This is a genomic window from Prevotella sp. AM34-19LB, assembly GCF_003468525.1.
In the GTDB taxonomy this organism is placed as follows: domain Bacteria; phylum Bacteroidota; class Bacteroidia; order Bacteroidales; family Bacteroidaceae; genus Prevotella.
The window spans coordinates 1-57,671 of the sequence record NZ_QSIG01000012.1; the positions used below are offsets into that span (position 1 = coordinate 1).

At 42.8% G+C, this 57,671-nt stretch carries 51 protein-coding genes and 3 pseudogenes (1 of these 54 running past the window's edge); 3 read left to right on the forward strand and 51 right to left on the reverse strand.

The genetic code is table 11. From position 1 onward, the window contains the following. Positions 1-212: 212 nt before the first annotated feature. The 17 genes from DW830_RS05255 to DW830_RS05335 form a co-directional block, all read right to left on the reverse strand. A complete protein-coding gene (locus DW830_RS05255; protein WP_147487220.1) occupies positions 213-1,049 on the reverse strand; it encodes a hypothetical protein in 837 nt (278 codons plus the stop codon). 9 nt (positions 1,050-1,058) lie between these two features. Beyond that, positions 1,059-1,412: a DUF4177 domain-containing protein gene (locus tag DW830_RS05260; RefSeq protein WP_119249152.1), complete on the reverse strand. Its 354-nt coding sequence runs from the start codon at positions 1,410-1,412 to the stop codon at positions 1,059-1,061. Positions 1,413-1,448: 36 nt separating this feature from the next. Further along, a complete protein-coding gene (locus tag DW830_RS05265; RefSeq protein ID WP_119249153.1) occupies positions 1,449-1,934 on the reverse strand; it encodes a hypothetical protein in 486 nt (161 codons plus the stop codon). 93 nt (positions 1,935-2,027) lie between these two features. Next, complete coding sequence (locus DW830_RS05270) at positions 2,028-2,603, reverse strand: outer membrane beta-barrel protein (RefSeq protein WP_119249154.1); 576 nt, start codon at positions 2,601-2,603, stop codon at positions 2,028-2,030. Between the two features lie 45 nt (positions 2,604-2,648). After that, complete coding sequence (locus tag DW830_RS15660; RefSeq protein ID WP_147487221.1) at positions 2,649-2,897, reverse strand: hypothetical protein; 249 nt, start codon at positions 2,895-2,897, stop codon at positions 2,649-2,651. A gap of 265 nt (positions 2,898-3,162) precedes the next feature. Next, positions 3,163-3,849: a SprT-like domain-containing protein gene (locus tag DW830_RS05280; protein WP_119249156.1), complete on the reverse strand. Its 687-nt coding sequence runs from the start codon at positions 3,847-3,849 to the stop codon at positions 3,163-3,165. A gap of 2 nt (positions 3,850-3,851) precedes the next feature. Continuing rightward, positions 3,852-4,268, reverse strand: a complete 417-nt coding sequence (locus DW830_RS05285; RefSeq protein ID WP_119249157.1) for a hypothetical protein — start codon at positions 4,266-4,268, stop codon at positions 3,852-3,854. A 25-nt stretch (positions 4,269-4,293) separates the two neighbouring features. Next, a complete protein-coding gene (locus tag DW830_RS05290; RefSeq protein WP_119249158.1) occupies positions 4,294-4,725 on the reverse strand; it encodes a hypothetical protein in 432 nt (143 codons plus the stop codon). Next, positions 4,722-6,917, reverse strand: a complete 2,196-nt coding sequence (locus tag DW830_RS05295) for a Z1 domain-containing protein (RefSeq protein ID WP_119249159.1) — start codon at positions 6,915-6,917, stop codon at positions 4,722-4,724. Before DW830_RS05295 ends, DW830_RS05290 begins: the two co-directional genes overlap by 4 nt. A 12-nt stretch (positions 6,918-6,929) precedes the next feature. Then, positions 6,930-7,934 carry a hypothetical protein gene (locus tag DW830_RS05300; RefSeq protein ID WP_119249160.1) on the reverse strand — a complete coding sequence of 335 codons (1,005 nt, stop codon included), beginning with the start codon at positions 7,932-7,934 and terminating at the stop codon, positions 6,930-6,932. Positions 7,935-8,000: 66 nt separating this feature from the next. Continuing rightward, entirely contained in the window at positions 8,001-10,889 is a 2,889-nt protein-coding gene (locus DW830_RS05305) for a DEAD/DEAH box helicase family protein (protein ID WP_158573445.1), read from the reverse strand. Positions 10,890-10,894: 5 nt separating this feature from the next. Next, positions 10,895-11,623 (reverse strand): type I restriction endonuclease, encoded by a 729-nt coding sequence (locus DW830_RS05310; protein ID WP_119249162.1) that lies wholly within the window; start codon positions 11,621-11,623, stop codon positions 10,895-10,897. A 12-nt stretch (positions 11,624-11,635) separates the two neighbouring features. Further along, a complete protein-coding gene (locus tag DW830_RS05315; protein ID WP_119249163.1) occupies positions 11,636-15,322 on the reverse strand; it encodes a helicase-related protein in 3,687 nt (1,228 codons plus the stop codon). 237 nt (positions 15,323-15,559) lie between these two features. After that, a complete protein-coding gene (locus DW830_RS05320; protein WP_158573446.1) occupies positions 15,560-16,828 on the reverse strand; it encodes a restriction endonuclease subunit S in 1,269 nt (422 codons plus the stop codon). 5 nt (positions 16,829-16,833) lie between these two features. Next, complete coding sequence (locus DW830_RS05325) at positions 16,834-18,882, reverse strand: class I SAM-dependent DNA methyltransferase (RefSeq protein WP_119249165.1); 2,049 nt, start codon at positions 18,880-18,882, stop codon at positions 16,834-16,836. Between the two features lie 136 nt (positions 18,883-19,018). After that, positions 19,019-20,053, reverse strand: coding sequence for a helix-turn-helix transcriptional regulator (locus tag DW830_RS05330; RefSeq protein WP_119249166.1), 1,035 nt, complete (start codon positions 20,051-20,053; stop codon positions 19,019-19,021). A gap of 17 nt (positions 20,054-20,070) precedes the next feature. Continuing rightward, positions 20,071-20,268, reverse strand: a complete 198-nt coding sequence (locus DW830_RS05335; RefSeq protein ID WP_094881851.1) for a helix-turn-helix transcriptional regulator — start codon at positions 20,266-20,268, stop codon at positions 20,071-20,073. 262 nt (positions 20,269-20,530) lie between these two features. Here DW830_RS05335 and DW830_RS05340 point away from each other — a divergent pair, with 262 nt between their 5' ends. Genes DW830_RS05340 through DW830_RS05350 form a run of 3 tightly spaced genes read left to right on the forward strand, consistent with a single transcriptional unit; the run spans position 20,531 to position 23,167 of the window. Continuing rightward, the gene (locus DW830_RS05340) at positions 20,531-21,202 is read left to right on the forward strand and encodes a hypothetical protein (RefSeq protein WP_119249167.1); all 672 of its coding nucleotides are present in this window, start codon (positions 20,531-20,533) and stop codon (positions 21,200-21,202) included. Positions 21,203-21,220: 18 nt separating this feature from the next. Next, positions 21,221-21,745 (forward strand): hypothetical protein, encoded by a 525-nt coding sequence (locus tag DW830_RS05345; protein ID WP_119249168.1) that lies wholly within the window; start codon positions 21,221-21,223, stop codon positions 21,743-21,745. Between the two features lie 3 nt (positions 21,746-21,748). Beyond that, positions 21,749-23,167: a hypothetical protein gene (locus DW830_RS05350; RefSeq protein WP_119249169.1), complete on the forward strand. Its 1,419-nt coding sequence runs from the start codon at positions 21,749-21,751 to the stop codon at positions 23,165-23,167. Between the two features lie 242 nt (positions 23,168-23,409). On the opposite strand, the gene DW830_RS05360 is transcribed toward DW830_RS05350, so the two are convergent. From DW830_RS05360 to araA, 34 genes and pseudogenes are all read right to left on the reverse strand, one after another. Then, positions 23,410-23,931 (reverse strand): phosphoribosyltransferase, encoded by a 522-nt coding sequence (locus tag DW830_RS05360; RefSeq protein WP_119249170.1) that lies wholly within the window; start codon positions 23,929-23,931, stop codon positions 23,410-23,412. After that, entirely contained in the window at positions 23,928-24,461 is a 534-nt protein-coding gene (locus DW830_RS17285) for a glycoside hydrolase family protein (protein WP_119249171.1), read from the reverse strand. Before DW830_RS17285 ends, DW830_RS05360 begins: the two co-directional genes overlap by 4 nt. Then, positions 24,458-26,644, reverse strand: coding sequence for a type IV secretory system conjugative DNA transfer family protein (locus DW830_RS05370; protein ID WP_119249172.1), 2,187 nt, complete (start codon positions 26,642-26,644; stop codon positions 24,458-24,460). Before DW830_RS05370 ends, DW830_RS17285 begins: the two co-directional genes overlap by 4 nt. 36 nt (positions 26,645-26,680) lie before the next feature. Next, a complete protein-coding gene (locus DW830_RS05375) occupies positions 26,681-27,328 on the reverse strand; it encodes a DUF1566 domain-containing protein (protein ID WP_119249173.1) in 648 nt (215 codons plus the stop codon). A gap of 5 nt (positions 27,329-27,333) precedes the next feature. Then, entirely contained in the window at positions 27,334-27,849 is a 516-nt protein-coding gene (locus DW830_RS05380; RefSeq protein WP_119249174.1) for a hypothetical protein, read from the reverse strand. 4 nt (positions 27,850-27,853) lie between these two features. Further along, complete coding sequence (traN, locus tag DW830_RS05385) at positions 27,854-28,705, reverse strand: conjugative transposon protein TraN (RefSeq protein ID WP_119249175.1); 852 nt, start codon at positions 28,703-28,705, stop codon at positions 27,854-27,856. Positions 28,706-28,720: 15 nt separating this feature from the next. After that, complete coding sequence (gene traM, locus DW830_RS05390) at positions 28,721-29,920, reverse strand: conjugative transposon protein TraM (protein ID WP_119249176.1); 1,200 nt, start codon at positions 29,918-29,920, stop codon at positions 28,721-28,723. Next, entirely contained in the window at positions 29,898-30,320 is a 423-nt protein-coding gene (locus DW830_RS05395) for a hypothetical protein (protein WP_119249177.1), read from the reverse strand. Before DW830_RS05395 ends, traM begins: the two co-directional genes overlap by 23 nt. Before the next feature lies 1 nt (position 30,321). Next, the gene (gene traK, locus DW830_RS05400) at positions 30,322-30,936 is read right to left on the reverse strand and encodes a conjugative transposon protein TraK (RefSeq protein WP_119249178.1); all 615 of its coding nucleotides are present in this window, start codon (positions 30,934-30,936) and stop codon (positions 30,322-30,324) included. 28 nt (positions 30,937-30,964) lie between these two features. Then, positions 30,965-32,095, reverse strand: coding sequence for a hypothetical protein (locus DW830_RS05405; protein WP_118191485.1), 1,131 nt, complete (start codon positions 32,093-32,095; stop codon positions 30,965-30,967). Between the two features lie 3 nt (positions 32,096-32,098). Next, positions 32,099-32,878 (reverse strand): DUF5045 domain-containing protein, encoded by a 780-nt coding sequence (locus tag DW830_RS05410; protein ID WP_119249201.1) that lies wholly within the window; start codon positions 32,876-32,878, stop codon positions 32,099-32,101. 25 nt (positions 32,879-32,903) lie between these two features. Beyond that, positions 32,904-33,647 (reverse strand): hypothetical protein, encoded by a 744-nt coding sequence (locus tag DW830_RS05415; RefSeq protein ID WP_119249179.1) that lies wholly within the window; start codon positions 33,645-33,647, stop codon positions 32,904-32,906. Beyond that, positions 33,625-36,186 carry a hypothetical protein gene (locus DW830_RS05420; RefSeq protein ID WP_119249180.1) on the reverse strand — a complete coding sequence of 854 codons (2,562 nt, stop codon included), beginning with the start codon at positions 36,184-36,186 and terminating at the stop codon, positions 33,625-33,627. The genes DW830_RS05415 and DW830_RS05420 overlap by 23 nt, the downstream gene beginning before the upstream one ends. A 27-nt stretch (positions 36,187-36,213) precedes the next feature. Then, positions 36,214-38,754: pseudogene (locus tag DW830_RS05425) on the reverse strand (TraG family conjugative transposon ATPase); the annotation flags it as partial. 151 nt (positions 38,755-38,905) lie between these two features. Then, positions 38,906-39,208: a DUF4133 domain-containing protein gene (locus DW830_RS05430; protein ID WP_233524582.1), complete on the reverse strand. Its 303-nt coding sequence runs from the start codon at positions 39,206-39,208 to the stop codon at positions 38,906-38,908. Between the two features lie 29 nt (positions 39,209-39,237). Then, entirely contained in the window at positions 39,238-39,594 is a 357-nt protein-coding gene (locus DW830_RS05435; RefSeq protein WP_118191493.1) for a DUF4134 domain-containing protein, read from the reverse strand. An 87-nt stretch (positions 39,595-39,681) separates the two neighbouring features. Beyond that, a complete protein-coding gene (locus DW830_RS05440) occupies positions 39,682-39,993 on the reverse strand; it encodes a DUF4134 domain-containing protein (protein ID WP_118115504.1) in 312 nt (103 codons plus the stop codon). Between the two features lie 22 nt (positions 39,994-40,015). Beyond that, positions 40,016-40,429: a hypothetical protein gene (locus DW830_RS05445; protein ID WP_233544393.1), complete on the reverse strand. Its 414-nt coding sequence runs from the start codon at positions 40,427-40,429 to the stop codon at positions 40,016-40,018. 344 nt (positions 40,430-40,773) lie between these two features. After that, the gene (locus tag DW830_RS05450) at positions 40,774-41,514 is read right to left on the reverse strand and encodes a toprim domain-containing protein (RefSeq protein ID WP_119249182.1); all 741 of its coding nucleotides are present in this window, start codon (positions 41,512-41,514) and stop codon (positions 40,774-40,776) included. Then, positions 41,511-41,723 carry a hypothetical protein gene (locus DW830_RS16370; protein WP_119249183.1) on the reverse strand — a complete coding sequence of 71 codons (213 nt, stop codon included), beginning with the start codon at positions 41,721-41,723 and terminating at the stop codon, positions 41,511-41,513. Before DW830_RS16370 ends, DW830_RS05450 begins: the two co-directional genes overlap by 4 nt. 70 nt (positions 41,724-41,793) lie before the next feature. Next, entirely contained in the window at positions 41,794-42,912 is a 1,119-nt protein-coding gene (locus DW830_RS05460) for an AAA family ATPase (protein ID WP_119249184.1), read from the reverse strand. Positions 42,913-43,042: 130 nt separating this feature from the next. After that, entirely contained in the window at positions 43,043-43,381 is a 339-nt protein-coding gene (locus tag DW830_RS05465; RefSeq protein WP_094881200.1) for a helix-turn-helix domain-containing protein, read from the reverse strand. A gap of 173 nt (positions 43,382-43,554) precedes the next feature. After that, positions 43,555-44,280 carry a hypothetical protein gene (locus DW830_RS05470; RefSeq protein ID WP_119249185.1) on the reverse strand — a complete coding sequence of 242 codons (726 nt, stop codon included), beginning with the start codon at positions 44,278-44,280 and terminating at the stop codon, positions 43,555-43,557. Between the two features lie 290 nt (positions 44,281-44,570). Further along, a complete protein-coding gene (locus tag DW830_RS05475; RefSeq protein WP_094881202.1) occupies positions 44,571-44,945 on the reverse strand; it encodes a helix-turn-helix domain-containing protein in 375 nt (124 codons plus the stop codon). A gap of 14 nt (positions 44,946-44,959) precedes the next feature. Then, positions 44,960-45,658: a hypothetical protein gene (locus tag DW830_RS05480; protein ID WP_119249186.1), complete on the reverse strand. Its 699-nt coding sequence runs from the start codon at positions 45,656-45,658 to the stop codon at positions 44,960-44,962. Between the two features lie 166 nt (positions 45,659-45,824). After that, positions 45,825-47,006, reverse strand: a complete 1,182-nt coding sequence (locus tag DW830_RS05485) for a site-specific integrase (RefSeq protein ID WP_119249187.1) — start codon at positions 47,004-47,006, stop codon at positions 45,825-45,827. A gap of 89 nt (positions 47,007-47,095) precedes the next feature. Then, positions 47,096-48,604, reverse strand: coding sequence for a helix-turn-helix domain-containing protein (locus DW830_RS05490; RefSeq protein WP_119249188.1), 1,509 nt, complete (start codon positions 48,602-48,604; stop codon positions 47,096-47,098). Positions 48,605-48,933: 329 nt separating this feature from the next. Further along, positions 48,934-50,339: pseudogene (gene mnmE, locus DW830_RS05495) on the reverse strand (tRNA uridine-5-carboxymethylaminomethyl(34) synthesis GTPase MnmE). 186 nt (positions 50,340-50,525) lie between these two features. Beyond that, positions 50,526-51,397, reverse strand: a pseudogene (locus tag DW830_RS05500) (nucleoside phosphorylase). 76 nt (positions 51,398-51,473) lie between these two features. Beyond that, positions 51,474-51,917 carry an RpiB/LacA/LacB family sugar-phosphate isomerase gene (locus DW830_RS05505; RefSeq protein WP_119249189.1) on the reverse strand — a complete coding sequence of 148 codons (444 nt, stop codon included), beginning with the start codon at positions 51,915-51,917 and terminating at the stop codon, positions 51,474-51,476. A gap of 188 nt (positions 51,918-52,105) precedes the next feature. Further along, a complete protein-coding gene (locus tag DW830_RS05510; RefSeq protein ID WP_119249202.1) occupies positions 52,106-54,127 on the reverse strand; it encodes a transketolase family protein in 2,022 nt (673 codons plus the stop codon). 112 nt (positions 54,128-54,239) lie between these two features. Next, positions 54,240-55,814, reverse strand: coding sequence for an alpha-N-arabinofuranosidase (locus tag DW830_RS05515; RefSeq protein ID WP_119249190.1), 1,575 nt, complete (start codon positions 55,812-55,814; stop codon positions 54,240-54,242). A 111-nt stretch (positions 55,815-55,925) separates the two neighbouring features. Then, a complete protein-coding gene (locus DW830_RS05520) occupies positions 55,926-57,518 on the reverse strand; it encodes a xylulokinase (protein ID WP_119249191.1) in 1,593 nt (530 codons plus the stop codon). 91 nt (positions 57,519-57,609) lie between these two features. Continuing rightward, positions 57,610-57,671 carry the 3' portion of an L-arabinose isomerase gene (araA, locus tag DW830_RS05525; RefSeq protein ID WP_119249192.1) on the reverse strand. The gene runs 1,480 nt beyond the window's last position, so 62 of the gene's 1,542 nt are visible here — the last part of the coding sequence; the start codon falls outside the window, past its right edge — the gene reads right to left on this strand; the stop codon is at positions 57,610-57,612.

The following is a 57,671-nucleotide window of genomic DNA, read 5'->3' on the forward strand; positions in this document are numbered from 1 at the left end:
CTGTTCAAGACAGACTTTGGTTAAAGACCATGCTTTTCTGGTTAAACCAGCGTATTACCTCAAGTCGCTTTATGGGGTAAGGGGATTTTGTGTCTGCGACATTTCTGTTGTGCAAGAAATATGTACAATAAAATGAATTTTGTCGCTTTGCAAGCAAAATCCCACTAACCCTATAGGTTGCGGATTTGAGGATTGTCTGTCTTTGATTAAACTTATTTCTTTTTGATAAACTCGGCAAATTCTTTTCCTGTATATGTTTTCTCTTTCATCAGTTCAAGAACTGTTTTGTCCGAGAAATCGAGCCTGAGATTGGCAGTCGTTGGGTATTTGGCATTCGAACTCCAGAATGTGAAGTTGTATTTCTCACTCGGATTCAGTGTTTTGCTGACTCTGCCATCATCCTCAGCCATGAAATTGCCACTCCTGTCATAATATGTTACAAGATACTTGATACCGGAGATAGAGTAGGGAAGTGTATTCACTATGCGAGCATCTCCATGAGCGGTTCCATCATAACTTGTTTCCCATGACCAGTTGGCTATCTTGACTTTAGTTCTCAGTTCTGCCCACGTGTCCCAGTACTTTGTACTTATCAAATCACTTAGCTTGCTTAATCTTTGTGCCAATGCAACATCATTGAGTTGCTTCTTCCCAAGTGCTCCAGTCGCTCTGCCGAACCATACCTGATCTTCATCCATTGTGACCAGTCCCTTGGAGTCATAGATATACCAGGAGGATTCTTTGTCTTTAGCGATAAACAAAGTTATACTGTCCTGCTTGAATGTGCCTGTTGCATCAGTATAGTTGTTATAGCAGCGAACAGCGATAGTATCATTCTTCACAGTGATGTCAGACTCTTCTATGTCTATAGCATCTGATTTTGCCTCTATATGCAAGCTGTCATATAGTGGATAGAAATCACCTGGCTTTCCATAAGTGGTATCTGACAACGATGTGAAGAAATTACGAGAAAGTTCCATCGCCTCGTTCTTATGGGAACAAGACGACAGAACCAATGCTGTTAATATGAATACTACAGTGTATCTCATTTCTTCTTATTATTTTTTCTTTGCTAGCTTTTTTACCTCTTCCTTGCCGTCGCTGATTCTTTTGAAAACGAAGTTGACGACAGCAGTTCTAGTATTGTCTCTGATACCTGTGACGTAGTCAGAGTTACCGAAGTTTGGAAATGCGGTGCCTGTTTCTGTGTAAGCACTGACCAGTTCCCAACCTTCCTTACCCATCTTGTTCAACATTGCAGTCTGATCTGCGAACACCAGGGTGCCGAAATCTGCAGCAATTTCTGCATCGTGTCCTGCAACCTTTACTACTTTGTATTCCCATTGCTCATTCTTGCTACCACAAGAAGCGAGCATTGCAATTAAGCAGAAACCTAAGATAAACTTCTTCATAACCTTTTGTGTTTCAATTAAGTTATATAGATAAAATTATATGTTCACGGTCACATTGTTGGCAACAGTTGCCTCCACCTCATAACCTTGCTTCATTTCAGCTTTTCCTCCACATGGGAAAGGTAGGCAGGTAAAGCAGAAGATAATAACGGATAAAGCTGTTCTGTTTGGACCTTTAATATAAACATCTGTAGATGTGAAGTTTACATTGTCGCCAGAAGGAAGAATAATATATTTGACCTTGATACCTAATCTACCACGAGTACCAAAAGCTGTTGATCTTTTTGCCTCGTACACTGAGCCCTTGGCCAGGGTTCCTGCAGGTATAGCAACTACTCCATCAATGACAACATCCCTACAAACTTTAAAATCTACACTTTCTCCTTCGTGGACATCTATTGCTCTAATAGACTTTACTGCCTCTAAAGGGACAATTGTACCACCTTTAATAGTAACTGTTTTCTGTGCAAAACCACAAATTGACAAGGCACTCACAATGAATGATAGTATTATTTTTTTCATAATCTTCAAGATTTTAAAAATGATTTATTGAAAGTTTTTCTTATTCTGCTCTTTTGTAAGCTTCTAATTTTCAGACATTTCTTTTTAGAAAGTCTAAAAATCAAATCCAACTTTGACGCTAACAGACTCTGTATCATATGTAGCAGGCTTGCGAGTATAACTCATATCATATCTGCCATTGAAACGTTCAAATGTTTCAAATTCAAGTTTCTCAGCAGCATATCCTACAGACAAGCTAAGCCCCTGCTTGTTATTCAATGCATATCTAACACCCAATGATGCCACCACGTAAAGGCCACCGTTATTGGTAACAAACGTTCCTCCCTTGATGTCAACGAAAGGCGAAATCTTGCCTTTCGTGAAATTGCTACGGAAGTTTGCGAAAACCGGAATATCAACTTTACTGTCTCTTACATCAAGTGGTATTTCCATATCACCAGTTTTGTAAGATGACATAAAATGCAAGCCAGTACCAGCACCAAGGAATATATAAGGATTCACTTGATATCCATGTGTTGTGTTGACTTCAAAACGACCAAAGTCATAGTCACCAATACCAATTGAATAACCTGCTTCAACGTGGCCTTTATAGCCAGATTGCATACTTTGTGCATTGCTATTGATAGCCAATGCCATTGTAGCTGCTAAAAGAATTGCTATTTTCTTCATAACCTTATAATATAATAATGTGAAAAATCCATTTTCAGAAGGTAACTACCAATCGCAATTATCGTCATAGCACTCATCATTCTCGATGCCTTCATACTCATCACGATCGCAATAACGGCTATCGTGATAGTCATCGTAAGAACAATCATGGTCACAGCAACAGTCATCATAACCATCTTCATAGCCACGATCATAATTTTCATGGTCTGAGGATGTATTGTTGCCAGCGTTGCGATGCGCTTTCTTTTGGCTGTTTGAAACGCCGCTTGAAAATAAAAAATCGAATAGTCCCATACCTTTTTCTATTAATGTTTTATATCTGATGCAAAGGTACGAATGTCTTGTGCAGCCTATCTGCACTGAATGAAAAAAAATTGAAGCCCTCTTTTTAGGGGTAGAAGGGTATGATTATGTTTTTTCAACTACAAAAAACATTTTATCATCTTCAACATATAAAAAAAAAACACATTAATAACATACCGACAAATAAGGGTGCGTCATGGATTTATGACACACCCTTATTATTTCAGATAGTTTACAAGCCATAATAATGAGACTCTTATTGGTTTCTCTTAATACTTTTGCCATCACATGTCATTTTCTCCGCATCATTTAGATGTTTTTTGATTTCTGAATCTTCTATAAAATGAACATTTAGTGCTGAAGAATTTGGAAAGCGATTGAAGAAAATGTTATTGCTCATATACAGATTAACAGAAACGACATCATTTGCAGTCTTCACGCTATTGTAATATTTGAGAATGCTTTGAAGAACTCTTGGTAAAACCTTGAATCCTATTCTTCCATCTTTAAACGATACCACTGCTACAACATGATAGTGTTGTTTTTTGTCAACAGCTTGCTCATTTTGTGTTTTATTACACTTATGTGAAATGGTAAGATGTCTTCCATACTTTTCATTGATAGTATTCATTATCTGTTGGAAAATCTGTCCATGTGGACTAGTGTCTTCAAGCTGATTATAGCCAATGTAATAATGAATCATTTCATGGATAATTGTATCTTCAACCTCTTCCTCTGGTAAATCTATCCTTGTATTGATACGTAAGGAGAAGTTGTATTTCTCTATTTTACCATTTTTCCCCAGTCGTTTTTTATATGTACATGCACCCAAAAAGGACTTTGCGTTACTCAATTTAATGGGGAGCATAGGGAGTTTACCGGCAAATATTTGCTGGTTAAACTCCTCAAATTTACGTTTTATATATAGAATTGTAATCTCCATTGTTAATCATCAACATTGTCATTTTCTGACAGAAAGTCAAAGACTGTATTCCAATCCACATTGCAAGGAACATATTTTACGACTTTACGGACATAATAAAATATAATCCATTGTGTAATGCTCGTATCTGTGAACTCTGTTTCTGTCATATCCTTATCCAAAATGGTATCTTTTCCATGAAGCAGAATCTTTTGGGTATCTCTATCAACAAGATCTCCTTTTTCATTCAATTTTCCCTCTGGAATTGCCTTAAACAAGGTTGAAGGGAAAAGTTCCAAGAGCATCAAATCAGCAGTAGCATCTCTCTTGTTTCTCAATAACATGTACTTATATGACTTGAATACGAATGGGAACTTACCATCATTCAAAGAATAAAGTCCATGATCCTGTTGTAAGTTGAAAGGTACTTCAGGATTCATCTTCCATTTTCCATTTTCATCTTTTTCAAGGTAACGTGACGCAGTACTTTCCTTTAGACTTCTCGACTCCCAACTCGTCACCATAAGCATATTCGCTTCCAACAGGACCGAAACGATCTACAAGATCTCCTCCAAACGTAAGGCATAGTACATCTTTTGGATCTATACCTTCAAGAATATCCGAATTATCTGTTGCAGCTGCTTTTTTCTTTTTACCTTGCTCTAATGCAAACATAACAGGATTGATATTCTGCTGGCTCATTAGCACTGGCCAGTAAAACGGTGCATCGTTCCAACCAATGTTTTCACCAGTTGCAGGATCGACACATTTCTTACCCTCCTGTTTTAACAGCATAACAACTGGTATATCTATGGCTTTCTCACGAGAAGGTCTTACATCAGTACGACCATCATCAGGAGCATCTATATATCCACCATTAGCTCTGAGTCGTGTCATGTTACGGTTTGTACGTTGCAAGACAAATACTTTTCCGCCAGACTTGCTTGCACAATACTCCAAGCACATAGCATTTCCTTAATGTCATTCTTGCGTTCAATATTGTGTATATTGCCTTTATCTTTATACACAAAAGTACTTTCAATCAAAGATAATATTTCCTTTACTGTCTCGCAATCCATTTCAAAGAATCCGTTCTCATCCTTTTTATTGAAAGAAGGATAAGTCTCTAGTAAGGTATCTATCTGTGCAATTGTCTTCTTGATGGCGGTGTTACAGCCGGTCCAGAATCCTGCGGGAACCATACGCATCTGCTTCTTCAAAGTCAATGCATTGGATGCTTTTATCTTTTGTGTTGCACAAGGCTTAATATTCTTGTCATAGCCAACAAACACCGCATTCACATCAGTACCTTTATCTCTTCCCTCCAAGAACCACTCTCTAAGCTGGTTATCCAGTTCATTCATTCTAACTAAGATTCTATAAATGGTGGAAGTTGTATGAAGTCTGGTCACAGCCATATCTTCCTTGGAACGTGCTCCATACATTCGAGCATGCTGAAGTACCGTATCTTGCTGGAAGTTTTTCGGATTGCGACCATAGAAGAAGCATAGCATATTTTTGATAGTAATACCTCTATCAAGTATGTTACCACCAATGAAGATATTGGCAGCTGTATCTAACTGTAACTCGCCTGTTTCCTCATCCAAAAGTGACTCTACTTGTTCATCAGAATTGACAATCTGCACATGGTAGTTGTTCTTCTTAGGATTGAAGATATTACGAATCTCGTCCATTACATCTTCTTTCATAGGCAAATCTACAGAAATAAATTTTTCTTCACGTCCCTTTCTGTTTGATTCGATGAAATCATTATATATTGCATCTATGGCTGACCAGATTCTTTGGTCGGACTGGTCTTCTTCCACAATGGCATTTTTGATAGAGTCTATGAGACGGTTGATAACACGACTTTGCCAATCATGATTCTTCTTATCCAGTTCTACATGAATCAACGCACTGGTTTTGTAATCTCTGTTCTTGGTATTTCGTTCTTGGATTCGACGAATTGCTGTTGCCATGAAATATGATATGAGCGCATAAGTCAAACCATAGATGTTTGCAGAAGAAACGGCATTGTTCAAGTATCGCTTATCCTCATGACCTAGAACATCAATGCATTTTTGATCTATCTGGTGGAAAAGATGACTATACATCGAATCGGGATTCTGGGAATCCTCAAAATATTGCTGACCACCAATATAAGCAGCATGAACTGGTACAATACTTGTGAAGCGTGGCTTGAATGGTTTCACTACATTACCATTGAGGTTCAGCTCTCCTTGTGGCTGCAAATATAAGCAATAAGGCGTAGCTGTCACTTGTAGATAACGGCAATAGTCTGGAATCTTACGGAAATCGTCTATCTGCTGACTGATTTTCGCCATCTCGGTCTCTGCATCTTGGGCTATAGGATTGCCATCTTCATCCTTCAATGCTTGCAACTTGACAGAACGATAGTTTCTACTAGCAAAGTCTGCTTCATCGTCAACGATGAGTACCTTTTTTTTCTTCAAAAAAGTGCAGTTCTTCGAGAACATATCTATCAAATGGCTCATATTAGTTGCCTGTTTCTTACAAACAATTACAGTTTTACAACCTTCAACCTTTGCCTGCTTCAAATTGTTCCACACTTTCATGATGTCATAGATGTTGATTGTAGCTTTCTGATCCAAGTTATCTGATGGTTTGAAGAAACGATAGTCTTTCTTCATACGCATAATGGTTTGTTGAGCCAAAGGTTTGGTTCCCTTAGTAAAGACAATAGTGATGTCTATACCTTTGTCGAAAGCGAGACCGATGATGTCTTCAAATGTATCTGTCTTACCGCACTGAATTTTACCGAGCAACAAACCTGGTTCCTCGGCATGCTCACCATCTTCAAGCAACAGATTTACAGTGTCTTTGATACATTTAACCTTTTCCTCTGGCATCTTACCATAAGGATAGTTGGCAACCAACGTATCATAAATAGGGGTATCAGTATTTGTTACCACCGCCTTAGTATTTACAGCAGCCTTCAACACTTGATGTTGCTTTTCCATCCAGTCAGGAACAGCTACGCCAATAACTTTAAGCGTATTAATGGCAGCCTCACACTCGGCCAATGTCTTATAAATTACTTTTTCCATATATTAATCTTTTTATATTCCATCATATAGTTTATTCTGTTCAAAGGAGTACCATCTGAACCAAACAGGAATACCGTATGTCTTCCGGATAAATTCCATATAGGCTATATCTTTGTCATCTGGCTTTTGTGGACCAACTATGAACATTTTTGTAGCTCTCTTCATGTTTGGATAATGGGTATATTCTAGTATTTGCCCCAATGCCTCCCTGATACTTTTCTTTGCTGAATCCGTCTTGATTTCGAAATAATGCCATTCGTCAGTTTCCTTATAGATTCCCTTAATATCAACCCTTTGTCCTTCTAAATCTAAAAGCGAGGTTTCAACATATAGATGAACATACTCGTCCTTGATTAGTTCTGCGACAGCATTTTGAATTTTTTTATGTAATGGGTCTATCAAGACCTCACCTCTCTCAGTTGTCTTTATAAAGCTACTTGTATCGAGAACTTTCGCCTTTCCTTCCTCGTCACTCTCAAAAACAAAGTCATTTTTCTTATCCATGAGATTGTAACGATGACCAGGAATTGAATCAGGGGCTAATATTGGCTTATTAGAATAGTTAAGAGTTGCCTCAGAGAACTTGAACTTGACATTGAAGAACCATTTAGGCTTGATGTCTTTTACTGTTCCACCTGCAAATCTGATTTCATCTTTCATCTCCTCGATCCACCCTTTTTCCTTATAATATTGGTAAATTATCTGGCTCTCTTCTGGTGAAACCCCAATTGCATTATGAAGACACCCCACATATACCTTTTGCTTCAAAGGCGAGATAGAGAACAGATGGATGTTATAAACAGCGCCTATATGTTTTCCACTCGCTACATTCATTGGTTGCAAAAAACCATAATGATAACCATTTGGCTCATAGATACGTGAATCATCCAATATCCATTCTTCATGTCCAAATCCAATCTTTTTCTCATATGAGCCATCAGATTGGGATTTGCCCTCACTTCCAGAAGGTCTCTTCCAGTCGTGAGTGTTCCAACATATTCTAGCAATTTTCTCCATTCTACCTATTTATTTTGTATAAGCTAGATTAGTTAGTGCAAGAAAACTGCACTAACTAATTTATTCTTAGTCATGATGTTTTTCTTCTGCTGCAAATGCGTAAGAAGAGGATTCGTCCTCTGGAAGTTTATAAGGAACAGTACCAGCTGCTCCATCCACATCTCTACCAGCCATCTCTAAATTTGTAATAGAGTAGGCCATGACATAAAGATACAGTGATACTACGACCTTAATGCCTGCATTTACTTCCTCGTCAGAAGAAGAAGGAGCATTATGAGCTTCATCATTTCTCCAGTTTCTAACCATTTGAAGATAAGTAGAGAATTTCTTGCCGTCATCATCCGTAGAATACTTCAAATTCCACAGGCACTTGAAAGCATGGATGGCATCTGCAAGACCTGGCTCCTTACCGTCTTGACCTTGAATCTCATCATCATTAATCAAGAAATATAGTTTCTTCAAGAAAGCCTCATATTTCTGAACCAGCGAGTTGAAGAAAGTATATCTTACGATAGGGGTGAGGTTTGGATTTGCATAGATATTGTTCAATGCTTCCTTCAATAGCATGTCTATACCATCAAGTTTTGGAATACTAATAGTATTTAGTACAAAGAAGAAATTGTCAATAATCTCTGGCAAACTTCTCATCTTACTACATACACCGGTCATTTCTCCCTTCAGTGCCTCGGCGAGTTTCTCCTTCAATACTTCTTCATCATAGACAAAACTTGAAGTTGCTGCAGCTTGTTTTGCAACAGCCTCCACGAACTTACCAACCAAAGTCAAGGCGAATCCCTTCTCCTTATCCAGAATTTCCTTGAAGTGATAGTATTTGTCTATCTGTTCAATAATGGCGTCGCCAAACTTCTCCTTACAGATATTAACCATCACATCGTACGAATTACCAGCTCGTGCTGCATCCACTACCTCTGGGTCACTCAAAAGCTCTTCCCAAATTTGCTTAATGATCTTGTCGTTTTCATTCAGAATTGATGCAAAAGGACTATTTACCATGTCAAGCAGTTCAGCTACGGTTTTCTTCTCATCCTCTACTTTCTTTCCGACCTCACCTATGCGTGTCGCCTTCAATTCGGTAGGAGAGTCTTCAAGTTCGATGGCTCCGTCAAATGAAAGTTGTATTCTCAATTTGTCCAAATCTATCATGCCCATCAACTCCATAGGCAGAGTCTCTTTAGTATATGGCAAATACTTATAGAACACCTTACAGAATACATAGAACTTTTCCAAATCTGGATCTGTGAAGTCCATGAGCTGAGCTAAGAAACCATACTGGCGTACGAAACGGTTCACTTCCTTGCGATACTTATCTTTGTCTTCATCTGATAACGAATCCACTCGCTCATGAACTATTTTTAACAAGATGGAAGGTACCTCATGCACCTTGTCCTTGTCTATCATTCTCTCACATACCTTGTCTATTTCACTTTCATTGAAGATATTCCAGTTCTGAACAGTCTCTTTCAGCGTATATACACGTTGTGTATCAACATCACCTGTCAGGGTGGTCTCTGTATAATACTGATTAAACGCTTTGCGTACTGATTCTGCATCGTTGCGGAAATCAACGACAAGCGTATCTTCCTTATATGGCCAATAGGTACGGTTCAAACGAGAAAGTGTCTGAATGCACTGGATTCCACCTAAGCTGCGGTCAACAAACATGGTATGTAGCAACTTTTGGTCGAAACCGGTTTGGAACTTCTCGGCTACAATCAATATTTTGTAATCGTTTTCCTTGAACTTTTCAGCAATATCATTGTCCGTAACACCATCGTCATTCATGTTAGCCTCGGTACATTTGTTGCCATTGCTGTCAATGACTTCTCCAGAGAATGCCACCAATGTTTTGATGGCACCGTTATATTCTTCCTTGATGATGCGGTCAATGATTTGTTTATAGTCGGCTGCCGACTGTCTGGAGTCACATACAACCATTGCTTTTGCCTGATGGTTTATTTTATTGATTGTGAACTTCATGAATTGATCAACAATCATGCTAGCCTTTCTCAGTTTGATGTACTTGTTCTTGCCCAGCCACTCACCAATCACCTTCAGGGCTTTCTTTTGTTCAAAGAGTTTGTCCTTATCCTCGTCTGGATGTTTCTCTATCAGCTCAAACTTAGTTTTGTAGCTAACATAGTTTTGGGTGACATCAAGGATAAACTTCTCATCGATGGCTTGCTTCATAGAATATAAATCATGAGCAGACTTTCCATCTTTACCATATAGAGCATAAGTCTTGTCCTTAGGTGTAGCTGTAAACGCAAAGTACGAAATATGACTCATCATCTTTCGGTAGCTTTGCATCTGAGCCATCAAGGCATCTAGAGGGCTATCATATTCTTCAGGATCGTAATTTCCCATATTCTCTAAGTCCTCCTTGGTGGAGAGGGCATTGACTAAATCCTTAGCTGCCTCATTGCCAATGGCCGTATGAGCCTCGTCCACGATGATAGCATATTTCTTGGATTTCTCATGTTTGAGGTAATCGAGCGCAAAAGCAAACTTTTGTACGGTGGAAATGATGATTCTGTTTTCTCCGTTAAGTGCATCCGCCAGTTTCTTGGAACCCTTGCGAATATCCTTAACTGTTCCTGCTGTTACCTCAAAATTGACCACGTCCTCAGCCATATTTCGATTGAGCACTATACGGTCTGTTACCATGATGATGCTGTCAAAGATAGCCGTACCATCTGGATTCGTCATGTTGGCAAGTTGATATGCGAGCCAAGCCATAGTCTTGGTTTTTCCACTTCCTGCGGAATGTTGAATCAGATAATTGTGTCCCGGTCCTTCCTCACGAACCAAACTACGAAGTTTTCTCACGGCACGGAGTTGATGAAAACGAGGGAATATAACCACTGTACGCTTTTTCTGTTCCTTAGTTTCTTTGTCCTCGTAATACTCATCATAACGCTTGATAAAATTTTCCAAGATGTCTAAGAGAGAATCTGCTTGCAATACACTATGCCACATATACGCAGTAGGGTATTCGCCTCGATGGCTGGGTTGACAGTCTCTTGGTTGAAAGGGAGGAACGCAGTTTCCTCACCATTCAAGAACGTGGTCATGAAGGCATACTGATTGTCCATGACAAAGTGAACCAGACAGTTGCGTAGCATCCTGTTGTGTGGGTCACGATGTCTCTTGTACTGTAAGATACCATGGGTATAGTTCTGGTCTGAGCCTTCGTTTTTTAGCTCAAAAGTGAACAAGGGAATGCCATTGAGTAAGATGCACAAGTCCAACTCATTGCCGCTATCCTCACCTAAAGAGTAGCGCATCTGGCGGACTACGCTGAACTTGTTAGCACGATAAAGTCTATAGTTATCCGTTCCTACACTTTCAAGCACAGGCTTGAACTGGCAGAACTTTACCTTGGCTCCGCTGACGGTAAAGCCTTTTCTCATGATAGTCAAGATGCTCTCGCCACGGTCTATTCGCTTGTTGTATTCACGAACGACTGTCATTACCTCTTGACCAGGAAAATGTTTGGTCAGTTTATTCCAAACCACAGGCTGCTGGCGCAAAAACTGCTCCAGCATCTCCACATCGCAAAGCTTTTCTATGTCGAACTGTGCGCTGCTTCTTTGATTGTAGAGGTCGCTACCAGCAAGATACCTTGCAATATGCTCCTCAAATGTTGTTTCGTTCAAGAGATTTTCCATATATGATTATTTTTATTTCTTAATTAATTCTTTATCTGCTTTTACCAATGCTGTAGGTGACTGTTTGTCCACAGTAAGATACAGCTCGACTTTTTCCTTCAAGTTCAGCGTAACACTGTCCTTATGTCTTCGCCACCATTTATAGAACTTTACAGGTTGGTCTTTATAAGGTACCGATGCCTTGACCAAGTTTTCATAACCAGGGAACTCTATGAGGATATTCAAACGGAGGTAATCCCTGTAATATGTGAAGTGTTCCAATCTTAGCTTATTGGACAACACTTTGAAATCATCAGCCTCTATGACAATCTCATTTTCCACAATGGTCTTATGTAAAGCTATTGGATCATCAATAAGCCAACGCTTTACCTTTTTTGTCTGATGCCCTATAGTCAGCAGGTTGTCTCGATTATAAAACTCCTGTTTTCTAGGCAAGAAAAGCCTCTCTTGATGTGAATTTACCTTAGCCCCAACAACAGTGCATTCAGGTGTTACTGATTTGTTGTTTCTCAAATACTCCAAGATGTCTATATGATTGACTATCTTTCCTGGATATTTCTCAAATAAATCATCATTAGACATGCCGAGGAAGAAGTCCTCCACTAAATCCCAACGTTTCTCATTGCTGAAATAATTGGTGAAGAAATGCTCAAATAAGTCGCAACTAACTTTATGTCTATTCTTAACAGATTCCAGGATGGAGTTCTTGTAACTGTCGTTCTTTGAGTCTCTCTCAATTCTTCGTGGGTCATTGAGACGCAAGAATATCTTTGGTTCATCACCACCTGTAGTTTCAAAAGACCCTAATTCCATTATTTCCAACAAAGCACCCAACCTAATATGATTCATGAGCGGAATGTCATTGATAGATAGAAATCTGTCAGCGGATTGGAATTCTTTTCCATCGAATAACTTGGCAAATATTCTCATCAACTGAGTGAACTTCGCCTGATAATTGGTACTGAAGACTTGGTATTGCATAGTAGTACCATGACGGCGCATCTGTAAGAAAGAATCTCCTTCCAACGCACGTTCTGTTGTCTTCATATAGCCTGAGTAGGTACTCAGCATGAACGAGGCAATCTTTTTGATGTTATACTTGGCATCCATGCGTTGCACCAATTCTTCCTCAAATTCATTCTGAGTGAAAAATGAATGTTTGGAACCAAGTTGTGCGAAAGATGTCTTGACTGCATCTAAAGCACCACGCACCTCAGATAAGACATCATTATATGGCCTATCAATATTGATAGTCACCATAATCTGCGGTGTCAATTCGATTCCTTCCTCAGATAAGAACTTTTGCTTGTAGAACTCACTCTTTAGCTGTGGAAAACTCTTGTCGGAGAAATGCTTTGCCCAAATGTCATCCAAATTCAACTCCAATGTATGATAGGTTCCAGATACACGAGTTATCTCTTTGAAGCATTCACCATACTTCTCCAGCAATCTGTCCATACCCACTTGGTTCGTTCGTGCATAAACCTTGGTGAACAATTTCTTTGGACGAGCAATGAGAACATTGAATCGTGTTTTGTTCAGATAGTCTTTTTCTATCATCATCAATGCCGTAGCCACTTTCTGGTCAACCTCATCGGCAGAGTCGAAGATATACGCAAAGTCATTGGCGGCGACAAGCATGTTTCTCTTTTTTCCATTGCTATTGAAACAACGGATAATCTTACACAGCACTTCTTTCAACTGGTATGTTTTCAAAGAAGATATACCAAAAAGTTGCTTACTGTAGCGTAAGTCAGCCTTAGAGAATGTCAACGCTGCAAAGCCTTGGATTTCTTTCTTACGTGCAGCACGTCCTATTTCCTGTATATAATCAGGAAGCAATCCAGATGGTGCGTGATGATAAACCACTTGGATATCTGGTATATCGACACCCATACCAAAAGCTTTTGTCGCAATCATCACCTTGCAATGATTGTTCTTGAATGCCTGATAAGCAAACTTCTGCTCATCAGCTTCCATTCCTCCATGGAAGGAGACAACCATTCCTTCTTCTATCTCATCGCACTTATCCTTCAATCGGTTGATGTGTCGTGTGTATGGCGCATACACGATAGCTTTCATGTCCAAGTCATGGATGCCCTTGATGATATTGACGGTTTCAGTTTCCTTATTTTGGTCATAGCGACCTGTAGAATAGTCATCATGGGTATCAATGACAAACTCAATATTGTCACGGCGTACATTGCCTATAAACTTATGAGGGTCATGCATGTTCAAGCTGTTGATACTGTCAAAGACCATATCGTTCACACCACCATACACAGCTGTTGCGGTCAGGGCTACCAAAGGGAACATATAATCATTATACTTGCGCATCTTGTTGATATGATTACCCAAGAACCAATAATCCACACGGAAATCTCGTCCCCATGTGGTGATAAGGTGTGCTTCATCGACAATGAGCAAGCCTAACTTTCTTTCTCCGATGAAATAATGAATGTCATAAGACAGCAAAAGCTCTGGTGACAAATACAGAATATCCACATCACCACGTTTGCAGCCATCGATAATTCTATCTCTGTCTATCAGGGTCAAGTCACTGTTGATAAACTCCACCTTATCATAGTGGCGTTCATTATGCAATCCTTCTACTTGATCTGTCATCAACGCCTTCAACGGAGACACTACGATGGTGACATCCCCTTGTGATGCCGCATAGAAAGCCGGCAACTGGAATATCAGAGATTTTCCTGCACCTGTAGGTGCCGTGATAAAGATGTCTCGTGGCTGGATTCCCTCACAGCCGTTCTTATACTCCTTGATAATGGTGTCCACCAACAATCCCTGTGACACAGGGATAATTTCATTGCCTAGTTCGGGATTCTCATATACCTGGATATCTCTGAACTCAGCTTTTTCTCCCCAATATTGCTTCAACAGAGCTACAGATTCTTCGGAAGGCGCATAATCCTTCTGTATAGCTTCTTCCCTCTGAACAAATATGCCACCACCGAAACGAGCGAAGAGGTGGTTGAGTTCTTCAAGGGTATTTGTCAATGTCTTGTTCAGCACACTCTTGCCAGACACCTTGACATAGACTTTCTTTGCGAAGAACTCCTCTTCAATGCACTCGTTGACCAACACATCAATTCCATATGGGTCTGAAATCACATCAAGCACGTATGCTTTGGAAGAAGACACACCTGCCGAGATTAGCTCTTTCTTAATGGAGAACAATGGAACTTTATTCAAACCATCATTGAAATGCTTTAGTGAATAAAAATAATGTTCACCTACCTTCAGCTGTTCTGCTTGATAAACAGGCATCCCTTCAGGTCGCTTCTCCGTTCCATTGGCATCAGCCTTTTCTATATACTCACCCTTGCTGATAGGGTAGAGTGAACGTAAATTGTCATACACAACAACAATTCTATCCTTGAAGAAATCCTCGTTCAAGTATTCGTTGATACTTGCATACTGCTGGTGCGACAGAATTTGGTAAGTTGTTGCAGCCATGAGCTTCGGGAACACACTTCCAAACCATGTCGGGGTAAACAAATCAAGGTTTCCTTCTTTGTCAAAGGTCGCTTGGTCAGTTATGCTGTCTTTGAAATTCTCCACATATATGTACGGAGTGATTCCTGCCAAGACAAAAATGGTGTTTGCCTTGGCTCTTATATGCTTTTTGATGATATTATCAAAAGCATTGGTATATATGTTCTTTAACTTGTTACTCATTCTACAACTACTTTAAAGTTTACAATAGTTTTTTTAAAAACTTTATGTTGGGCAATGCTTTGCGCAAATCCTCAGGTATATTGTCAAAGGTTTTGTATGTAGCTATGCCCATAGGCTTGTTGTAGTCTTGTATGACATACTCTACATCGTCTTTGTTAGCTATCATAAATCATCGGTTGACCGATGATTTGGATTTATTTTCCAAATCGTCAGTCACAACGGACAATTTTATTATCATCAAGAAACCTTGCGCTTACCTGTTACCACCTCGGTGATGAGACTCTGCTTGTATTCCTGCAATAGTTCTACTTGGTGTTGGGCTTTGGAGATGGCTGTATCAAACGCCATCTCTTTTTGTTCGATATATTCACATATTTTATATTGCTCCTCTATTGTTGGAACTGTCATTAGAAAATTCTGTATCATGTATAATCGAACTGAATCGACAGTGTTTTTTGCGCCTCCTTCTTCTATGATATACCGAAAATTATTTGCGATGTAATGGAAGAAGAATTTACCTATTACTCTTTTGAAATTATGAAAATTATAGACTCTTTGATGATAGTCAAATTTTCCTTTAGCATAATGAAAAACTTTTCCAGCTCCAACACCATCTCCGGCCATTAAAATGGCTTCGCCATCAAAAGAATATGTATTGATTCTTTCGACTTTTGGGGAGCGTACATAGAATGGATATTTTCCATCATCAACTCGATTTATGGTGTCTTTGTTTCCAGTACAGAGATTACATAAATAACGAGTGCGTATTAACTCCCAATGAGTTGGTACTTTTCCAATCCACTCAACTCCCGAATCTTTCATTTCAACATTCGGATCAAGTCCTTTCGTAACGGCATGAGTGATGACACTCTGCTTCAACTCTTGGAGCAAAGCGATGCGCTTCTGTTGAGCAGAGATAACATTGTCTATCTCGGAACATTTCTTGTCGAGATAGCTGGAGATAGAAGATTGCTCTTTTAAAGATGGTATAAATATAATTTGTCCTAAATATTCACTTACTTTCAGATTTTGGATTCCAGTAGTCTGATTAAAGTAAAGTACATTCACATTATTTGCATACATAGCATAGAAATAGTAGAACAAATAATTATCATCATTATTTTTGTTCACTGAAATGAAATGCATGAAATTTGAACATGTTGCAATGCCATCATAATTGAATCTTACAATTCTACCTACAGGTGTAGCATCACCACCTCCTGACTTTTCTATCAAGAGATCTCTCTTATGTAAGACTCGTCCCTCTAACTGCTTAGGTTGAATATTTCTCACTGTATTATTATCCAATTTCAAACAACCGTGAGAATAGTCAAAGTCTGCTGCACGAAAACAAACAATGTCATCTTTATTGCCCTTTTCATCTTCACCCCATACACCTGCAGACGAATGGGAGAGAAGGAATTTTATCCTACTTCTTTTCCAAGAAGCAGGAACTTTTCCTACCCAATCAATACCAGAATCCTTATATTCTTCATAAATATCCATAAGCATTAATCTTCATTTAGATGTGACAATTCGTTATTCAAATTAGAGTCCAATGCAGATAAATCTGCAAGAATCTCTTGACTGCTTCGCATTGGACGATATTTGTAGAACAAGCGTGTAAATGGAAATTCACAACCCACTTTGTCTTTACTTCTGTCCATCCATGCATCAGAAGCGAAAGGAACAACCTCTGTTTCAAAGTATTCCTCGATGTCACGCTTCATCGGAATCTTCTCTGTGTCGTTGAGATTGGTATCAATCACCCACTCACCGCTATTCTTGAATGGGTCAACGTAGGCAATAGGAGCATTCTCATTAATTTCACCAAAGGCATCACGGATGAGTTTCTGCTGTGCCTTGGTGGTCTTGACCTTATTTTCTTTCAGCCACACAAAAAACTCATGGTCGCTGCGCTTCTCACTGCAGTTCTCCAACTGGGCAATGTCACGCAAGATGACATTTTTCTTGTCTTCGGCATAGAAGTCCTCATTTTCGCACAAGGCATCATACTTGACTGAGATATTCTCAAACCAGAGACGAAGAGGGCGACGTACCGCTACATTGGTATAGAGGAAGTCGTCATAATCGAGCAACTTGGCAATTTCCAAGTGTTCCATTTCGCCAGTCTTCTCATACTCGATGTCACGGCTGTATGATTGGTACTCCTTGTAAATGTCGAAGATTTCTTTGGTACCTTCATCACTTATCTCATAGCGTTTCTTACCCAGGTTCTTCTGGAGCAAATTAGTAAACTCTTTGGTATGGGCTGCATCAATAAAAAGAGCTTTGTGGTATTTCTCTGCAGGACGCTTGTTGTCAAGAATCCAAAGATATGTTGTGATGTCCGTACCATAGAACAAGTTCTTTGGTAAGGCAACAATAGCATCAAGCAAATTGCGGTCTAGCAGCATCTTGCGAATGTTGCTCCAACCATTGCCTGCATCACCATTAAACAAAGGCGATCCATTCAATACGATACCAATACGAGAACCGGCTTGATCATCCATCTTGGCTATCATGTGTTGTAAAAAGAGTAAAGAGCCATCGGATGTAGAAGGGAGACCTGCCTCGAATCTTCCACCTGGGCAATTGTCTTTCAAGACAGCTTTCTTCACATTCTGGTCTTTACCCCAATCCACGCCGAATGGAGGGTTAGCCAACATGAAGTTAAACTTTTTTCCATACAACTTATCATCAGCCAAGGTGTCGCCTTGGAAGAGCTGTTGGTCAAGATTCTGGTCATCACCCTTCATCAAGAGGTCAGCCTTACAAATAGCGTACGTCTTTTCGCTCAGTTCCTGACCATAAAGATATACCTTCAAGTTCTTGTTCTGAGCCATCTCTTGCAAGTGCTCACGTCCTACGGTCAGCATACCGCCTGTACCGCAACATGGATCGTATATGGTGAACGCCTTTCCAGGAATAAACAACTCTTGTTCTTTGCCACACATGGTCAAGCTGACCAATAGTTTTACAACTTCTCGTGGCGTATAATACTGACCAGCCTTAGTATTGGTGGACTCTTTCGAACGACGGATAACAATCTCAAAGATAGTTCCCATCATGGCATTGCTCACCTTGCTAGGATGAAGGTCTGCTTTCTCTACAAACTGTTGGATAACAGCAAAAAGCTTGTTACCTCTATCTAAACGAGCATATATCTTTGACAAATCTACAACATCACTATCTCCGTCCTCATGTACGAAGTTGGCGAGAATATCTCTAACGTTATCTGTAAACCCCTCTATATATGTTTTGAAGGAATCACTGATTTGATCTGGCGAATTAAGAAGTTTCTTCAAGGACAAGCCTGACATATTGAAGAATGTTAAGCCGTTCTTTTTCATCAATGACTGGAGCTTGTATTTTTTCAAGTTCTCCTCGCATTTGCTCAGTTCTTCTAGGATAGCCTCATATTTATCTTCGAGGACACAATCCAAACGGCGGAGTAGGGTGAAGGGCAAAATTACGTCCTCTACCTCGGAATCATCATAGGAGTTGCGAATGATTTCCTTGATGTCCCATATCACGTTTGCTAATTCTTGTTCTGTCATATTTTATTTTAAATATAGTCCAACTATAATGAGAGAGTAATAGCTTAGTACCTTTCTGATTTCATAAGGTAGTAAAATTACAAACCATTATTCGTTGTTTTGTTATTCATTAATTATTTTGTTTGCAAATGTAATACTAATCGGTGCAGTCTATCTGCATTTCATTATAATTCTGCAGATTCCTACGTAGATTTGCCAATATCTCCTGTTTGAAAGGCTCTGGTCCGAGCACTTTTACGTCAAATCCAAACGAAAGTATCAATTGCGTAAACTCATATGTCGGTCGTACTTCAACAGCCAGAATGCGGTTTTCCGCATCTACTATTTCCTGCGAATGATGCAGGGGCTTGGACACGATGTAAGGGTATTGCTTTTTGGAGAATTGAAGCAGAACCCTAATCTTTTCTACGTCTGATGGCGGTATTGTCACACCGAACACATCATCGAAGTAGTGTTCAAAATCGACCTCTTTATTTGGTATGTATGCCACATCTTCCTCAACATTGAAGTCCTGTATTCGGTCAAGGGCATAGTTTGATATTCTGTCAGCCTCGGCATCATACGCCATAAGGAACCATCGGTTGTTGTATCGCTTGATGTACCAAGGATGCACAACAACGGTGTACTCCTCATCGCAATTCTTATAGTTGCGATACGTGATTCTTACAGCTTGATGGCTCGTAGCAGCATCTATGATGTCAGGCAGTAAGTTCAGTCCCCTGAGATAGGGGTTTTGTTCAAAGCCAATCATGTTCTCCTGTTTGCCTCTAAGTCCAAATCGCCATTCCAGGTTGGAAATGACTTCATCCACCCATGCGTTGCTTGGCAATCCTCTGAAACGCCTGAGAGTGATGATAACAGAGCGAAGCTGTCGTGCTTCATCTTCTGTCATTGGTTGGGCATTGATGGTAAAGTCAGGATCACGGTAACGATAATAAACCCTTCTGCCATCTTGCTTTCTTTCAAGCGGTACACTCCAGCCTGTTTCACTTTCCATGAATTTGATGTCCTCAAATATCTGTCGCCGACTCACTCCTCCTACGCCATTATAGTAGTAGATGGCCTCTTCGCACTTGTCGATGAGGTCTTCCATGTAGTATCTGTGCCGTCTGTCTCGAAAGCATTTATCGAGAGTCTGGTAGCGTATAGCTGCATTCTTGTTTGTTGGCATACTGGGTTCCTTTTACATTATCGAATTAAATCATTGACTGTGACTCCAAGACACTTTGCAATCTCAACAAGATTCTCCAAATTCGGTTGTGCATTGTTGGTACACCACTTGGAGATCGTTGCTGGATCTTTACCTAATTGTTCAGCGAGCCATTTGTTGGTTCTCTTTTTTTCAGCTAGAACAACTTTCAGCCGGTTCAGGTCTTTATTTTCCATAATTGCTTATTTAATGTTTCTACATATGCAAAAGTAGTGTTTTTATTCGAAATATCATAATAAAATTGGAAAAAAAGAGGTTTTACGCTCAAAAAAATGATTAAAACATCAATTTATGTCCAAGTATTTTGTATCTTTGCCCCAAAATTGGGTGTTTAAGGCATTCAAGAAGATTTTATCGATTTTTATTTTGAGATGCAGATAGGCTGCATAAATGTGATTTACCTTTGCCAAAGAATTGAGATTTTTAATAAACAATGACATGGAAAAAGCTCAAGTAGAATATAATTCTAAAGGCAAAAATGGTTTATGGGATGCCAACAGATTAGTGAGGGAATATATTGGCATCGCCTGGATGACGAATGACTCGATTCCTTTTCAAAAACTTCCTTGGGACAGCCAGGTAAGGATTCGTAGGGTAGCAGCTGTAATAAGTGCTTATCTCGAATACAATTTGAAAGAGTCGGATCCTTTCGAAATCATCAGCTATGTATTCTCAAATTTCGACAACAGAAAAGTTCTGTCGGAATCGAATATCGATGTGTCGGACTTTGAACGACTCAAAAAGAAGCTTTGTGAAGTGTCCGATGAATCTTGGCGAATGGAACATCTGCTGAAACAATTTCAGCTAAACGAGGACAGAGAACAACTTCTGAATGTTCTTCTTCGTTATAGAATTGCTACGGAGGAATTGGAAAATACTTTCTCTGGCATCTTAGAGGCACGTACTGGAGCATACATAGGTACAAAGGCTCTTCAAGGGCTTTACAATTCCAAACTCCAAGAGTGCAACAGGAGGGTGGATGATATGATAGTCCTGCTTTTAGGCAGTATTTTCAAAAGAACATTTACGGAACGAGAACTGATTGAGCATTACAACTATCCAACAACTACGGATGATGAATTGCTCGATTGGCAAACAGATAATTTATAAGTATGAATACAGAAGATAATGGAATACTCAGATAATGATAAACAAATAGCTCAGATTCTTTATGACAAGATGAAGACTTTGCCAATAGGCACAGAAATATCCGTTTCGGAACTGAGTCTTATAGCATTGGAAGAACATCAAACAGAAGATGGTTTTCCAATGTTTGATTTGTGGAATGTCATGAATGCTTTGCGCTATATGATGAATAAGGAAAGGAAATTGCGTATGGACTTCACTAAACATGATTTTCTTTGTGAAGGTCTTCCATTCAACATTCCATTTGTTCTGCTAAAATGGGGACAACGTATCTATACCAAAGAGGCACGTATAGCAAGAAGTTTTGCTAAGGCAAACAGCTTGTATGGTGTTAAGTTTGTGTGCTATCTCGATGAAAAATGGGTGTTTCGCATTACAAATGAACCTGGATTGGTGGTTGATCCTGCATATCCTCCAAAATATATAATTGTTACAGAGGAAGGCGAAGTTCGATTCTCTACTCCAGAAGAAGGTAATGATGTTTATCAACTAACAAATGTTCTATAGCTTATGATTGGTGCGATAATTGGCGATTTGGCAGCATGGACGTATGAAAATGATAAAGATACGTTTTGGAAGCAACTCATTTCTGAAGATTGTGAGAAGATTGAGTTGTCGGTGTATGGTCATGCCTACTTCCGAGCTGCAAGCAGAAATGTTCTTTATGTCCCTGAGCAGGATGTAAGTATTATAAGAACAAGTGAAGATTTATCTTTTAGGGAGAAGTTAAAGGTAAATGGCCAATGGTTGATGTGGCAACTTATGTGTGCCTGGCACGATAATTTAGAAACACCAAGAGATTTGGAAGACATTTCTACTCCAGACAAGGAAGAAGGGTATGCTCGTATGTTTGTCATTGGTCTTATTAGATGTCTGAGAAAGGGAATGACAAAAAGTGAAGCTTATCATTCTGTTGATGCTTTTGAAAATCTTAGTAAATCTTGGGAATGGAAGTCTTACCAGCAGGAAGCAACTGAATGCAATAACAGATATAGTATTTTGTCTTGTGTGTTCCGTGCATGGGATTCGTTTTATCGTGGCTTTGACTTTACATCTTCGGTACATAATGCAATGAAATGGGAAGGTGACAGACATCTGATAGCCATTATTACTGCGTCTTTTGCAAGTGCGATGTATGGTTGCAAGTATAACCTTATCAAAAAGAAGTATGCAAAGGATGGAGAAATAACATATACTTTTGATTTGCTACAGATAGGAGAAAACTTTGGCTATCATCATGCTTTATTCAATGAACTTATTGGCGATTACTCTAAATACAGAACGTTTTATCCTAAAAACATTGCATTGACGAATGTAGAGCGTCATCATTGGAAAGATACAGCAAACCTTTATGAGTATATATTTTTCTCAGAAAGTCAGAAGCAATCGATTCTAATGTGTTCACCAACTGGATGGGACAACCGATATGGATTATATCTTGACGATGGTTGGATGTATGTGTACAGAAGTGGTTGCCTTATTGGTCGTTTCCAATTGAAAGAAAGATCTGAAAAGTGGCATATATCAAATACACAACTTTCAGGAGAACGTTCTTGGGCAGAATTTTGTAATGCTTTATCTTGTGCATTGAATGAAAGTTGTCATTTAATAAACCTCCCGATACTTGCTGAAATACAGACTCGTGCATCTATGTGTAAATACTACCAAGGCGAGAAGGATTGTCCGTCTGAATGGAAAGATACAACGAAAGGAAAATTTTGGTATGGGGAAATGAGATTTTGTACAGGTCGTATCAATATCAAAATGTGGTCTGAACTTGCAACTGAAACTATCGAAAGTTTAACGGGCGAGGCTCTGCAATTTGCTCAGTCAATGTCTGTTGAAAAATTAGGTATGGTTCTCTACATAGAAGCATTATTCCAAAAGTGGTGTCCTTACGATGATACCAAATGGATATTTGAGTATTAAGGAGTTTGTACATCTTCAAGTCTCATTATAAAATGCTCACATTGTGGGTCATTAAGAAATATACAATAGCGACCACCTTCCTGCTTGTGTGGACAACGGCACAGGATAAGGTGGCCGTCTAAAGCTTTACTATGCCAATCGTAACTATTAGCACAATCCTTACAATGGTAGATTGTTGCAGTTGCGATTGGCTTTATTTGTTTCTTTCTTGGTTTGGGCATAAATCAATCTTTATAATAGTGTTATCGGCGAAGACTTCTGGTTTCTTCTCTTTGTAGAAGAGTATCGCTCATAGCAAATGAAGCAACTATTCCACAGCCAAGTGCTTTGACAGCTGCCTTTGCGGTGTTGCCTGTATCTACTACATTGTCAATGAGATAAGGTGTACGATTCGAGGGTAAGTCTTTATATTTGTAGAACCCCATATCTTCGGCAGAAAGCGTCTGGCCTCTTTTCTTGGCATCATATTGTGAGCCTCGCTCTATGCCACGGAGGGCTTCAACGATAGGGAGATGAGTATATGACGAGATAGCCTTTGCCAACTGCATGGTCTGTTCGGCTTTGCCATGATGTCCTGGGATAGGAACGAGAACCGCATTTTGTGGTAACACCTTTGCTATCTGACGTGCAGCATAGTCTATGGCATCATGGTCTCCATCTTTCAGTTTATGGGCTACCCACCGGTTGATACCATCATAATATCTACCAGTGGATAGGAATGTGATACCGTCTGAAACAGTTTTGATTGGTTCGTTTTCTGTCATGGAGTAAATAATAGCATGAGTTCTGCATACCGTCTGCGCTCAATGGAAGGGATTCGTTTCCCTCGCCAATGGCAATGGTTCACATAATCGTCTCTGATGTTCCGGTTACCAACTTCGAGTTTCTTTAAAACAGAACTTTTAGGGTATTTGCCTTTATATCCGGTCACCTTGTATGGTCCGATATTATATGATAATGCAGCAAGGAGTAGGGAGTCTTGACCATAGGAACGAAACATAGCACATAACTCTCTGAGGTCTTTTCGAAGAAGTTGCTCTGCTTCATTTGTCGACATATTAGCAGAGTAACGCTCCCCAGGTCTGAGCTTATGTCCATAACCTACATAAGGATAGTCCTTAGCTCGGTGCATGCCTTCATAGAACCTGATGCAGCATACTGCACGCTCGAAAGGTGGCAACTCAAAAATGGAAGCCGACGTTGATACCGGTCGCTCTGTTGGCATTCGAGCCTGGGCATTCGCAACCAGACTCAATGATATAAGCAGGAATAATATTATCTTTCTGAAAGTCATTTTATCTTGAATTTATTTATCTCGTCAATCATATTCTTGACATCGAGGTTTACACTTACGAAATTCTGATATAGGATTCGCTCCTTGGCATCCTTGGATGGGAAGGTGTAGAACTTCGGTATCTTGTAGTTCGCATAGTCAGCTTCTTCCTCAGCAATCTTCTTCATGTCGAAGTCTGTCTTGCAGTAGAACTTAGAAGTCTGGAACTCTGCTGACTCCTGGATATTCATGCTGTCACCGCGTCCGGTCTTAGTCTTAATGAAGTCACGGGCAGACTGTCCACATATCCAACCAGTTGGCATGTCTGAGATCTTACTGGCAGGAACAAGGCTGTCCATGTTCTCATTGAGATTGATGGAAGTCTTGTCACGGTCGATGGTCACACCTTTCTTTAACTGAACTACCTTTCCGAAGATGTCGTTGGAGAGCCATTCCAATGTCTCTTTTGCTCTTGCTGAACCACTCACTACGTTACCGACTGTGGTGATAACCTTCTGCATACCCACCTTGCCATAGTCGGATTCAAGCTGTGGCAGCTCCTGAAAACCAAGAGCCACGCTAACCTTGTTGCTTCGGGCTGTACCGATAAGTCGGTCAATCTTGTGGAAGTAGAGTGTAGGTAACTCGTCCACGATGATGCTGACAGGGATATTCTTGCCTTGGCCAGTATTGACACGGGTGACGAGACGGTTCAGAATCAAAGCATTCAATGCACCAATGATACTTTCCATCTCTGGGTCATTGGCAATGAGCAGATATGAAGGATTCTTCGGATCTGACACCTTCAGGTCAAAGTCATCACCATCCTTATGGAATATCCAATAAGACTCCTTGGTAGCCAGTCGGGAGGTATAGACACGGAGTGTACCAATCATACCTTCCAACTGTTCCATAGCCTTATTCTTCATGGCAGTCTGGAAAGGACCGAGGAGAGGAGCAACCTCTGGATCTGTTTCCAAAACCTCAAAGATAGTCTGGTAATCGAGATTAAGGAACGAAAGGATATGTGGCATGTCACTGTACTTGCCCAACCAATACTCTGGTTCCACCTCTCTGCCGGTATGGTCGAAGACTCTGCCTGTAGGTTTCGGACGATGAGTCTTTGGCTCTGTTGTCATCTCAGCAATAAGAGGATTGCCGTTCTTGTCGTATGGCACCTTCTTGTAGTTGACAAAGAAATAGATACAAGCTGCCAGGAAGTTGACTGCTGATGTCTGGAAGAACTGATCGCTACCGCCGCCACCTTCCTTCTTACCTTTCTGCAGAGACTCCAACAGAGTTTCTGCCGTTTCACTGGCTGCAGCAAGGTTGCCGATGTATTTCTGCTGAATAGGGTTTACACGTCTGGAGTATTCCACGTCCACGAAGTTGATGATGTTGAACTTGCATCCTTGTGGTACTTTCCCGGCTTTCTGGTTTATCTTGTAGTGATAATACAGCTTCTGCGCAAGAGTCGGGAACTTGTAATCATATACAACCATGGCAAACCCCTTGGCACTGTGCTGGCGGATGAACGGCTCGATGATGGAGAATGTCTTACCGGAACCAGGAGTACCAACAACCCATGTTCCACGGAAAGGGTTCACGATATTCACCCAACCTTTGCGGAACTTGCCCTTGTAGTAATAGCGCATCGGGATGTTTACGCTATACTTGTTCTCCTGTAGTTCCTGGCATTGCTCAAAAGACTCGTTCTCGAAGTTGAAACGGTCTTTGAGCAATCCTTCCTTCAGGAACTTTGAGATATTGTCAAGGGCAACATGGATGCAGATGGTACCAAGAATGGAGGCAGCCATGTAGAGCCAGATGTTCAGACTGATGGTATAGAACCTCAAATCCATACGATGACCGAAAAGCCATATAGACAGTATGGTAACGAACAGTCCACCCACCAACGGATAGAACACCTGACGGCGAGCATCAAACTCCAAATGTTTCTTGTTTCGGGTGCCAATGCAGGTGATACAGATAAGCACGATGGTAGCAAGTTTGCTCCATACGAGGTTGCCATCCAGATAGATGAACCACCGCTTTACACGGCTATGTATGTCACAAACAATGCCACCCCAATAGTCAAGCAACGCTGGGTCTATAGCATACTCAAAGAACTCCACTATCAATGATAAGTATATCAGACAGCGGAATATCTTATACATGGTCAGTAATTCTTTTGTTTCCTCCATGAAACCTTATTCTTGTGTTATAGTGAATATTTAATACTAATTATATAAAGTAATGATTGGACGGACTTTATGTGCCTGTGTCTTTGGCGTTTCTTGAAGTGCCCCTGAAGCTAACGAGTATAGCCAGGCTTTGGCTGTTTCCTGGTCTTTCACCTCTGTCGATGTCCAATACCAACACTCATCTGGATTGTCTGGAATCACATCGCCTCCGCACTTGCGAATATACGTATTAACCGCACTGCGCGCTTGATACAAGAGTTTTATCTGAGCAACGGAAGGGATGTAGGCACTCTGACCATATTGCCACATGTCAAAGACTGCTGAAGCTGCAGGCGAAGTTCCAGTGGAATACATAGCATGCGTATTTACATTGCCATCGAATGCAGTAATATCAGCTGACGTATTATGTTTCAATTCGAGAGAGTCAGAATAGGCAAACGGCTCAATGTCCTTTAGATAGACTGCATAGCCAGTACCTTGGATGTCCTCGTTCTGATTCACATAGAATACCACGGCAATAGGAGTCTTGTTTTGTGACTTAACTTCCTCGTACCTTACGATCTTGCCATCTGTACAGAGAATGTCACAGGTCTTCATTGCCGTATCAGGAAAGTCTCGATGCTCATCGCATGAGGCAAATGCTACTGCCATGAGAGTAGCACAAATGATATGTAGTATCTTCATTGTTGCTATTTCTTTAATGTGGGTATCTTGAATCCTATCACGATGCCAGTGCGAAACAAGTCTTCTCGTTTGGGAAGAGTGAGATCACATTTGGCTTGAACAAACAATTCCCACCCATGACGTAGGGCAAAATTATGCTCGTAACCGACATGCAAGCCACCGACAAACTTGTCTGTGTCACTGCCAGCACTTGCGCCAATTCGGAGGTTTCCGTAGTTGTTCCTGCCTCTTGCCACACAGGGTTTGTAGGCAGCACCAACTCCCCATGTACGGTAGTTGTTCCAAAACGACTCTGGGCAGACGTGTCCGCATGATGCACATTCATCCCATTTGATGTAGCCGTTGACAAAGTACTCCCAGGCATTGTGGTAGCGTGTTTCATGTTCCCATGAGATGGTGGCATCTAAACCTCTCTGGTATAAGACACCTGCACCTATTGAAATTCGGTCACTATGGCTCTGGGCGAATGATGAGACTGAAAGGCACAGTCCCATCATCAATGACAAAATGTATTTCTTCATCGTCTTATTCCTCCATCATTAAGTATGAGTTGAATGAATCGGCATACAGAACATCTTCATAGTCTATATCCAAACTGATGGTTCTTCCACTAATCTGCTTCTCAGAAATCTCAATAGTCAGTACCTTGTCGTTAGGAAATGTCATCTTTTTCAGGACGAGAACGTTTCTATAACCATATTTGAAGGTCTTGGACTGGTCAAGCACCATAGCTGGCGTAAGCTCAATCATCTGGGCATTAGTTGCATTGGAAACCTTCTTGTCATTCAGTTTGATACGCATCTCATCAATGTCAAAGCGGATATTGGTACGATTCTCAATGCTGAAATCAATGAAGAAGTATTCTCCTACAGAATAGATATTGTTCAACCTCATGGTCATTCTGTGCTGCTTGGTGCTCACGTTTCGTATTCTTGCCGGTGAGTTCCATATTTTTCGGGCATATCTGGTCATATCCTCAGTACTCATTGATACAGAAGGATTATGGTATGGAATCTTCTCAGAGGCAAGAATCTGCTTGTCTGTAACTGCCTCCTGCAATCGTGTGGTGTATATCAAAGCATACTGGGTTCTGTAACGCTCTGTAACAATAGTGACGATAGCCAATATGTCACCATCAGCATGTACATCAGCACCTTCCTTGGGTTTCAGACGGATGGTATTGTTGATTGGCTGGTCGCCAACGACTGCATCTGTAGAAATATCAACGAAGCGTACTGGCTCAGAGGCGGTAATGACTGTTGTGACATTCTCATTGATGGTTAGCTGCTCCATTTCCTGATACGTCTGTTGTGCCATGGATGGGAGAGAGGCTAATGCGCATACTACCAATGCGCAGAATTTCTTGATAGTCTTCATATTCGTATATGTTTATTATTTATCTTTCTGGTTTGAACGTGAATTGATGAGATACACAAAGGTTCCATATTTCAGCTTGGCTGAGTTTTTCTTGATGGCCTTGCTGATGGCGTTGCTTGTCTTCTGAACGGCATTGGTAACGGCTTGTGCTCCCCAGGATGCCAGATTGCCACCTCCAGTAGATGTACTGTTGGTAAGGGTTGAAGTGTTGCTCAAAGCGCCGCTACCAACATCTTTTGTGGTCTCTCTGAACTGGCTGCTTGGTACATATAATCCTTCAAGTCCGTCGGTATCATAGAGCGAAAGGTTAACCTTGACGATGTCATCATCTACCATGATACTCTTGACTGTGCCCTTGACACGCTGTGAACCGAAGCCGCTCATGGTGGCATAGATGTAGGAGCCTTTATGAATGACCGTTTCATTGATGACAATATCATCGAGCAGGCGAAGTCGTACTCTTGATCCATCCACCGCCTTGATGTTCTCGTCTATGATAGCCTTGATAAGTCCAGCTTCCTTGTCATTGTCACACAGGGTGTTGAAGTAGTCGGAAGTAACCTTGACCTTCTTGACAACCTCTTGCGGTTCATCATCGGTCTTCTTCTTTTCCGGAATTTCAACCTTTCCTTCCTTGGTATCGCCACTTTTGGCTGTTACTTCGGCCTGCATGGATGGGGTAGAGACCTGCTGAGCCTGCATCCTTGCCTGGGCAATGGCTCGATTGAGTTCTTCCATCGCCTCCTGCTCACGCTGTTTGCCACGAGCTAAGCGATCATTTTCTGCCGAATCGTTGCCTTTGGCGATTTCCTGGCCTTTCTGTGCACTCTCCTGTAGCTGCCTTTGCATCTCAGAGAGTTTCTCGGCTTCCTGGGCTTCCACCTGTTTACGTTCTTCATCTGAGTACTTTGTATCATACTCTTCCTTGGTATCTTCTTCATTGCGTTCAATGTTTCCTACTGCTGAATAATCGTCTATCTTACCATATGATTTGAGCATACTCTCATACTTGTTACCAATACCGTCTCCCTTCATTTTGGCATCAGGCAGGTCTGGATTAAGATACTCGGTCGTAGTGAGACCATCAGGAATCTCAGCCTTCTCCGTATGAAAGAGGTCAATGACGAAGTAGCCGACAAACAACAGAGGGAAGTAAATGATAAGAGGTATCATATACTTGGGCTGTTTCCAGTTAATCTTTTTCAATGCGTCCATCGTTTTCTATCTTTTCGTTATTATTCTTTTGATTATCTCTATTCATGGCAGGATGCGTGGTGTAGGCATTTTCTACAGCTTTCCAGACTTTGCTGTGTCGCAGACGCAACATCTGCTCTTGCCTTTCCGTAGCACTTTGTCTTGACTGTTGATGACTATACACCACTACCAACCTGTAGATGTTCAAACCAAAACAGAAGATTATGAAACCAAATACAAGGTAGAGGAACAACAGTTTATGGTCATTAGCAAACAGTTGTACCTTGGCTGCAAGCACATCAAGCTTCATAGTCTTGGCAAACTTGCGTCCTGCTTTCACCTCAGTCTCATATCTCTGACGATATTGAGGGTCATCTTTGTCCGGCATCTTTTCACCGATAAACATTTTCTTCCATCCCATATCAATATGTCAGTTTGGTCTTTTGTTCTATATCCTTATTGAGAAGGGTTCTCCAGTTGGTGATGAGCAAACCATGTGGGTTGTTGTCAGTACGGGGAACACGCTTCAAATGACCTGCCGTCACAAGTTCTCTGGTAAGAATGCTTGTGCGTCGCTCAATACGCTGTCTGCCATAGTAGGTGAACTCCATCTTCTCCTTGTCGAACTTGATACTGTCACAGAAGATACTGAATACGGCACTCGTACCCATGATGTTTGAGTAGAAGCCTTTCTCCTTTAATGTATTGTACTGCGCAAGACCCGTTTCATCGACCAGATACATGGCTTTATCCATTGTATATTTGATGTACTTGTCATCTGGCGCAAGAGTGAAGAAGTAATGATGGAACATCTCCACATGACTCTTTGCTTCCACATCGAGCGTTTCTTCTATGGTGCTGCGCTGAACGAGAATAGGAACATTGCCATCCAACACGTACACTTTCTGATGAGCATCCGAAACCATTTGCTTGGCTGTCCAAATGCTGGAGATACAGATGATGATGCAGCCCACAAGGAAGAGTGAGCAGATAATCATCACCAACTTGATTTTGTTTTCGAGATTCTTTATTACCATACCTTATTATATATGTATTATTTGCTGTTTACATCACTTTGCTAATCATGCCCTGGGTTGAAATCTTGGCTTGCTGTGCCACACCTTCACCGAAGTTTCGGGTAGAGAATGCTGTATCTCCTTCAGGAATCATCCATGCAGCAAGGTCTGGAACGAGGTTCAGACATTTCAATGCCACAATGCTTGCTGCCATCAGATAACCGGCTGAGAAGAACGAGTTCTGCAGATATGCTGCCATCGTCTGCTCACTTTCGGTAATGGCTGTAAGGTTCTCCACCTGAATGCAGAGCACTATATCAAAGAGTAAAAGGACATAAAAGCCCACGAAGTATAGCATTGCTCCATAGAAATGTACCGTGAGATAACGTATCAGCCACTTTGCCCAGGCTCCTTCCCATTTCGGCAAGAGAGAGAATGCCCATTGTATCGGACCGAATATTGTCAGCATACCCAGGAGTATCTGTTGGCAATAGATTGTTGCCCACCAACCTATGCGGAAGACAATCAATGCTATGAGCATAATTACCTTGTCAATGCCTACCACTGCACCTGCCGTGAGTGAAGTGAACCAGAGCTTTGATGCATCAGTTTCCATGTTTGTCACTTCATCCACACCTGCCTGTTCCATGGTGGACTCTATCAGGTTAGGATCCGATGTGCCAGAATGGGCTACATCTGCCTGGGCTTGTAATGAGTTATAAAGAGTGTCTCGTGTATAGATGAGTTCCTGGACTTCTTCAAACTTATCCTCAATCTGTGCGGACTCCGCTTCATACAAGTCGTGGGTGTATGAACCTATGCAGTTAGGGATATAGGAGAGAAAGTCAAGTACACACCAGCTGCTGCCGTTGTTTGTAATGCCGGTATCTGCAGGTGGGTACCACCAACAGAGGATCACACTGACCACAAGAGGCTTGAACAGCTTCATGATGTCTATTGGCTCGTGCTTTACCATCATCTTGTAGGCCATACTGCCAGCTACGACTATCGAGAACAGCGCAGCCAGAGCCATACACATCTGCAATATCCACCAAAATGGACCTTGGGAGCCTGTGAACGTGGCATCACAAAGGAACTCGTTGGTCTGGAATATCACATCATCAATCTCCTGTTCGAGGATCTTGATACCGAAATCGGAAAGGATGTTTGAATCTGCCATGTTTTATTGTCTTACTATGTTATTTTCGTCGGAGTCATCAGTTCCTGATCCTCCGGAGTTATTTCCTATATTCTTTTTGCCTGCTTCACGCCATCGGCTGATTGCTGATGATGCGTGGCTGGCCACATTGTTTCTTCTTTCAAGTCGGGCAGCAAGCAAGGATGATGTCTTTCGCTTGTTGCTTAGTTGGATAAGAAATGAGATAAGTGTCTCATTCTGCTTGGTAATGTCATCATAGATGGCAAGATACTGCTGTTTGCGCTGGGCATTGGGCATATAGGCATCCTGCATCTCCTTGATGGCTGTCTTATACATCTTGTAGTATTCTGTCCATCGTGTCTTGTCTGAAACAGAACCACCAGCGCTTACTATTCGGTCAATATTCGCCTGAAAGTCCGAGAGCTTGGAGTTGATCTTGTTTCCTTCCGCAAGCCAGGCAATGTCAATCTGCCGGTCTGCAATGTTGAGTGCCTCTATTTCTGCTCGTTGGGTAAGAGATGCTTTGATACTGTCAGCAACATCCACCTGCTGGTATGCAGAGACTCCTGCCATGGTTCTGAAAAACTGCTTGTTCTTTTTTGCAGCAGACTTCTGATAGTTGTTGTGTAAGGCATCATAATAGAATGCAGGAGTGAGACCGCCAGAACCAATCTCCTGAACCGTAATCTGGTTCATCTTGGCTGCATCATGGTTGTAACTCACATATCCTTGGGCTGATGCGTTAAAGCATAACGTCAAGCCACATAAGCAAAGTGCTGTCCGTGAAGAGATTAAATGTTTCATATTCATTGTATTTTTATTTATTATCCTAATAGCCTAAATATCCTGCGCCCCTCCATCTTCCAAAGGCATCACTTATGATTTCCTCCTTGCTCTTGGTACGGTACACCTGTTTTTTCCAATAGCCGATTCTCACTTGGATATATCTCCAGGTTTCGAAGTATGCCTTGTTGAGATGCTTGTTGATATTGTCGAGCGAGTTGTTGATGCTCGTAATGATGAGAAGCAAATCTGACGTTGAACATGCCGCAGCTCCAGTAGCATATAGCAGCAAATCACTGACTGACCTATAGAGATTGTCGCCTTCATCTGCAATCTTAGACAAAGCCTTGGTGTTGATGGTGATGATCAGTGTATCGGTACTCATGATGTTTCCTCTTTCCAGGCATTTCTTCCTGAAATCATTGAGCATCTTTCTATAGTCACCAACTTTGTCATTCACATTCTCATAGGTGCTGTACACATTGAGGCTGGTACGGAGTGACTGGTACAGAATGTCAATCACATCAAATGCCCTGGTGTACTTATCCAGTTCCTTGTTGATGTCTCTGAAGCCTAAGTTGGCATCGCCGCTATAGTCATGCAGCAGTTTATTGCTTGCCTCCAAGGTGGAACGCACAAGCAGCAGACTGCGCTGTTGCTTGTGGTCTTTGATATAAGCCTCGATAGAAACTGCATCAAAACCCACCTGAGCCTTTGCCACCGAAGGCAAAAGGGTCAACAGACAAATGAGTATTGTCAGTATCTTGCTATTCACTGTTGTCTTTTTCATCGTCATCATATTTTCCGTTATAACTATCTGAATGTCCGCTATCAGCTGCATGTCGCAACCATCGTTTCCTGCACTTTTCTGTTAGCGTCAGTCTTCTGCCTTGCTCGTCATTCAGTGGGGGAGCGACACTCCTCAGAATGTCTATGATGGAATGCTTGTAATGCATCATCTTCTCCAATGACACCAGATCGGCAAATATCTTGGTGAGACGGCTGTCTATCTGACGTGCAATCTCCAGTCGGTCACTTGACCAGAGCAAATGATAGGTATCATCCGTATTGTCTGATTCCACAGGGCTACACTTGGCATATTCAACCGTAGGGTCACAGTCTGGATAGTCACGAGCAATCTCTGCAAGTTTGGCATTCACTTCGGCTGCTTTCTCCTCATCGGTTTTAGCAGGATCGAGGTTTACTACAGCCACAACTTGCGTATCGCTATATTCCGTGGTCAGAGTCCATGAAATCTGCACGATGGCACGGTGTATCTTGATACCCATGAAGTACTTGGGCTTTCGTGCTATTGAGACTGTTGCCTTGAAAGTGATGACACCATTGATATTAGGCATGGATGCAGTACGGACGAAAGTATTACCTTCCCAAGCACCCGAACCATTCCAACTAAGATTATAGGCTGTCTTGCAATCTTGCATGATGGCCGGTATGCGGTAATAATCATCTGTCACGGCATTTTCTCCATCAATGGCCTCTTGCTTTGCCTTTTGGTACTGGGCAAGTTCTGATTCGGCTGTACTCTTGTCAGATTTCAATGCTGTAATGCGGTCTTTGTTGGCATTGTACTGTTGACGATACCTCGCAGCATCATTTACATTTGAATTCTTGATTTTTCTCAGAAGTTCCGTATTCTCAGCCTCCAAGGTTGTAATCTCAGACTGGAGAGAAGCTATTTTCCTCTCTGTTTCAGCAATCTTGGAATCGATCTCAGAGGTGTTGACATTTTCATGAGTGACACTTGTAGCCATGGCACATTGCTTTGTGTGACCATTCACACTACCTCCACAACTTGAACACTTGTATTGGGTTGATGCTTCACCAAGTTTGGTACCACCATGGCAGGTAACACTGATAGTTGCTGTTTCACATCCTGCAATCTTCTTGGCATCGGTTGTCTGATAGTATCTCTTTGCATCACTTGAAAGATAGTAGGTGTAACCTTCCTCGTTATCATTGAGTTCTTTCAGTCGTGCATTCAATCCGGCTTTGAATGTGTTCATGTCCATCGTGTAAGAATCAAAGACATCCTCATAGGCAACTTCCTTTTTGTACCAGCTCTTTGAAACATGAATCTCGTAGGCATAGGCTTTAGCATATTGACCACTTTTCTTCTTGCTGAGAATATAGCCTGACATATAGTAGGTTATGCTATAATTGAAGCCGTCGTTTGAGTTGTTATGCTGCTGAACATCACTTCGACTCCAACCTGCGTGGCTTTCTGAGTTTCTCAATGCAGCTTCTCTTTCTGCAGATGTTGGAGTATAGTTTTTGTCCTTTGTGCTGATACGATACCAGTGATCACCTTTGATGATGGCATCATTATCTGTAGGTGGATAGTAGTCACACAGCTTCACATTACCAGCATCAACTCTATAAATATACCATCGCTGGGTATAGTATTGTCCCATTCCTTCACGGGCATAGTCTGTTACCCAGGAGGTCAGATTGTAGTTCGATAAAGAGAAGAGATTTGCAATGCTGTCCCTTCCTCCAACAAACTGCAAGAGCGTGTTGCCTGTATTTGCAGACAGACTGTTGTAGAGTCCATACACATTTTCAGCTATCTCAATGACGCTGCTTGTCTTGTCCATCATCGTTCCACTGAAACTGCTGTTACCAAGGATGGAGCCTACGGCATTACCAGCTCCAGCAGAAGCAAGATTAACTCCCATGGCATACAGGTTATCAATGTCTTCCTTCAGATTCTCCTTGGTGAAGTTGGAATCGAATCCTGAAAAGTTGTCAAACATCGCTTTCCAATCCACGTTTCCCAACTCCGAGAGTTTCAGGATGGCAGCCAATTCCTGGTTGATTTCCAGGAATGCAATATCCTTGAACGAGAGGGTGCTGTTGGTGACGATTGACTCAAACTGATAGCAGAGAGTCTTGGTCTCTTCACATACCTTATATAAATAGCTTCCCCAGTAGAGAGCATTCTGTGGACTTTTGAGCATCATTCCAGCTACAGTCCATATCTTCGGCATGATCTTGGCCGACACCATGTTGTAGATACGGCGGTAATAGTAGTTCTCCGTCGAACTTGTCCATAGTCCCAGATGGGTGAGGGCTTTACGGTCAAGGAACTTGGATGTGAATATTCCTGCCGCAGCCACCTCTGCCGCCTGATAGTGTTCACGTATCTTAGCTACCTGTTCGGCATAATACGCCTCAGTAGCTGCCTCTGTTGCAAAAGCGGCTGTCATTGCTTCTACAGTGCGCTTGTCATAGTTTACACTGTAGTACTGTGCCATCGTCGGTACTACGGTACAGAGATAGAGAGTAAGTATTATCAGATAGCGTTTCATTGTTTGAATATTATCGTTTATGACTTGTTACATATACTCATCAAATTTCCTCTTGGGTTTGAGGTTCAGCACATGACCAGTCTGGTTCACCTTCTGGGCAAATGGTAGGGATTTGGTAATTCCTGACAGTTCCCAGTCTCGGCAATAGGCTTCGATGGCATGCTGATGGTCGCATTGCAACTCTTTCTTGTAGAGTTTCAGCGCTTCCTTTTCTGCTCGCTCGGTGGTATAGGTCATATAGCACTCGTGAGGTTCCTCAACTCCAAACACGCCTCCGACACTTCCTCTTCGGATAAAGACTTCTCGGAAGAAGCTTCTGCCATCCTTGTTTTCAAGTCGGTTGATGGTGAAAATCTTCTTGCAGTCCACATCTGTCAAGCCCAGGATAGCCTTGATCTCGTCGAAACGTTCACGGAACTTGCTTTGGTCAAGCAGCATCACCACATCAGAGTTGTTGATGATGGCTTCCTTTACGATAGGACTTCCCACGATGTCCTGGATCTCCTGAGTAACCACACCCACCGATGCCCAGAACTTACGGGCTGTCTTGTAGAGGTACTTGATATATTCTGCCATCATTGGCGAAGCAATGGCTTTCCATGCCTCTTCAATGACAAGCACCTTGCGGTTCTTCTTGATACGCATCTTCTGGATGAAAACGTCCATGATGATAAGTGTAACAAGAGGGAAGAGGAGAGGGTCATCCTTGATGGAGTCAATCTCAAAGACGATGAAGGTCTCATCAAACAGCTTTGTGTCGAGGTTCTCATTGAGTGTAAGCTCATGACTACCGCCCTTGTAGAAGTCCTTCAGCAGATAGTTGTAGGATGCCAAGTCTATTCCTGCCAGATTGTTCTCCTTTATAATCTGAGGAATACGGACTTTACTGTACTCGTAGAATGTGTTGAACGACAGGTTCTCTATTTGTTTCTTCATGAAGTATTCGTCGAAGTATTCCGTGATAACCTGCTCTATGAGACGGTCTTCCGTCTTGGTGACTTCACCTTGGGTACCTTTCCAGATGAGCATGACCAGATTTTTCAGGAAGCCTATCTTCTCGATGTTCAACTCTTCACGCTTGATGGCAAAAGGATTCATCGTGATAGGATGCTCGTCTGTGTAGCTGATATACTTTCCACCGACATATTCGCAGAGTCCTTCGTATGAATTACCGGTATCAACCATCACAACGTCGGTGTTCTGTTCCCACATCTGACGGACTACACTATTCATGTGGAAGGATTTACCGCTTCCAGACGGACCGAGGCAGAAGAAATTGGAGTTATCCGTTATCTTGTTCTTTCCTTCCTTACCACTGATGTCGATGGCCACTGGCACACCTTGGCGGTCTGTATAGTAAATCTTCAATGGGGTTTCCTCACTATGCTGAATGCGCTCTTTGTACATGAGACAGGCGGCTGCATCACTGAGAGTCAGGAAGCGGTCATACTCTGGGTTGGTGGAGTAGCAATTACCAGGGAATGAGTTGACAAACAGCTCCAGCTGGTTGTAGGCTCTTTTGCTGATATGAATGCCCAATCGACCAAAGGAGTTCTCCAGATGGTTGGTACATTTCTGAATATCAGCATCTATAGGTACTCCAACGACAAGGTTGAAGTGAGCATATACCAACTGTTTGTTTTCTCTTGCTATCACATCCTGCACCTTCTTGATGTCCTCCACGGCTATCTGGTTGCTTGGATTTGGCATACTGGCATGACGGTTTTTCTTCTTGTCGAGAAGGGAGAGTTCTCTTTTCTGGTTAGGAATAAAGAACATCTGGTTATACACTACTACATCTGCAGAAGGAATACAGTCAACCAATGATACCATATCCACTGGCATAGAAACATTGTTCACCTCAATATTGGTGAATGGACGGACTATGGATGGTGTGCTGACACAGTCAACATCAACAAGACTATAGACCTTGCATCGTTTGTTGCCCATGCTGATAGACTCTTCATCAACTTTGAAGTTTGTCATTGACACAGTCTTGTCGTTGAAGTTCATGGAGAAATAGCGGTCAACATATTCACGAGCCGTATTGCCATCGAGGTAGGATGCTTCCAAGCCGGAATCCTTCAATTGGTCTTTGACTTTTCGGATTTTCACCATAAAGTCGCGCCATTTCTTACTGTCAAAAGAGAAGATGCGGCTTTTCTTATTCTCCTGGGTGATAATCAGATAAGTCTGGCTGTCAGTATAGGAACGTCCATTGAAATACTTGAAGTAAGACTCTGACAAGAACTCATGGTTGTCGTTGCTCTCATCCTGGAACTGCTTGCGCACGAAGACATCCTGCTTATGAATGGCATAGCCTTCACCGAGAGTCTGGGCAAGTGCGGTGACAAGATGATTGAACTCATAGTAGCTGTCTATGTTGGCAGAATACTTCTGCACTGGGTTCTCCATCTTCAAGATGGCTGAGTATTCGCCAGTCTTGGTGTAGAGCACGCCGATGCCATCCACATCCTCAACAGAGAAGTAGATGTCCTGAAAGATTTTCTTGCGTTTGCCTCCGGTTCCAAAGGCAGAGACTGAGATAGCCATACCTATGAGTATTGCTACAAATGCTATGATTACATATATGATCATTGTTATTTGCTCTTTTATCAAATGAAGATAGGCTCATCCTTGCGAGAGGGTGAGCCTACCGATTTACACTATTCAGATTTCAACACACTTGCTCATTTGTTTACGTTTGAATTTTGTTTGATTACATTCTATGCGAACAAGCATAGATGAACACACCATGCTCTTCCTTCTTGGTATGCAACCCTTTCTTCTGTTTGAAGAAGATGAGGGCAGCTCCCGAACAGAGGGAAACTGCAAGAACCACAAGACCAACCACAAAGCCGAGAATGCAATATGCTATGATAAAGCCGAGGATGGCTCCACCAATGGCACAGGCAGCCCAGGTGATATAGCGTCCCTGGAACCCCATGAATTCAAGGGGCTTCTGGAGGCCCTTGAACATGGGATAGCTTACGTACTGATTTTCGTTTACTTCTCCTGACATGATGTATTCTTTAATGCTTGAACGATAGATTAGAGGCCGAAGAACAAAGGCAGAGCCTGGGCTGCAGCAACGAGGAAGATACATGCGCCAACAACCATCATGATCTTCTTCTTGACATCCTGCTCCTCATTGTTCATAGCGATGTAAACGCTGATAGCACCCACAACGGCAACTACACCGGCAATGGCGTAGCAGAGCTTAACCACAAAAGGTACATACTTGGCAATCTCCTCCGTCACAGTTGCGAGGGCATCTGTTCCGGCTGTGTAATCACCAGCTGCGTTCTGAGCATAGGTCGCCAATGTTCCACAGAAAAGGAGCATGGCGAGCGTCTTCATACGCTTGGCACTGAAAAGATTCTTTGCGAAATTCTTGATTTTCTTCATTTGATTTCTTTTGATGTTACTTAAAAAATTTACACTCATTTATCTCTCCTGCAGGTTGAGATGTTTTGTTATCCTATCTTTTTTACCTTATACTATATTATAACCGAAGAATGCAGGGAACAGGATAGTTGCACCTATCATGAAAAGGCAGGCACCAATCAGCATCATGATGGATTTGGTTACGTCACCTTCGCCCGTATTCATCTTTATATAGATTTGCAAAGCTCCTATGATGGCTACGATGGCAGCTATGGCATACACCAGATAGACTACATAGAGCATCATTGTTACCGTAAAGTCATGAGCATTGCTCAGTGCGTCTGCTCCCCAGCTATAATCGACACCACCGCATTTGGCAGATGCCAACATTGGCTGGAAGAGCATGACACCTATTAACATTATGGCAAACAAAAGATTGTGTTTACAGCTTATCTCTGGCATTCTTCTTTTCTATTTTTCGGGTGTTGTGCTTATTGTTGAGATTCTGCATAAACTCATCTGAGAGGTAACTGCATTGTGGCACTGGATCTATGTGCTCCAAAATCTCATCGTTCTTCTCGTTGAGTTCTTCGCTGGTCACGGTATGTGACTGTGGCTGCTGCGATTGCTCTTCACCAGAAGGAGGTTGCGGATAGGGTACGTTTCCTGTCGGGTTGACAACTCTGAGTCCATCATCCGTGATTTGCTCCGTGAAGGTCATGTCACCCTCGTCAGGACCCTCGTTGCGTTCTTCGATTGCAACTGGCTGTTCCTCATTGGTCAAATCACCTACATCATAGGCCTCTTCTTCTGTTTTCTTTTCATCCTTCTTTCCATGTAGGTCTAATGTGATCATTACTGCAAAGTACACTACATACACAAAAGTGAGGACGAGCGCAAAAATTACGAATCCTGACATTTTTAATCTGAATTTTATTTGTTATTTTTATTATTATCATACTCGGAACTTACATCCGACGAGTCGGCGTATTTCCCAAAAACAGTGCAAAGGAACATATATTTGTGCGATAAATGAAAAAACAGAGCTAAAACCGTTTCAGTCTTAACACAGATTATAAAAGAAGTATGATAATATTTTAATAATCATACTATAAAATAACAAGAGGGCATATAAAACAAAAAAGGAGACCCTCTCGAAAGAGAACCTCCTGATTGGTCAGTGATATGGCATTTGGGACATTATTTGGGTGGTTTGATGATACCATTGATTACATCATTAACATCTTTGTAATTGACATATCGATGGGATTCATCTACTACCTTATCCTGATAAGCAGCTTTTATCTTCTCTACAGTCTTTGCACCTGCATCATCGTTGTCCAGATAACAATGTATCAGAGTGTATTCCTGCAGGTATGGCAGCAGAACCTTGATGTTACTGACAGAGTTGAGAACGAGATAGTCGCATTCATGTGGCAGACAAATCTCATTGTCTGTTATCCATTTCTTGATACTGGCATATGTCAGCATATCAAAGAAACCTTCAAAGATACAACATTCTTTGTGTAGCTCGTTGTTTGGTCTGATGATTGAAATCGACTTTTTGCCAATGCTTCGTTTGCTGTATTTGTTCCTTGCTTCCATTCCACCCTCGATATTCTCAAAGGCTATGGCATAGTAACTCTTGTCATAGATACGATAATGTACTTCCTTGCAATACTCCTTGGCTATGTCATAGTCTATTCGTCTCTGCAAAATGTAGTCTCTGAGATAAGGGTGACTGAGCCCAACAATACGCTCAATGATGGTGCTGGCTTCTTTTGCCTTCTCTCGCTGAGCAACTTGGTCTTGCTTCCAGGCTTCCTTTCTCTCATCTTCCTTTCTTTGGGCTTCATAATCCTCTGAATACTGAAGATGGTGTTCCTTTATCTTCTGTTCCAGATAGGTCAGAACTTCATGGTTGTTCCAGGAAGGGTTCATTTTCTGAACCAGATTGATGAGATTGCCACCTTCGCCTGCTCCAAAGTCATTCCATAGATTCTTCTTGGGACTGACATTGAATGAAGCGATGCCTCAGTCCTAAAAGGAGACAGATACCAATAGTTCTCCTTTAATATATATACATGATGGTAGCCCTGCGATTCCAGGAACTGCACAATGCTGACTGATTTGATTTCTTCTATAGTCATGCTGTTACATATATTATGGATACATATTAGTTTAATATATATATACCCGGTTAAACTTAAACTTGTAAACTCACTTGGATGGAAACAGAGTTGGGTGATAATGGTAGCCGTCTTTCTCTTTTGTTATCAACTTTCGTTCATTGAAAATCTTTAGCATCTCCTTCACTGCATTATCACCACGCTTGTAGCCTTCTTCGGCATAAGCTTCACCCAGAGCCTTTACCAGATCGACGTATCTCTGTGGGGTACTCTTGGAGAAGATCTTTTGAAGAACCATCGTATGAACATCGTCTGGCAGAGAGGTGAGCGGCTTGTCTTTGGGCTTGACAACGGTGACGTGATAACCGACATCAAGGACAGGCAGAGAGTTATCGTCAATGTGGAATGCCCAGCTCGAAAACTCTTTGTCTCGCATGTGCATGGGTCTAACCTCACTGATATTGGCATCCTGCTTGTTCTTGCTGATAATCAACACCGTTTCTGCCTTGTTCTCCAATTCTGTACCAATATGACCACGAGTGTTGTTGTCATTCTTGTTAAGGTGGAGCACGCAATGGATATGCAGATCATACTTGCTCGTCCATGCCATCAGCATCGTCATTACGTCTGTTGACTCCTTGGCATTGTTGATGTCGTACATGAGATCTCGCAAACCATCGATAATGACAAGTCCCACACCATCAAATGTTCTTAGCGCATAATCTATGAGGGCTATGCGTAGAGTAGGAGTGAACTCCCTCAGTCCATAGAATTTGATGCGCTTGTCTTCCTTGTTAAGGCTGAGTCCTGCCAGTCGGTAGATTCGCTCAACAACATTGTGGCAATGATAGCGACTCTGCTCCGTATCGAAATAGAGGATCTGTCTTTTTCCTTCAGGAAAACTTGCCCGGTAGTTGAGTACAGTGGAATTGGTTAAAGCTGCTGCTACCATCGCCGTGATGTTGAACGTCTTTTTGCTCTTTGCCTTACCTGTTGATGCGCTGAAATTTCCGAAAGTGGCAATGGTACAGTCGCCGACCCATAACACCTGGGGTGGTACGGGCGGTTTTTCTGAAGCTTTTATCTCTCCTTGTCTGAGATACCTTTCCAGTTCACTGTCGTTGAAAGCACTCTTGCACAGCATGCCTACTTCCAAGGAACTTGCTGCAGACTCTTCTTTCTCACTTTTACTGTTTCTTCCTCTTGCCATTGCTTCTTTCAATTTGATTTCTACACTTTGAGGGGTCAATCACTATCTCAGACTTTTCCAAGAGAGCCGTCAGTTGGACATCAGAATAAACTCTGGTCTTGTTTTTCTTTCTGTCTTTCATAACGCTTCTCTATTTGTTGGCACTGTCCTTTCGTGCCGGGGTAATATGGTTGTTGCGCATCCATTTCAAAAGCTCCTTCTTGTCGAAATAGATGGTTTTGCCCTGTGGCTTGTAGTGAGGAATCTCCATGTTCATGGTGAGCTTGTATATCTGAGACTGAGAAACGCCAAGATATTCAGCAACCTCGGTGGTGGTGAGCATCTCTTTGTTTGAGAAATATCTTTCCTCAATCTTTGAAAGACGCTCGTTAAGTGCCTCAGGTTCTACCGAAGTGAGTTCCTTTACTCTCATTTCCAAGAGTTCTACTCTCTTGGCAAGTATGTTCATGTCAATTTTGCTATTTCCCATTTTCTTATTACTTTTAATGTTAGACAATAAGGGGGCTACCCCCGAAACTGAATCGATTCGGGGGCAAAATTACCCCAATAAAATCTAATACAACTGACCTTACTCCTGACACTCGGAAGTGTCAGGGGGGATGTAAGGAGATTTTTCTTTTCAGTTGTTTAACTTACTTTACTTCATCGCATTTCTTTCAGTTGTTTTGCAAAATCCAGAAACTCCCCACTTGGGAACTTTGCAGATGAAGCCTTCAGTTCACTGAGTCGGCTGCTGATAGCACCTCGCTTGGATGCCTTTCCCGTACTCTTAGGGGTGAGCAGCTGATTGTCCGCAATAAGTGATACCCAGTTGTGGGGAATCATCTTCTCGATAGACAAAGCATACAGCAATTGAAGTACCTGTCGCATGTTGACTACAACCAGAGATTCTTCCAACGCACATTTGAAGAATCCGTCCATCGTTTCTTCATCGATACCATCTACAAAGAAATTCGACTCATTGGCGAATTTCGTAATGAGTCGAATCTGTTCTGGAGTGAATGAAGCAAGAATACGAGGGCTTTCAACCACAACTTCAATGTGGTTGAACTCATAAACCATTGTCTCAAAGTCTCCTTTCTCAAATGAGGACTTGATGAAGTACTTAGTGACAAGGTCTTTTCTGGTTGTAAGCAACTCATACAAGCTGAATACATGCTTGAAATGGTTGCGGACGATCTGCTCCTCGGAAGAGAAGACCGGGAGGTGATAGCTAACAAAGTCGTTGACATATCTGTCATACAACTTGCCATCGTTAAGGATTTCCGACTTGTACTGCTCGTAAGCAGCACGATAGAGTGTCCAAAGCTCATCTTTGGAAAGCTCAATCTCTTGTTTTGGACAATGATCTGAGCATTGTAAACACAAAAAGAGAGAGCACAGAGGAATTGTTCTTCTGACTCATATTACTTTTTGTTAATGAATAAATTTGAAATACGCCTACTTAATGAAGCAGGCGGAAATGTGTATTTAACTTGACTGATATTTGCTATGTAAGTCATCATTTCAGTGCAAAGATACACTAAAATTGTGCAGTCTATCTGCATTCAGTATAAAAAATAACATCAGTATGATTATTTAGACTGTTATCAAAAGAAAAGCCTACATTAGGGAATATCCAATGTAGGCTTCTGAATTATAGGCATTTATCTGTCCTGTCAAATTCTTCGTCTTGGTCTTTTGCTGAGTATCTGATTAATCTCCATGGTGCTGATTGGAGCCTCTATCTTGCAGCCAGATTCTAACCATTTGATAAGGTCATCTCTAAAGAAGGTGTATTTCTTACCCTTCTGATTGACAGGGATTTCACCGTTTTGTATGTAAGTGTACATAGTGGATTTCTTGATTTTAAGAAACTCACATGCCTCCTTCACATCCATCGGAATATGATCTGATAGGGAAGGTCTTTTAGTCCTGCGCACTTCTTCTCGAATCAGTTCCATAGACTGGTCAAGAAGATCGAATCTTTTCAGTATCTCTGACAACACTTCCGGTATGTCATTGAATGTTATTTGTCTTTCTTCGTTCTGCATATTAAAAACTTTCTTTATTTCTGATGATGAAATTGATAATCATTGTAATCGGGTACATCAATCTCAATTACGCATTTGCCCTTCTGTCTTAATGTACGTCTCATGCTTTCTACTTCAACATCTTTGAGTTCGGTAGGGAAACATAGCTTTATGAAGGTTGCTCGTTTCTGACCGCTCCAACCAAGGCGTTCTCCAATATTCCAGGAATAATGCCTGATGTCGAGAGTATTCAAGGTTCCATTTGTCTTCACAGGAACAATACATGATTCAGGGATGTCGTACAGTTTGATGTTCTGGCACAGTATCTCCAAGTACTCATCTGTCATATATGGCGAAAGTACAGAGTAGGTGTAGTCTTTGACCGCATCATATTTTGAGCTTTCAAGACTATACTGCCTGTTGCGATAGCGTTCACGCATTTCTTCGGCTTTCTCCACATCCGATATGGATGGTTCGTTGGAAGAAATACTGTTGTTGATCACGATGTCTCTCACCGCTTGCGGCTTACGCAAGCACATGAATGCACAGACAATGATGGCAAATGATATATAATAGAATATCATCGGCAAAGAGAAACCGAAATCAGAGTCGGAAACTGTCACCATCAGGTTAGCAATCGCTCCATGTATTCTTGGAGCGACTACTACCATAACGATGGTGAGCATATTCGAAATGAGGAGAATCAAGAAGTTCTCTTTTAACTTTTTAATCATTGCAATTGTTACTTTTTGGAGTTTTTGTGGCTGCAAAGATATAGAGAATCTTGCTATTTTCTACAATTTCGCATCAACAAAATGCATATCTTAAACACTATTTATTATTCTGTGTTTCAACGCTTTAAGCTATATTTTAGTTTCTCATTTTTGCCTTCTTATAATCTTATTTTCTCTTATTTGCTTTTGGGCGTATCGTACTTTCAGTTGGCTTCTCGTCGTCTTTCACGTTCGTTAACGTAATTCTGCCTGCTGCCTCACGTGTTTTTGGGTTTGCGTGGGAAGCGTAGATCTGTGTCGTGCTGACATTCTTATGGTTGAGCAGATGCTGAACGGTATAGATGTCTGTACCAAGTTCGAGCTGCAACGAGGCATACGTATGACGGAAGCAATGGAAGGTGATATGCTTTTCGATACCGCACTCTTTTAGCCAGTTCTGCATCACACCATACGTCATAGTACGTTTGAAACCTTGGAAGATATATGTTCTGTTGGTCTTTGGATGGATTAGAGCATACGCATCATCACCAATTGGAACCTGGGTCTGGCATTTTGTCTTCACGCAAATGAAATCCAGATAATATCCACCATCAGCATAGCTACGGATATTCTCCCATTTCAATCTCAGGATGTCACTGATACGGAGACCTGTAAGACAGGAGAATAATGCCGCCTTTCGAACCACCGGAATAGAACATTCAGTGGCATACATTCTTCTAACTTCCTCCAATGTAAGACTTTGCTTCACTGGCGTTGTACATGAAATGTTTTCCAAAAGGCTGGCAAGATCATCTGTCAGCCTTCGCTCACGGTATGCCTTTGTCAAGACCTGCTTGAACACATTCCAATAGGCTGATGCCGTATTTCTGGAAATAGACTTCTTGATAACATGTCCACCTCTTGATGACACTTTGGTATCAAGGAGATATTCCATATACTTGTTACAGTAAAGAACATCAAGCATCTCAAATGTACATTTGCCTTTACTGAACTTCTCGAAATGCTTGTAGGCTGCATCACACTTCACATAGTTGCGATTGACCATATTTCTGAAATATCCGAGAAAGTCCTCCTTCAATCTGTCACGGTTGAAGAAATCGTACTTCTCGTCGAGAACATCAATGTACACCTTACATCGAATAGCTTCTGCTTTGGCGAGAATCTTGTCGTTGTAGAGCTTCTGCTGCTTGTTGGCAGGATCGGCATAAATGTACATGCCAAGTGAGCGGCGGCGTATCAACTCCATCGTCTCCGGGTCTCTATATCCTGGCCAAAAATCCAGGAAAAGTGACTTTGTTCCGTTGCGTCTGTCACGCATACGGAGCTTAACGGTTTTACATACTTGCATAATATATCTGATTTTTGTATTAATAAAATTCGGTTGCAAAATTCCTAAATGATACTACATTGACAGCAGTAAAGAGAAAGTAAATCATACTATTCGGTATAATCTGTTTTCAAATCATCATTTTTGAAACGTTTTTCCATGAGTCTGTCGAATTCTTCTTTTCTAAAGAACATGAATTGCCCCTTCTTTACTTTAGTGACTTTGTAATGCTTGACGTAATAATGAACAATATCCTTTGTCATTCCATACTTCTTCATAGCTTCTTCGACTGAATAGTAGCGTTCTCTTCCTTCGAAATATCCAGTCTTCAGCGCCTGGATGTGTTGCTTTGAATAGTAGGTTACTCCATATTCAACTTTTGAAGGTATCTTATGCCGGTGGATGAATGAACGTACTGCATCATGCGTCATCTTGTAGGTATCTCTCATCTCCTCAGGAGTGATCCAGTCATTTATATCCGCATACTTATGCTTTTGATTATACAGGATATCAATGGCCTTCTTCTCATAGAAGTTGAAATTTTTAAGAGCTATTTTAGGAGTTTTGTTCTCTCTGGTCATCACACCGACATGCTTGATGGTGATCTTGAACATTTCTGCCACTTCCTCAGTTGAGTAATATCCTTCTGGAGTAGGAGGACACGCTCTCTCCTGTGCTTTTGGTTGGAAGATGACACGTTCTGTACCATCCAAGTTCTCAACTTTCTTGGTGTTGCCCATTCGCTGTTGAGTAATCTTGTCGAAGTCGGTTCTATATATCATCGTGAACTTACCTCGCTTCTCAGTCCTTACATCATAATTTTTAAGAGTGTAGCTAATCTGATCCTTTGTTAGGCCATACTTTTCTGAAATCTCTTCGTAAGTGTACCAGTCCGGATCTACCTCATTGCCTTTTTGCTTGATACTATCGATATGTATCTTTGAATAATAGGCCTTACCATTTCTGTTTACCCTTGGCACCTTGTGATAAGTGACAAAACTCATTGCGTTAGTTCGAGTCATACCATACATGTCCATCACCTGATCCATTGTATAGTAGTTGTCGAGATCGATTTCTTCAAGAAGGTCTGCAAACTTTGCATCAACTGCCTTTTTACTGAAGAAGGTGTTACGTCCTACATAGACTTTTGGAATACCCAAACGGTCACAGCGTCCCCATACGGCCTTGCGACCGATATTATATTTCTCCATGATTTCACGCAAAGTATAATACTCCTGGTCATCTTTGCGTTTATAGCTTTTCTTCTTGTATGCACCAGCTTCCTCAAAGTACTTATCAAGATCTTCACGACGAACATATGTCTTACGTCGTAGTCTGACAGCTTTGAGTGTTCCAGAGTAAAAGCATCGATACACAGTAGTAACACTAACACCAAGAAGAAATGCAACATCTGAAGGTGTCAAGAAAGGTCGAGAAGCGATTTCCAGACTTTGCAAATTCTGAGCATCGTCCTTCTTACTTTCTCTTGCTTTTTTCTTTTTCTCAGCTTCTTTCTTCCGATGCACAACACGAGCACACCTCTTGGAGCAATACTTATTTGTGATTTTGGTAGCAATGAACTCTTCACCACATACCTCACATTTTCTTAAAATCCTCATTTTTGTTTGCTATTTAGTACCCTATGAGTCCCCCTAATTCTTTTGCAGCAATTTTCACGTTTTTGCAGCAATTTTCATGATGGTGTCCAACATGAGAAATGTCGGTCACTGGAAAGGTTTGCAGATTTTGCAATTGGTGTCCAAAAATAGAATTTTGGCTTTCCATTTGATCACAGAATTGAGGTCCACGAATGAAATTTGAGCCAAAAATACACCAAAATATTGGTTTCAGCAAATTACAAATGGAATGTGTTAAGACGAAAAAAGCCACCTAAGTAGGTGGCTTGCAATCAGTTATAAAAATGTTCGTTTTAGTGCTGTCCAGGGGGTTACTTTCCGATGCAGAAGTGCTTGAAGATATTGTTCAGCGTTTCCTGGCTGCTGATCTGGCCGCCGGTGATTTCTCCCAGCTCCTCCAGTACCATTTTCAAATCCTCGGCGATGATGTCGCCGCTCATTCCCATTTCCATTGACTCCAATACCCGGGAGAGGGAAGCTTGGGCACGGAGAAGAGCCTCGTAGTGGCGGGCACTCGTAATGATGACGTCGTTCTCGGTAATCTCCGGAATATCAGCGGCTTTTACCAATGCCTGCTCCAGGGATGAAACGTTCTCGCCCGTGCGGGCACTGATAAAGAGTGGGGGGTCTGCTTCACTGGAATCTGAACCGCAGGAATGCGTTAACTTATCAAACGCAACAAGCTTATCATTCTCCAGTTGATCCATCTTATTGAAAACCATCAGCAGTTTCTTGCCCTGGTTCTTCTGCTTCATCTCCTCGATTTCTGAGGCTGACGGCTGTTCATCCAATAGCCAGATTACTATCTTCGCCTCTTCCATCTTCTGGAAGGTGCGCTCTATTCCGATATTCTCTACCACATCATCCGTCTTGCGGATTCCTGCCGTATCTATGAAGCGGAAGGTAATTCCATCGATGAGGGTGGTGTCTTCTATCACGTCTCGGGTGGTTCCGTGAATGTCGCTCACGATGGCTTTTTCCTCGTGGAGCAGACGGTTGAGCAGGGTGCTCTTGCCCACATTCGTCTTGCCTACGATGGCTACGGCTACTCCCTGCTTCAGGGCGTTTCCGGTCTCGAAGGAGTGGGCGAGGGTGGTAATCTTATGATTGATTTCTTCGGCTAGTGCCTGGAGATCGCTGCGGTCGGCAAACTCCAGTTCCTCGTGGTCGCTGAAGTCCAGCTCCAACTCCAGGAGCGAAGTCATCTTTAATAATTTTTCGCGCAGCAGGGAGAGTTCGTTACTGAAGTGACCCTTCAGTTGCTAAGCGCCATCTTGTGGGTTGCCTTGTTGGTAGAGGCGATGAGATCGGCTACTGCCTCTGCCTGCGAGAGGTCCATCTTGCCGTTGAGATAGGCACGACGGGTGTATTCGCCGGGTTCTGCCTGGCGACATCCTACCTCCGTAAAGCGATGGAGAACCTGCTGAAGAATGTACCGGCTGCCGTGACAGGAAATTTCGGTGGAATTCTCGCCTGTATAACTGTGGGGTGCACGGAACACGCTCACCAGTACATCATCGATGGTGTTGCCATCCTTATCCTTGATTTCTCCATAATGCAGGGTGTAGGGCTTGGCTTCTTCCAGGGATTTGCCGTTGGCAGACTGGAAGATTTTGTCGGTGAGGGTAATGGCGTCGGAGCCGCTGAGTCGGATGATTCCGATTGCACCGCCAGCTGGGGTTGCCAGGGCGCAGATACATTCTTCTTGATTCTTCATTCTTTCTTGTTTATTTTAAAGCTTTTGCCCTTTCAGGGCGACAGGGTTGTTTGCTGTTTTAACCCAGGGTGTTACCCTGGGCTAGGAGCTTCTGCCCTTTCAGGGCGTATTGCTGCAATGAGCTTCTGCCCTTTACCTTTCCCTTCGGCCAGTGACCGTTGGTTCAGGGCGTATTGCTGCAATGAACTAGATTCTATCTAATACAACCTTGATGAGGTTGTCGATGGTGCTCTTATAGCCTGTGTTGGCACTGAGGGCACGGCGATTGGCGATGACCATGCAGCAGGTGAGTGCCTTATGGCCTAAGAGGAGAGAAAGACCAGCTAGGGCTGAGCTCTCCATCTCAAAGTTGTTGACGCGCAAGCCTTTATACTCGAATGCTTCAATCTTCTGGTTAAGTTCCGGATCGGCAAGAGGGGCACGGAGCTCTCTGCCCTGAGGACCGTAGAATCCGCCGCAGGCGATGGTGATTCCGCGAACCATGTCGTCTCCGGCAATCTGATCGAGCAGCTCCGGATCGTTGTTTACGCAGTATGGATTGCCAATCTGGTCGTTCCACTTCACCTGGCGCTTGAATTCTGCCTCTGTCTCGAGGTCGCAGATTTCGTTGCGGCGGGCATAGAAGTTGATGAGTCCATCGAAACCGATGCTCTTCTGTGAAGCGACGAAGGTTCCGGCAGGACAGTTGAGCTGCAAGCCGCCGCAGGTTCCTATGCGCACGAGTGTGAGGGTAGTGTGCTCCGGTTTTTCGGTGCGGGTAGCGAAGTCGATGTTTTTCAGCGCATCCAGCTCGTTGACTACGATGTCAATATTATCGCATCCTATACCGGTGCTCTGCACGGTGATTCTCTTGCCTTTATATGTTCCGGTGATGGCATGGAATTCGCGGCTTGCCACCTCGCACTCCTGGGTCTCGAAGTGGGATGCTACGAGGCTACTCTGCCTGGGTCGCCCACAAGGATTACCTTGTCAGCCACCTGCTCCGGGCGCAGATGAAGGTGGAAGCAACTTCCATCCTCATTGATGATGAGTTCTGACTCTGCAAAATATTTGCTCATAATCTTTATGTTTTGATGGTTATAAATTATTATAGGGGAGTTAAGAGATTTCCTTAACTCCCCCTTAATTCCTTCCTTACTTCTGGAGAGGAATCTTCTTAACGCGGCGCTCATGACGGCCACCCTCGAAGGTAGTAGCAAAGAATTCGTCGAGGATAGCCTCGGCGGTCTTATTGTCGATGAAACGTCCTGGAAGTACCAATACATTGGCATCATTGTGCTGACGAACGAGATGAGCAATCTCCTTGCACCATGCCAAACCGGCACGTACACCCTGATGCTTGTTCAATGTCATGGCGATTCCCTCGCCACTGCCGCAAATGCCGATTCCTGGATAAACCTCACCGCTCTCAATGCCTTCGCCGAGCGCATGACCGAAGTCAGGATAGTCAACACTCGCATCGCTGTATGTACCGTAATCCTTTACAGGATAACCCTTCTTCTCCAAATATTCCATTACAAACTGCTTCAATGGAAAACCTGCATGGTCGCATGCAATACCAACTGTCTTTACTTCCATAATACTTAAGTTTTAAAAGTGAAGAACAAAGAGAACTCTCGTTTTAAAATGAAGAACTTAGAATACTCTTCATCACTTCACAAGGTTAATATTTAAAATACAGATAGGAGTTAGATGTCAGTAACCGGGAAATGCTATCCGGCAAATCTCCCGAGTTCTAACTTCCAACTCCTAACTTTTTATACTAATTATGCTTCAGCCAAGAAAGCCTTGACCTGCTTGTAAACGTTCTCACCTGTGTAGCCGAGCTTCTCATCGAGCACCTTGTAAGGAGCAGAGAAACCGAAGCTCTCCAAGCCCCAAACCTTACCGTTAGCGCCTACGAGACCCTCGAGAGTTACAGGAAGACCAGCAGTCATACCGAAGATCTTAGCGTTCTTTGGCAATACGCTCTCCTGATACTCCTTGCTCTGACAACGGAACAAGCCCTCTGATGGAGCACTTACCACGCGAACCTTGATGCCGTCGGCACGCAAAGCCTCGCAACCAGCCTCCAATGTAGAAACCTCAGAACCGCTTGCTACGAGGATAACGTCTGGATTCTCGTCGCTGCCTGCTACGATGTAAGCACCCTTGGCTGCCTGCTCGTAATCGTTACCCTCTGGCAAGTTGGCAATGCCCTGGCGAGAGAAGATGAGCGCTGTTGGAGTGTCAACGTTCTCCATAGCGAGCTTCCAGCAAACAGTAGTCTCTTCTACATCAGCTGGACGGAATACGCGAACGCTGTCCTTGCCTGCGTGGTTCTTCAACTTCTCCATCAGGCGGATCTGTGCCTCCTGCTCAACTGGCTCGTGAGTAGGTCCGTCCTCACCAACGCGGAATGCATCGTGAGTCCAGATGAACTTCACTGGAACCTGCATCAAGGCTGCCATACGGACAGCTGGCTTCATATAATCAGAGAATACGAAGAATGTACCCATTGCTGCAACCACACCACCGTGGAGCATCATACCGATACACATATCTGCCATTGTCAACTCAGCAACACCTGCCTGGAAGAAAGCACCTGAGAAGTCACCGCGAACGAGGCTCTTGGTCTTCTTCAGGAAGCCATCTGTCTTATCTGAATTAGAGAGGTCGGCTGAAGCACAGATCATATTAGGAACCTGCTCTGCCAAAACACCGAGACAGGTTGCAGATGCTGCACGTGTAGCTGAACCAGCCTTCTGCTCTACCTTGCTCCAATCTACCTTAGGAGCCTTGCCGCTGAACCACTCGTCCATCAAGGCAGCCTTCTCTGGGTTAGCCTTGCGCCACTCAGCCTCTGCAGCCTTGCGCTCAGCCACGATACCCTTCAGCTCCTCAGCACGCTTAGCGTAGATTTCCTTTACATCGTCGAAGATAACGAATGCATTCTCTGGATCACCACCGAGGTGCTTGATTGTATTTACATATGCATCGCCACCGAGAGGAGCGCCGTGAGTATTGATGCAAGCCTCGTAGCTTGTGCCGTCTGCGCGGAGAGCACCCTTACCCATTACAGTCTTACCGATGATGAGGGTAGGGCGGTCCTGCTCCTTCTGGGCAGCATCGAGCGCCTCACGAATCTGAGCCACGTCATTACCATTGATCTTAATGACGTTCCAGCCCCAAGCCTTGTACTTCATCTCAGTATCCTCGTTCATTACAACGCCACACTCTGTAGAGAGCTGGATGTCGTTGGAATCGTAGAACATGATGAGGTTGTTCAGACCGAGGTTGCCGGCGATACGACCTACACCCTGAGAGATTTCCTCCTCTACAGCACCATCAGAAATGTATGCGTAGATCTTGTGCTGCATCATGGTTGAACCCAGACGAGCCTCAAGGAACTTCTCGGCAACAGCTGCACCAGCTGCGAGGGCGTGACCCTGACCAAGAGGACCAGATGAGTTCTCAATACCACGCTCAAGGTCGAGCTCTGGGTGACCTGGAGTTACAGAACCCCACTGGCGGAACTGCTTGAGGTCTTCCATTGAGAAGAAACCACGCAAAGCCAAACCAGCATAGAGCATTGGGCTCATGTGACCTGGGTCGAGGAAGAAGCGGTCGCGGCCAGTCCATGTTGGATCTGCTGGATCATAAACCAGGTACTCAGAGAAGAGCACGTTGATGAAGTCAGAACCACCCATAGCACCACCTGGGTGACCAGAGTTTGCCTTTTCTACCATTGAAGCAGCCAAGATACGGATATTATCTGCTGCATGATTCATTACTTTAATGTCGTTCATCATACAAATGTATTTAATGTTGTTGTTATTGTTTTTCTGCTGAAACTGATTGCTCATCAGCCTCTTATCGTGAAGAGGACTGATGATATGAGCAATTTACCCTACAAAAGTACTATTTTATTTTCAAAACTACGATAGATTTTGCAGGAATTTTCACTTTCAAGGTGTTTTTCTTCAATTTTGCATCCTTGAATGTTGCTGGCTTCACTACATTCGGGTGCTCGAAATCGTTGAAATCGCTCACCTTCTTGCAGGTCAGGATCTCGCCTGCCACTGTCTTTGGAGCCTTCAGACCATCGAGGCTGAACTCTACCTCCTGTGCCTTGTCGAGGCTTACGTTGGCGAGTGAAACCACTACGGTGCCGTCTGCCTTCTTGGCTGCAGATGTAGAAACCACAGGAATCTTTCTGCCATCCTTGGCGTGATCATCGCCACGCACATCCATAGAATCGCACTTCACGTCCATTGGGAGATAGGTTGCATCCTGGAAGTCCTTGTACATCTTGAACACGTGGTAGGTTGGAGTGAGAACCATATGACCGGTGCCCTTGGTGTCGGTGAGGATCATAGACTGGAGCACGTTTACCACCTGGGCGATGTTTGCCATCTTGATGCGGTCGGCGTGACGGTGGAACACATTGAGTGTGAGGGCTGCCACGAAAGCATCGCGCATGCAGTTCTGCTGATAGAGGTGACCCTTGATGGTTCCTGGTTCCTCATCCCACCAGGTTCCCCATTCATCTACGAGCAGACCGATCTGCTTCTTAGGGTCAGCCTTGTCCATGATGGCTTCGTGCTTCTTGATTACGTCTTCAATGCCGAGGCATTTGCCCATGGTCCAGTAGTAGTCGTCGTTGCTGAACTTGGTGGCAGAACCCTTGCTGCCGTCCCAGCCGGTTACTGTATAATAATGTAGGGAGATTCCGTTGGCACGGTGACCTACACGGTCCATCAGCACCTGGGTCCAGTTGTAATCGTAGTCGCTGGCTCCTGATGCAATCTTGTAGAGCTCGTTGCCATCATAGTTGCGGCAATATACGGAGTAACGGCGGAAGAGGTCAGAGTAGTACTCTGGGCGCATGTTTCCACCGCATCCCCAGCTCTCGTTGCCCACTCCAAGGTACTTCACCTTCCATGCCTTGTCGCGTCCGTTCTGTCGGCGGAGCTTAGCCATCGGAGTATCGCCGTCGCTGGTCATGTATTCTACCCATTTAGCCAGTTCCTCTACTGTTCCCGAACCAACGTTGCCGCTGATGTAAGGCTCGCAGCCCAGCATCTCGCAGAGATTCAGGAATTCGTGGGTTCCGAAGGAGTTGTCCTCGATGGTTCCTCCCCAGTTGTTATTCTGCATCTTAGGGCGATTTTCACGCGGACCGATTCCGTCCATCCAGTGATATTCGTCGGCGAAGCATCCTCCTGGCCATCTCAAGACAGGAACCTTGAGGTCCTTGAGGGCTTGGAGCACGTCGTTGCGGTAACCCTGGGTGTTAGGGATGTTTGACTCCGGACCTACCCAGAGTCCACCATAGATGCAGCTTCCGAGATGCTCGGCAAACTGACCGTAGATTTCACGGTTGATTTTCTGAGTTCCCTGGTTCGCATGGATGGTTCCTGTTACATCCTGAGCCTGAGCCGAGAATGCAACCGCTGTAGATAAGAGTGTGGTTGCAAAGAGTTTATTCATCATGTTGTGTAAGTTTATGATTATTAATAAGAATAGGGGTAATTTGATGTTTATTCTATTGATAGTACGTTTGTGAGGGCAAATTCCCCCACAAACGTACTGAAAATGATGATGTTATTTCTTGCTGGTTACAGCTGCCTGCTCGATGGCAAGACCAGCCTTGTAGGTTTCGATGTACTTGTCGAATCCTGCTACGTCTTCTGCAGTAGGCGCGATTTCTACACCTGTGTTGCCGGCGAATACCTTCTGGTCGAGGTAATCAGCCAGGCTCAGCTTATCGGCATTGTTTACGAGGTAGCCTGCGAGCAGGGCAATACCCCATGCACCACCTTCGCCTGCAGTCTCCATCACAGAGATAGGGGAGTTGATGGCTGCTGCGAGGATACGCTGACCTACACCCTTGGTCTTGAACAAACCGCCATGACCCGTGATACGATCTACCTGTACCTTCTCGTCCTTGAACAATACATCGTTACCAATCTTCAATACGGCTACTGAAGCGTAGAGGTTGGCACGCATGAAATTGGCGAGGTTGAAGTGGTCGTTGGCTGAACGTACAAACATTGGACGACCTTCGGCAAGACCGGTTACAGGCTCACCGGAAATATAGTTGTAAGCAATCAGTCCGCCACAGTCTGCATCGCCCTCGAGAGCGTGGTTGTAGAGCTTGCCGAACACCTCGTTCATATCTACCGAAACACCGAGCAACTCCTGGTACTGCTTGAACAAGCCAACCCATGCATTGAGGTCGGAAGTACAGTTGTTGCAGTGAACCATGGCAACAGGACTGCCGTCTGGAGTTGTCACCATATCAATGACTTCGTAAGGTTGGCTCAAGGCTTTCTCCAACACGATCATAGAGAAAGAAGAAGTACCTGCACTTACGTTACCAGTGCGCTGGCGAACGGCATTGGTAGCTACCATACCTGTACCAGCATCGCCCTCAGGAGGACAGAGAGGAGCACCAGCCTGGAGTGTGCCAGATGGGTCGAGCTTCTTGGCACCTTCCTCGGTCAGAACGCCAGCATCTTCACCTGCGTTCAAAACCTCAGGGAGAATGTCGAGAATCTTCCAGCCCAGGTTCTTAGGCTCGATGAGCTTGTCGAACTTGGCTACCATCTCAGCATCGTAGTTGTTGGTGTTTGAATCGATAGGGAGCATACCTGATGCGTCGCCTACGCCCAGAACCTTCTTGCCAGTGAGCTGCCAGTGGATGTAGCCGGCGAGAGTGGTCAGGAAGTCAATCTTATTGATGTGCTCCTCACCGTTGAGGATAGCCTGGTAAACGTGAGAGATGCTCCAACGCAGTGGGATGTTGAAGTGGAAGAGCTCTGAAAGCTCGGCTGCTGCCTGGGCGGTGTTGGTGTTGCGCCAGGTGCGGAAAGGAACGAGGATGTTCTCATCCTTGCCGAAAGCCATGTAGCCGTGCATCATCGCAGAAATACCGATGGCAGCCAACTGCTTGATTTCGCAGTCGTACTCTGCCTTCACGTTCTTGCGGAGGTCAGCGTAGCAATCCTGCAAACCTTTCCAGATGGTGTCGATGCTGTAAGTCCAGAGGCCATCAACCAACTGGTTTTCCCACTCAAAGCTACCCTGTGCGATAGGGTTGTTGTCGGTGTCGATCAAGACAGCCTTGATTCGGGTAGAGCCAAACTCGATACCGAGAATGGCCTTACCTGATTCTATAATAGTTTTTGCGCTCATTATATTTTCATTTTTTTATGTAAAGAACAAAGGATAAAGCCATGAAAATCAATCGGATTCTTCACTCTTCGTTCTTCACTCTTTACTTAAATTATCTCAACGCCTTGTTGAGCATGTAGTAAATCTCATTGTTGCGGAGCTGCTGCTTGAAGC

Coding starts and splice junctions, on each gene's coding strand:
- traM (WP_119249176.1), bottom strand. CDS start 29,920: ATGGACGCATTGAAAAAGATTAACTGGAAACAGCCCAAGTATATGATA.
- DW830_RS05330 (WP_119249166.1), bottom strand. CDS start 20,053: ATGCCAACAAACAAGAATGCAGCTATACGCTACCAGACTCTCGATAAA.
- DW830_RS05460 (WP_119249184.1), bottom strand. CDS start 42,912: ATGGCAAGAGGAAGAAACAGTAAAAGTGAGAAAGAAGAGTCTGCAGCA.
- DW830_RS05480 (WP_119249186.1), bottom strand. CDS start 45,658: ATGATTAAAAAGTTAAAAGAGAACTTCTTGATTCTCCTCATTTCGAAT.
- DW830_RS05345 (WP_119249168.1), top strand. CDS start 21,221: ATGGAATACTCAGATAATGATAAACAAATAGCTCAGATTCTTTATGAC.
- DW830_RS05310 (WP_119249162.1), bottom strand. CDS start 11,623: ATGGAAAATCTCTTGAACGAAACAACATTTGAGGAGCATATTGCAAGG.
- DW830_RS05435 (WP_118191493.1), bottom strand. CDS start 39,594: ATGAAGAAAATCAAGAATTTCGCAAAGAATCTTTTCAGTGCCAAGCGT.
- DW830_RS05405 (WP_118191485.1), bottom strand. CDS start 32,095: ATGGCAGATTCAAACATCCTTTCCGATTTCGGTATCAAGATCCTCGAA.
- DW830_RS05510 (WP_119249202.1), bottom strand. CDS start 54,127: ATGAACGACATTAAAGTAATGAATCATGCAGCAGATAATATCCGTATC.
- DW830_RS05335 (WP_094881851.1), bottom strand. CDS start 20,268: ATGGAAAATAAAGACCTGAACCGGCTGAAAGTTGTTCTAGCTGAAAAA.
- traK (WP_119249178.1), bottom strand. CDS start 30,936: ATGGTAATAAAGAATCTCGAAAACAAAATCAAGTTGGTGATGATTATC.
- DW830_RS05475 (WP_094881202.1), bottom strand. CDS start 44,945: ATGCAGAACGAAGAAAGACAAATAACATTCAATGACATACCGGAAGTG.
- DW830_RS05325 (WP_119249165.1), bottom strand. CDS start 18,882: ATGACAGAACAAGAATTAGCAAACGTGATATGGGACATCAAGGAAATC.
- DW830_RS05280 (WP_119249156.1), bottom strand. CDS start 3,849: ATGGAGATTACAATTCTATATATAAAACGTAAATTTGAGGAGTTTAAC.
- DW830_RS05300 (WP_119249160.1), bottom strand. CDS start 7,934: ATGGAGAAAATTGCTAGAATATGTTGGAACACTCACGACTGGAAGAGA.
- DW830_RS05430 (WP_233524582.1), bottom strand. CDS start 39,208: ATGTCAGGAGAAGTAAACGAAAATCAGTACGTAAGCTATCCCATGTTC.
- DW830_RS05450 (WP_119249182.1), bottom strand. CDS start 41,514: ATGAACCCTTCCTGGAACAACCATGAAGTTCTGACCTATCTGGAACAG.
- DW830_RS05515 (WP_119249190.1), bottom strand. CDS start 55,814: ATGATGAATAAACTCTTTGCAACCACACTCTTATCTACAGCGGTTGCA.
- DW830_RS05380 (WP_119249174.1), bottom strand. CDS start 27,849: ATGAAGAAATACATTTTGTCATTGATGATGGGACTGTGCCTTTCAGTC.
- traN (WP_119249175.1), bottom strand. CDS start 28,705: ATGAAGACTATCAAGAAATTCTGCGCATTGGTAGTATGCGCATTAGCC.
- DW830_RS05255 (WP_147487220.1), bottom strand. CDS start 1,049: ATGAGATACACTGTAGTATTCATATTAACAGCATTGGTTCTGTCGTCT.
- DW830_RS05285 (WP_119249157.1), bottom strand. CDS start 4,268: ATGAATCCTGAAGTACCTTTCAACTTACAACAGGATCATGGACTTTAT.
- DW830_RS05490 (WP_119249188.1), bottom strand. CDS start 48,604: ATGAGGATTTTAAGAAAATGTGAGGTATGTGGTGAAGAGTTCATTGCT.
- DW830_RS05505 (WP_119249189.1), bottom strand. CDS start 51,917: ATGGAAGTAAAGACAGTTGGTATTGCATGCGACCATGCAGGTTTTCCA.
- DW830_RS05340 (WP_119249167.1), top strand. CDS start 20,531: ATGGAAAAAGCTCAAGTAGAATATAATTCTAAAGGCAAAAATGGTTTA.
- DW830_RS05370 (WP_119249172.1), bottom strand. CDS start 26,644: ATGGAGGAAACAAAAGAATTACTGACCATGTATAAGATATTCCGCTGT.
- DW830_RS05295 (WP_119249159.1), bottom strand. CDS start 6,917: ATGGAAAAAGTAATTTATAAGACATTGGCCGAGTGTGAGGCTGCCATT.
- DW830_RS05320 (WP_158573446.1), bottom strand. CDS start 16,828: ATGGATATTTATGAAGAATATAAGGATTCTGGTATTGATTGGGTAGGA.
- DW830_RS05360 (WP_119249170.1), bottom strand. CDS start 23,931: ATGACAGAAAACGAACCAATCAAAACTGTTTCAGACGGTATCACATTC.
- DW830_RS05270 (WP_119249154.1), bottom strand. CDS start 2,603: ATGAAGAAAATAGCAATTCTTTTAGCAGCTACAATGGCATTGGCTATC.
- DW830_RS05410 (WP_119249201.1), bottom strand. CDS start 32,878: ATGAAACATTTAATCTCTTCACGGACAGCACTTTGCTTATGTGGCTTG.
- DW830_RS05375 (WP_119249173.1), bottom strand. CDS start 27,328: ATGAAGATACTACATATCATTTGTGCTACTCTCATGGCAGTAGCATTT.
- DW830_RS05485 (WP_119249187.1), bottom strand. CDS start 47,006: ATGCAAGTATGTAAAACCGTTAAGCTCCGTATGCGTGACAGACGCAAC.
- DW830_RS05445 (WP_233544393.1), bottom strand. CDS start 40,429: ATGATCACATTAGACCTACATGGAAAGAAGGATGAAAAGAAAACAGAA.
- DW830_RS16370 (WP_119249183.1), bottom strand. CDS start 41,723: ATGACTATAGAAGAAATCAAATCAGTCAGCATTGTGCAGTTCCTGGAA.
- DW830_RS05440 (WP_118115504.1), bottom strand. CDS start 39,993: ATGTTAATAGGTGTCATGCTCTTCCAGCCAATGTTGGCATCTGCCAAA.
- DW830_RS05290 (WP_119249158.1), bottom strand. CDS start 4,725: ATGACACGACTCAGAGCTAATGGTGGATATATAGATGCTCCTGATGAT.
- DW830_RS05465 (WP_094881200.1), bottom strand. CDS start 43,381: ATGGGAAATAGCAAAATTGACATGAACATACTTGCCAAGAGAGTAGAA.
- DW830_RS05260 (WP_119249152.1), bottom strand. CDS start 1,412: ATGAAGAAGTTTATCTTAGGTTTCTGCTTAATTGCAATGCTCGCTTCT.
- DW830_RS05415 (WP_119249179.1), bottom strand. CDS start 33,647: ATGAAAAAGACAACAGTGAATAGCAAGATACTGACAATACTCATTTGT.
- DW830_RS05350 (WP_119249169.1), top strand. CDS start 21,749: ATGATTGGTGCGATAATTGGCGATTTGGCAGCATGGACGTATGAAAAT.
- DW830_RS17285 (WP_119249171.1), bottom strand. CDS start 24,461: ATGACTTTCAGAAAGATAATATTATTCCTGCTTATATCATTGAGTCTG.
- DW830_RS05315 (WP_119249163.1), bottom strand. CDS start 15,322: ATGAGTAACAAGTTAAAGAACATATATACCAATGCTTTTGATAATATC.
- DW830_RS05520 (WP_119249191.1), bottom strand. CDS start 57,518: ATGAGCGCAAAAACTATTATAGAATCAGGTAAGGCCATTCTCGGTATC.
- DW830_RS15660 (WP_147487221.1), bottom strand. CDS start 2,897: ATGGGACTATTCGATTTTTTATTTTCAAGCGGCGTTTCAAACAGCCAA.
- DW830_RS05265 (WP_119249153.1), bottom strand. CDS start 1,934: ATGAAAAAAATAATACTATCATTCATTGTGAGTGCCTTGTCAATTTGT.
- DW830_RS05395 (WP_119249177.1), bottom strand. CDS start 30,320: ATGGGATGGAAGAAAATGTTTATCGGTGAAAAGATGCCGGACAAAGAT.
- DW830_RS05420 (WP_119249180.1), bottom strand. CDS start 36,186: ATGAAACGCTATCTGATAATACTTACTCTCTATCTCTGTACCGTAGTA.